At 50.8% G+C, this 57671-nt stretch carries 48 protein-coding genes; 27 read left to right on the forward strand and 21 right to left on the reverse strand.

What is annotated here, in order from left to right; all coding sequences use genetic code 11:
* The coding region (locus AC2215_RS07015) for a hypothetical protein (RefSeq protein WP_486809251.1) at nucleotides 1–251 on the forward strand (251 nt) is incomplete at its 5' end.
* Here AC2215_RS07015 and sufR read toward each other — a convergent pair.
* Nucleotides 248–904 carry an iron-sulfur cluster biosynthesis transcriptional regulator SufR gene (gene sufR, locus AC2215_RS07020; protein ID WP_486809252.1) on the reverse strand — a complete coding sequence of 219 codons (657 nt, stop codon included), beginning with the start codon at nucleotides 902–904 and terminating at the stop codon, nucleotides 248–250. The genes AC2215_RS07015 and sufR overlap by 4 nt on opposite strands.
* Before the next feature lie 163 nt (nucleotides 905–1067).
* Between sufR and AC2215_RS07025 the strand changes: the two genes are divergently transcribed.
* From AC2215_RS07025 to AC2215_RS07055, 7 genes are all read left to right on the forward strand, one after another.
* Complete coding sequence (locus AC2215_RS07025) at nucleotides 1068–1433, forward strand: ferredoxin-thioredoxin reductase catalytic domain-containing protein (RefSeq protein ID WP_486809253.1); 366 nt, start codon at nucleotides 1068–1070, stop codon at nucleotides 1431–1433.
* 248 nt (nucleotides 1434–1681) lie between these two features.
* Entirely contained in the window at nucleotides 1682–3121 is a 1440-nt protein-coding gene (gene sufB / locus AC2215_RS07030) for a Fe-S cluster assembly protein SufB (protein WP_486809254.1), read from the forward strand.
* Nucleotides 3122–3243: 122 nt separating this feature from the next.
* Complete coding sequence (locus AC2215_RS07035) at nucleotides 3244–3747, forward strand: GNAT family N-acetyltransferase (RefSeq protein ID WP_486809255.1); 504 nt, start codon at nucleotides 3244–3246, stop codon at nucleotides 3745–3747.
* 127 nt (nucleotides 3748–3874) lie between these two features.
* A complete protein-coding gene (locus tag AC2215_RS07040) occupies nucleotides 3875–4516 on the forward strand; it encodes a hypothetical protein (protein WP_486809256.1) in 642 nt (213 codons plus the stop codon).
* Nucleotides 4517–4579: 63 nt separating this feature from the next.
* The gene (sufC, locus tag AC2215_RS07045) at nucleotides 4580–5365 is read left to right on the forward strand and encodes a Fe-S cluster assembly ATPase SufC (protein ID WP_486809257.1); all 786 of its coding nucleotides are present in this window, start codon (nucleotides 4580–4582) and stop codon (nucleotides 5363–5365) included.
* 64 nt (nucleotides 5366–5429) lie between these two features.
* Nucleotides 5430–6761: a Fe-S cluster assembly protein SufD gene (sufD, locus tag AC2215_RS07050; RefSeq protein WP_486809258.1), complete on the forward strand. Its 1332-nt coding sequence runs from the start codon at nucleotides 5430–5432 to the stop codon at nucleotides 6759–6761.
* Between the two features lie 218 nt (nucleotides 6762–6979).
* On the forward strand, nucleotides 6980–8242 hold the full coding sequence (locus AC2215_RS07055) for a SufS family cysteine desulfurase (protein WP_486809259.1): 1263 nt from the start codon (nucleotides 6980–6982) through the stop codon (nucleotides 8240–8242).
* 93 nt (nucleotides 8243–8335) lie between these two features.
* On the opposite strand, the gene AC2215_RS07060 is transcribed toward AC2215_RS07055, so the two are convergent.
* Entirely contained in the window at nucleotides 8336–9106 is a 771-nt protein-coding gene (locus AC2215_RS07060) for a hypothetical protein (protein ID WP_486809260.1), read from the reverse strand.
* Nucleotides 9103–10230, reverse strand: a complete 1128-nt coding sequence (locus AC2215_RS07065; RefSeq protein ID WP_486809261.1) for an AAA family ATPase — start codon at nucleotides 10228–10230, stop codon at nucleotides 9103–9105. Before AC2215_RS07065 ends, AC2215_RS07060 begins: the two co-directional genes overlap by 4 nt.
* 242 nt (nucleotides 10231–10472) lie before the next feature.
* Between AC2215_RS07065 and AC2215_RS07070 the strand changes: the two genes are divergently transcribed.
* Nucleotides 10473–12182 (forward strand): N-acetylmuramoyl-L-alanine amidase, encoded by a 1710-nt coding sequence (locus AC2215_RS07070; protein ID WP_486809309.1) that lies wholly within the window; start codon nucleotides 10473–10475, stop codon nucleotides 12180–12182.
* Nucleotides 12183–12388: 206 nt separating this feature from the next.
* Here the strand turns inward: AC2215_RS07070 and AC2215_RS07075 are convergent, their stop codons facing one another.
* Nucleotides 12389–12931, reverse strand: coding sequence for a DUF3747 domain-containing protein (locus AC2215_RS07075; protein ID WP_486809262.1), 543 nt, complete (start codon nucleotides 12929–12931; stop codon nucleotides 12389–12391).
* Between the two features lie 271 nt (nucleotides 12932–13202).
* On the opposite strand from AC2215_RS07075, the gene AC2215_RS07080 reads away from it, so the two are divergent.
* The 3 genes from AC2215_RS07080 (at nucleotide 13203) to AC2215_RS07090 (ending at nucleotide 15401) form a co-directional block, all read left to right on the forward strand.
* On the forward strand, nucleotides 13203–13664 hold the full coding sequence (locus AC2215_RS07080) for a C6orf136 family protein (protein ID WP_486809263.1): 462 nt from the start codon (nucleotides 13203–13205) through the stop codon (nucleotides 13662–13664).
* 180 nt (nucleotides 13665–13844) lie between these two features.
* Nucleotides 13845–14429 (forward strand): endonuclease dU, encoded by a 585-nt coding sequence (locus AC2215_RS07085; RefSeq protein WP_486809264.1) that lies wholly within the window; start codon nucleotides 13845–13847, stop codon nucleotides 14427–14429.
* 306 nt (nucleotides 14430–14735) lie between these two features.
* The gene (locus tag AC2215_RS07090; protein WP_486809265.1) at nucleotides 14736–15401 is read left to right on the forward strand and encodes a MotA/TolQ/ExbB proton channel family protein; all 666 of its coding nucleotides are present in this window, start codon (nucleotides 14736–14738) and stop codon (nucleotides 15399–15401) included.
* Between the two features lie 123 nt (nucleotides 15402–15524).
* On the opposite strand, the gene AC2215_RS07095 is transcribed toward AC2215_RS07090, so the two are convergent.
* From AC2215_RS07095 to AC2215_RS07110, 4 genes are all read right to left on the reverse strand, one after another.
* Complete coding sequence (locus AC2215_RS07095) at nucleotides 15525–16961, reverse strand: WG repeat-containing protein (protein ID WP_486809266.1); 1437 nt, start codon at nucleotides 16959–16961, stop codon at nucleotides 15525–15527.
* 857 nt (nucleotides 16962–17818) lie between these two features.
* Nucleotides 17819–18319 (reverse strand): DUF427 domain-containing protein, encoded by a 501-nt coding sequence (locus tag AC2215_RS07100; RefSeq protein ID WP_486809267.1) that lies wholly within the window; start codon nucleotides 18317–18319, stop codon nucleotides 17819–17821.
* Nucleotides 18320–18566: 247 nt separating this feature from the next.
* Nucleotides 18567–20657, reverse strand: a complete 2091-nt coding sequence (locus AC2215_RS07105; protein WP_486809268.1) for a thioredoxin domain-containing protein — start codon at nucleotides 20655–20657, stop codon at nucleotides 18567–18569.
* A gap of 71 nt (nucleotides 20658–20728) precedes the next feature.
* Nucleotides 20729–21163, reverse strand: a complete 435-nt coding sequence (locus AC2215_RS07110; protein ID WP_486809269.1) for a hypothetical protein — start codon at nucleotides 21161–21163, stop codon at nucleotides 20729–20731.
* A 188-nt stretch (nucleotides 21164–21351) separates the two neighbouring features.
* Between AC2215_RS07110 and AC2215_RS07115 the strand changes: the two genes are divergently transcribed.
* Nucleotides 21352–22545 (forward strand): hypothetical protein, encoded by a 1194-nt coding sequence (locus tag AC2215_RS07115; RefSeq protein ID WP_486809270.1) that lies wholly within the window; start codon nucleotides 21352–21354, stop codon nucleotides 22543–22545.
* Nucleotides 22546–22656: 111 nt separating this feature from the next.
* On the opposite strand, the gene AC2215_RS07120 is transcribed toward AC2215_RS07115, so the two are convergent.
* Nucleotides 22657–23502, reverse strand: coding sequence for a pentapeptide repeat-containing protein (locus AC2215_RS07120; protein WP_486809271.1), 846 nt, complete (start codon nucleotides 23500–23502; stop codon nucleotides 22657–22659).
* Nucleotides 23503–23588: 86 nt separating this feature from the next.
* Here AC2215_RS07120 and AC2215_RS07125 point away from each other — a divergent pair, with 86 nt between their 5' ends.
* Nucleotides 23589–24485 (forward strand): phosphodiester glycosidase family protein, encoded by an 897-nt coding sequence (locus AC2215_RS07125; protein WP_486809272.1) that lies wholly within the window; start codon nucleotides 23589–23591, stop codon nucleotides 24483–24485.
* Nucleotides 24486–24600: 115 nt separating this feature from the next.
* Here AC2215_RS07125 and AC2215_RS07130 read toward each other — a convergent pair whose 3' ends face one another.
* The 4 genes from AC2215_RS07130 to AC2215_RS07145 all read right to left on the reverse strand — a co-directional run bounded on the left by AC2215_RS07130 (nucleotide 24601) and on the right by AC2215_RS07145 (nucleotide 28087).
* On the reverse strand, nucleotides 24601–25731 hold the full coding sequence (locus AC2215_RS07130) for a redoxin domain-containing protein (protein ID WP_486809273.1): 1131 nt from the start codon (nucleotides 25729–25731) through the stop codon (nucleotides 24601–24603).
* 71 nt (nucleotides 25732–25802) lie between these two features.
* The gene (locus AC2215_RS07135; RefSeq protein ID WP_486809274.1) at nucleotides 25803–26198 is read right to left on the reverse strand and encodes a hypothetical protein; all 396 of its coding nucleotides are present in this window, start codon (nucleotides 26196–26198) and stop codon (nucleotides 25803–25805) included.
* A 4-nt stretch (nucleotides 26199–26202) separates the two neighbouring features.
* On the reverse strand, nucleotides 26203–26790 hold the full coding sequence (locus AC2215_RS07140) for a hypothetical protein (protein WP_486809275.1): 588 nt from the start codon (nucleotides 26788–26790) through the stop codon (nucleotides 26203–26205).
* A 415-nt stretch (nucleotides 26791–27205) separates the two neighbouring features.
* Nucleotides 27206–28087, reverse strand: a complete 882-nt coding sequence (locus tag AC2215_RS07145; RefSeq protein ID WP_486809276.1) for a hypothetical protein — start codon at nucleotides 28085–28087, stop codon at nucleotides 27206–27208.
* 412 nt (nucleotides 28088–28499) lie between these two features.
* Here AC2215_RS07145 and AC2215_RS07150 point away from each other — a divergent pair, with 412 nt between their 5' ends.
* The 4 genes from AC2215_RS07150 (at nucleotide 28500) to AC2215_RS07165 (ending at nucleotide 32613) form a co-directional block, all read left to right on the forward strand.
* Entirely contained in the window at nucleotides 28500–30284 is a 1785-nt protein-coding gene (locus AC2215_RS07150) for a hypothetical protein (RefSeq protein ID WP_486809277.1), read from the forward strand.
* A 311-nt stretch (nucleotides 30285–30595) separates the two neighbouring features.
* Nucleotides 30596–31132: a CAP domain-containing protein gene (locus AC2215_RS07155; RefSeq protein ID WP_486809278.1), complete on the forward strand. Its 537-nt coding sequence runs from the start codon at nucleotides 30596–30598 to the stop codon at nucleotides 31130–31132.
* A gap of 50 nt (nucleotides 31133–31182) precedes the next feature.
* Nucleotides 31183–31806 carry a ribonuclease D gene (locus AC2215_RS07160; RefSeq protein ID WP_486809279.1) on the forward strand — a complete coding sequence of 208 codons (624 nt, stop codon included), beginning with the start codon at nucleotides 31183–31185 and terminating at the stop codon, nucleotides 31804–31806.
* 327 nt (nucleotides 31807–32133) lie between these two features.
* Nucleotides 32134–32613 (forward strand): SMI1/KNR4 family protein, encoded by a 480-nt coding sequence (locus AC2215_RS07165; protein ID WP_486809280.1) that lies wholly within the window; start codon nucleotides 32134–32136, stop codon nucleotides 32611–32613.
* A 392-nt stretch (nucleotides 32614–33005) separates the two neighbouring features.
* Here AC2215_RS07165 and AC2215_RS07170 read toward each other — a convergent pair whose 3' ends face one another.
* Entirely contained in the window at nucleotides 33006–36074 is a 3069-nt protein-coding gene (locus tag AC2215_RS07170) for a S8 family serine peptidase (protein WP_486809281.1), read from the reverse strand.
* A 637-nt stretch (nucleotides 36075–36711) separates the two neighbouring features.
* On the opposite strand from AC2215_RS07170, the gene AC2215_RS07175 reads away from it, so the two are divergent.
* Nucleotides 36712–36834, forward strand: coding sequence for a hypothetical protein (locus tag AC2215_RS07175; RefSeq protein ID WP_486809282.1), 123 nt, complete (start codon nucleotides 36712–36714; stop codon nucleotides 36832–36834).
* Here the strand turns inward: AC2215_RS07175 and AC2215_RS07180 are convergent.
* The gene (locus AC2215_RS07180) at nucleotides 36831–39440 is read right to left on the reverse strand and encodes an SdrD B-like domain-containing protein (protein WP_486809283.1); all 2610 of its coding nucleotides are present in this window, start codon (nucleotides 39438–39440) and stop codon (nucleotides 36831–36833) included. The two genes, AC2215_RS07175 and AC2215_RS07180, sit on opposite strands and share 4 nt — an antisense overlap.
* Before the next feature lie 1300 nt (nucleotides 39441–40740).
* On the opposite strand from AC2215_RS07180, the gene AC2215_RS07185 reads away from it, so the two are divergent.
* The 6 genes from AC2215_RS07185 (at nucleotide 40741) to AC2215_RS07210 (ending at nucleotide 47193) form a co-directional block, all read left to right on the forward strand.
* On the forward strand, nucleotides 40741–41355 hold the full coding sequence (locus AC2215_RS07185; protein WP_486809284.1) for a Crp/Fnr family transcriptional regulator: 615 nt from the start codon (nucleotides 40741–40743) through the stop codon (nucleotides 41353–41355).
* Between the two features lie 159 nt (nucleotides 41356–41514).
* Nucleotides 41515–43008, forward strand: a complete 1494-nt coding sequence (locus tag AC2215_RS07190; protein ID WP_486809285.1) for a PP2C family protein-serine/threonine phosphatase — start codon at nucleotides 41515–41517, stop codon at nucleotides 43006–43008.
* Between the two features lie 609 nt (nucleotides 43009–43617).
* The gene (locus AC2215_RS07195) at nucleotides 43618–44568 is read left to right on the forward strand and encodes a lysophospholipid acyltransferase family protein (protein WP_486809286.1); all 951 of its coding nucleotides are present in this window, start codon (nucleotides 43618–43620) and stop codon (nucleotides 44566–44568) included.
* Between the two features lie 194 nt (nucleotides 44569–44762).
* Nucleotides 44763–46175 carry an amidase gene (locus AC2215_RS07200; protein ID WP_486809287.1) on the forward strand — a complete coding sequence of 471 codons (1413 nt, stop codon included), beginning with the start codon at nucleotides 44763–44765 and terminating at the stop codon, nucleotides 46173–46175.
* 262 nt (nucleotides 46176–46437) lie between these two features.
* Nucleotides 46438–46644, forward strand: coding sequence for a hypothetical protein (locus AC2215_RS07205; RefSeq protein ID WP_486809288.1), 207 nt, complete (start codon nucleotides 46438–46440; stop codon nucleotides 46642–46644).
* Between the two features lie 69 nt (nucleotides 46645–46713).
* Nucleotides 46714–47193 carry a GNAT family N-acetyltransferase gene (locus AC2215_RS07210; RefSeq protein WP_486809289.1) on the forward strand — a complete coding sequence of 160 codons (480 nt, stop codon included), beginning with the start codon at nucleotides 46714–46716 and terminating at the stop codon, nucleotides 47191–47193.
* Nucleotides 47194–47273: 80 nt separating this feature from the next.
* On the opposite strand, the gene AC2215_RS07215 is transcribed toward AC2215_RS07210, so the two are convergent.
* Entirely contained in the window at nucleotides 47274–48413 is a 1140-nt protein-coding gene (locus tag AC2215_RS07215) for an acyltransferase family protein (RefSeq protein WP_486809290.1), read from the reverse strand.
* A gap of 28 nt (nucleotides 48414–48441) precedes the next feature.
* Between AC2215_RS07215 and AC2215_RS07220 the strand changes: the two genes are divergently transcribed.
* Nucleotides 48442–49074, forward strand: coding sequence for a TenA family protein (locus tag AC2215_RS07220; protein ID WP_486809291.1), 633 nt, complete (start codon nucleotides 48442–48444; stop codon nucleotides 49072–49074).
* 67 nt (nucleotides 49075–49141) lie between these two features.
* Here the strand turns inward: AC2215_RS07220 and AC2215_RS07225 are convergent, their stop codons facing one another.
* The 5 genes from AC2215_RS07225 to AC2215_RS07245 form a co-directional block, all read right to left on the reverse strand.
* Complete coding sequence (locus tag AC2215_RS07225; RefSeq protein ID WP_486809292.1) at nucleotides 49142–50731, reverse strand: pentapeptide repeat-containing protein; 1590 nt, start codon at nucleotides 50729–50731, stop codon at nucleotides 49142–49144.
* Between the two features lie 517 nt (nucleotides 50732–51248).
* Complete coding sequence (locus AC2215_RS07230) at nucleotides 51249–52007, reverse strand: hypothetical protein (RefSeq protein WP_486809293.1); 759 nt, start codon at nucleotides 52005–52007, stop codon at nucleotides 51249–51251.
* Nucleotides 52008–52452: 445 nt separating this feature from the next.
* On the reverse strand, nucleotides 52453–53769 hold the full coding sequence (gene rpoD / locus AC2215_RS07235; RefSeq protein WP_486809294.1) for an RNA polymerase sigma factor RpoD: 1317 nt from the start codon (nucleotides 53767–53769) through the stop codon (nucleotides 52453–52455).
* Nucleotides 53770–54167: 398 nt separating this feature from the next.
* A complete protein-coding gene (gene cofH / locus AC2215_RS07240; protein ID WP_486809295.1) occupies nucleotides 54168–55364 on the reverse strand; it encodes a 7,8-didemethyl-8-hydroxy-5-deazariboflavin synthase subunit CofH in 1197 nt (398 codons plus the stop codon).
* Between the two features lie 168 nt (nucleotides 55365–55532).
* On the reverse strand, nucleotides 55533–56495 hold the full coding sequence (locus tag AC2215_RS07245; RefSeq protein ID WP_486809296.1) for an NAD-dependent epimerase/dehydratase family protein: 963 nt from the start codon (nucleotides 56493–56495) through the stop codon (nucleotides 55533–55535).
* 190 nt (nucleotides 56496–56685) lie between these two features.
* On the opposite strand from AC2215_RS07245, the gene AC2215_RS07250 reads away from it, so the two are divergent.
* Nucleotides 56686–57597, forward strand: a complete 912-nt coding sequence (locus tag AC2215_RS07250) for a UPF0104 family protein (protein ID WP_486809297.1) — start codon at nucleotides 56686–56688, stop codon at nucleotides 57595–57597.
* The last annotated feature ends 74 nt before the right edge of the window (nucleotides 57598–57671 follow it).

The raw sequence follows: 57671 nt of genomic DNA on the forward strand, positions 1-57671 counted from the left end.
GAATGGGGAACGGGGAACGGGGAACGGGGAACGGGGAACGGGGAATGGGGAATGGGGAATGGGGAATGGGGAACGGGGAACGGGGAACGGGGAATGGGGAACGGGGAATGGGGAATGGGGAATGGGGAACGGGGAACGGGGAACGGGGAATGGGGAACGGGGAACAGAAAATGTTGAGTTGTTTGCCAACACATTCTCTCCTTTGTCCCCCTTGTCTTCCCCCTCTCCCCCTGCGTCCCAAGCCCATCTAATTCCGGCGAGCGCGAATCAAATAACCGCAGCGATTATCACCATCGATCGTCCAATGGGTGCGTTCTACCTGACAATCGGGAAGTGCGGTGGCGAACATGTGCAATTCGTGACCGCAGACGCTGGGAAACGATTCGGCGACGCTCGATATCGCACAATTGTACTCGGCGATGACAAACCCTTCTCCCGGTTCTTCCGGTGGCGATTCTAATTCCACCAGTTCGGCCATGTAGCCTTCCGCACGGCGCAGTTTCACCAGGTTGGCCACCCGCTCTTTCAGGGAACCGCTACCGAGTTGCTCTCGATAGGCGATGGCTTTTCGTTCCCACTGTTTTTGCAGGACAGCTCCCACCCCATCACGACCGACGGTTTCGGCAAGGGTATCTAATAGAGAAACGGCAAACTCGTCGTAGTGGTGGGGAAAGCGGTTTCGTCCTGCTTCGCTGAGGTGATAAACGTGTTGCGGTCGTCCCATTCCCACTTGTACCGAACGATGGACGATCGCCCCTTCCAACTCCAAATCTTTGAGATGGCGGCGAATCGCTTGCGGACTGATATCGAGAGATTTGGCCAATGCTTGTGCGGTGGCTTGACCTCGCTTGAGTAAATGTTGCAATATATCCTCTTTCGTGGAAGGATGCCCAGTGAGTGCCATGGCGATCGTGGTTCTCTAGCTCGATGTGGCAGGGTTTACGTAAAGAATTATTTAATTAGACTTTGACAACATGTTTGTTGCTAAAGTAATCTAAACAATAGTTAAACAACATAAGTGTTGTTTTAACATTATATTGAATACGCTGTTTGTTTCAACCTGCCCTATGACTGTAGAGAACGGCCCCCAACAAGCCTCCGAAAAAAGCTTGGAAGCCATGCGCAACTTTGCTGAAACCTATGCAAAGCGCACAGATACCTATTTCTGCTCGGATTTGAGCATCACGGCAGTGGTTATCGAAGGCTTGGCCAAACACAAAGAGACGTTGGGTGCGCCGCTGTGTCCCTGCCGTCACTATGAAGATAAAGAGGCTGAAGTTAAATCAACCTATTGGAATTGTCCTTGCGTTCCCATGCGAGAGCGCAAAGAATGTCACTGCATGTTGTTCCTGACCCCGGATAATGATTTTGCCGGGAAAGAACAAGAAATCAGTGCCGAGCAGATTCGCACCACGACGAATCAGTACGTATAGATTGCGTATCCCCATGAATGCACCGTGCAATCTTTTTGCCAAGCCATAGGGTAAGCGAGTCGATCGGCGCCCCTTATCCTTTGACCCCGCGTTGTCAGGTTTTGGAGAATTTCAGTTGCACGTCGCGTCATGACGTATCCCGAATCAGTGCGAGGTGCCATCGAGGGAGGAACGAGGACTCAAAACTCGATCGCTCCCCGTTCGCGGCTAGAGAGAACCCGACCTTTGAGAGTCAACACGAGAACACCATGAGTGCGACCACGGTTAAGACCCTAGTTAACCAGCCCTATAAGTACGGTTTCGTCACCAATATCGAAGCCGATACCATTCCGCGCGGATTGAGCGAAGATGTGATTCGTCTGATTTCGGCCAAGAAGAACGAGCCGGAATTCATGCTCGAATTTCGCCTGAAAGCCTACCGCAAGTGGCTGACGATGAGCGAACCGGACTGGCCTCACGTCCGCTATCCAGCCATCGACTATCAGGATATCGTTTACTACTCCGCACCAAAAACCCAGGAGAAGAAAAAGAGCCTCGATGAAGTCGACCCGGAACTGCTCGACACCTTCGAGAAATTGGGGATTCCCCTTTCCGAACAGAAGCGATTGTCCAACGTTGCCGTGGATGCAATTTTCGATAGCGTCTCCATTGCCACGACGTTTAAGGAAAAACTCGCCGAAGCTGGGGTGATTTTCTGCTCGATTTCCGAAGCCTTGCAAGAGCATCCCGAGTTAATCGAGAAGTATCTCGGCAGCGTCGTCCCCATTGCCGATAACTACTTTGCCGCACTCAATGCTGCGGTGTTTAGCGACGGTTCTTTCGTCTTCATTCCCAAAGGCGTCGAGTGTCCGATGGAATTGTCCACCTATTTCCGGATTAACAACGGGGATTCGGGACAGTTCGAGCGCACCCTGATCGTTGCGGAAGAAGGCAGTTCCGTGTCTTATCTCGAAGGTTGTACCGCGCCGATGTTCGACACCAACCAACTCCACGCGGCTGTGGTGGAATTGGTGGCCCTCGACGATGCCAAAATTAAGTATTCCACCGTGCAAAACTGGTTTGCCGGGGATGAAAATGGCAAAGGCGGGATTTACAACTTCGTCACCAAGCGGGGACTGTGCAAAGGGAAGAACTCGAAGATTTCCTGGACTCAGGTGGAAACCGGTTCGGCGATTACCTGGAAGTATCCCAGTTGCGTGTTGGTTGGCGATAACTCTGTCGGTGAGTTCTATTCCGTGGCGCTGACGAATAACTGCCAGCAGGCGGACACCGGAACCAAAATGGTGCATATCGGCAAAAACACCAAAAGCACCATCATCTCGAAGGGGATTTCCGCCGGACGTTCTCAGAATAGCTACCGGGGATTGGTGAAGATGGGTCCGAAAGCCGAAGGCGCGCGGAACTATTCCCAGTGCGATTCGATGCTGATTGGGGACAACGCTGAAGCCAATACGTTCCCCTATATCGACGTGCAGAATAACGCGGCGAAACTCGAACACGAAGCCTCAACTTCCAAGATTGGGGAGGACCAGTTGTTCTACTTCACCCAGCGGGGAATTTCCGAGGAAGATGCAGTGTCGATGATTATCAGCGGCTTCTGTAAGGACGTGTTCAACGAACTGCCGATGGAATTTGCGGCCGAAGCCGATAAGTTGCTGAGTTTGAAGCTAGAAGGTGCCGTCGGATAAAGCAGTGAGTCTCCCACTCCCTGTTTTGAGTCAGTGGTTTGTAGGTTAGCCTCGAGTGAAATGCTAGCCTGCAAACTTCTGAGTGTAATCGCCGCACCTCGATCGATTTTTGAGATACTCAAGTGAGTGCTGAAATTATAATTCGCGATGCCGTACCGGGAGATATTTCAAGTATCTTTGCGTTGATTCAAAATAAAGCAGAATTCGATCGCCAAATGGGTTCGTTTTCGGGAATCCTAAAAGCCACTCCCCAGAAGCTATCTCAAACGTTGTTTGGTGATGTCCCATTTGCTAAAGTTTTACTAGCCGAAAACCTAAAACAACCGGTCGGATTTGCGCTCTATTACTTTCGGTATTCGTCTTTTACTGCTCAACCCAGTTTGTGGTTAGACGATTTGTACCTAAAATCGGAGATGAGACATCGAGGAATTGGTTTGGCTTTGATGGAAAAACTGGCGACGATCGCGAAACAATGTAATTGTACGCATCTGGCTTGGAATGCGATTCAAACCAATCAATCTGCCGTTAAGTTTTATAGAAAAATTGGGGCTAAAATCATTCAGAAGGATGGCGATATTCTTCTGTTTAATGTCACTCCAGAGAAAATTAAGCTCGTAGAATTCTAAAACAGTCAACTTGAGAGTTTTTCGAATTTAAAACCTGCTAGAATTTCATTAAAACCTTGTATGCATTCCTTTTATTTAGGATATCGCTATTCATTAAAACTTAGCTTTCGATCGAGTACGAGTTACAATGCAGTCGCCGTTTGGTTTAATTCAACTTTCCGCAATCCCCATTCTTTTGGGAATTGCGATCGCACCTAAAATTGCGATATCCCAGACGCAATGGCAAGTGACGGAACCCGGCGGCATCGCCTGCTACGAAAACGTACCGGTTGATGGCGAAAATGATGGGATTGATGCGATCGCCCAAACATTTTTAGAGGGAGAAGCGATCGTTCTCGCCGATGAAGGGATAGACGAGGGAGAAGCGGGTTGGTTGCCAGTTCGACTAGATGGTGAAGATCGATGCTGGATCGATGGAACCTTAAGAGGGATCGAATCGATCGAAACTCCCCTGGAAATTACAGCTTTCCCAATAACAAACGAGCGCGGAAACTATCCCTCAAATTCCCCAAATCACCCTCGCTGGGAAGTTACAAATCGCGGCTTGAGCGGTTTGAACTGCTACCAAACTCACCCACCCAATCAAGGGAGTCATATCGTTGTCTCGCGATTTTTTAACGGACATATTCTGACGGTTGCCGATTCGGATACCGAGACTGACGTTTTCGCCGAATCCAACAATCGAACTTGGATGGCCGTTAACGATCCCTGGTCGGGACAAACCTGTTGGGTTCGCGCCCACGAAGACTTTATCAAACCGATCGAATAAGTCGATCGCATTTCAGATAAACCCACCCACCCCAAAAATACTCACCCCAAAACCTAAAACATCATGATTATTGAAGATAGCGACATCATTCTTTCCGTTAAAAACCTCACGGCTACTGTAGAAGATACCCCGATTCTCAAAGGCTTGAATCTGGAAATTAAAGCTGGAGAAATCCATGCGATTATGGGACCGAACGGTTCGGGAAAAAGCACGTTTTCCAAAATTCTCGCCGGACACCCCGATTATGAAGTGACTGGCGGTGAGGTAACCTTCCTCGGACAAAACTTGCTGGAACTCGAAACCCAAGAACGGGCGCTGGCGGGGGTATTTCTCGCCTTCCAATACCCGATCGAAATTCCCGGTGTCAGCAACCTAGATTTTCTGCGCGTCGCCTACAATTCTCACCGCAAACATAAAGGTTTAGAAGAACTCGATACCTTCGATTTCGAGGATTTGGTAGAAGAACGGCTGGAAGTGGTGAAAATGAATTCAGCCTTCCTCAATCGCAGCGTCAACGAAGGCTTTTCCGGTGGGGAGAAAAAGCGGAACGAGATTTTACAGATGGCATTACTCGAACCGAGTTTGGCTATTTTAGACGAAACAGATTCCGGACTGGATATCGACGCGCTCAAAATCGTCGCCAACGGGGTGAATCAACTCGCCAAACCCGATAACGCCACCCTGATGATTACCCACTACCAGCGGTTACTTAATTACGTCGTTCCCGACTTCGTTCACGTGATGTACGACGGCAAAATTCTCCGCAGCGGTGGCAAAGAACTCGCCCTCGAATTGGAAGAACGCGGGTACGATTGGGCGATTGAAGAATACGAAGCCGCACTGGTTTAAGCGGACATCGGCAACCTCCTCCAACTCTTCCCCATTCCCCGTTCCCCGTTCTCCATTCCCGATTATGACGACTCAACTTGCCACCCCAGAACGAGTTTCCTATCTAACCCAACTCCTCAACCTACGATCGCCCGCCAACTCGACATTCGCCGAAATTCGCGATCGCGCAGCCGCTTGGTTGCAAGAACTTGCCATCCCCACCACCCGCGATGAAGAGTGGCGGTTTACCGATTTGTCTGGGCTGCTGAAAATTCAGTTTCAAGCGCCAACCGACATCCAACTGAGTTCCGAAACCATCGCCGAGTTCGTTCTCCCAGAAGCCGCCCAAAGCCATCTGGTATTCGTCAACGGCAAATATGCCTCTACCCTATCGAATGTAGAAGTATTACCTGAGGGAGTATTTGCCGGTAATATCTCCGAGTTACCCGCCCAAAAACGCGATCGCCTCGGGGAGTATCTGGCGCAACAGCCCGGAAGCGAGGAAGTGTTTACCACTCTCAATACCGCCAGTTTGGACGATGTGGCAATTATCTGGGTGGCGAAAAATCAAGTTATCGAAACGCCGATTCAACTGCTGTGCGTCGCTGCTTCCGGTGATGCGCCGACGCTGGTACAGCCGCGCTGCCTCGTCGTCGCCGAAGCCAACAGCAGCCTCACCCTAATCGAGCAATATACCTCCACCAGTGCCGGTTGTCCCGATGCGACGGGCGATCGAGTTTACTTCACCAACAGCGTCGCCGAACTCTGGCTGGCAGATAACGCCCAAGTCGAACACCTGCGGGTGCAACGGGATGCGGGGGCTGCGTTCCACATCGGCAAAACTGCCGTGACTCAAAGCCGAGATAGCCGCTATACCTGCCACGCGATCGGATTTGGGGCAGGGCTTTCCCGCCATAACTTGGATGTCTTTCAAACCGGGGAAGGCACGGAAACCACCCTCAACGGGCTAACGCTGATTTCCGGCAAGCAAGTCGCCGACACTCACAGTACGATCTCCCTCAACTGCCCCAACGGTAAGGCAAACCAACTCCACAAGAATATTATCGACGGTAGCGCCCACGGTGTCTTTAACGGGCGGGTTTGCGTTCCCCAGGCGGCGCAGCTTACCAACGCCAGCCAACTTAACCGCAACCTCCTCCTCTCTCCCAAGGCGCGGATCAATACCAAACCGCAACTAGAAATTGTCGCCGATAACGTTAAATGCGCCCACGGGGCAACGGTGAGTCAACTCGAAGAAGATGAGGTATTCTACTTGCAAAGTCGGGGACTCGATCGGCAAACTAGCGAACATTTATTAGTGGATGCCTTTGCGGCGGAAATTTTGCAGCAAATTCCCGTTCCTTCCGTGGCGAAAATTTTGTCTCAATGCGTGTCTTGCCGCACCTATTTAACTTGAGAAGATGTCGATCGCCATCACAGTGCGAGCGTCTCGCTCGCGTTCATTTTACCCGGATTAAGTTTGCAATTGACCCAACACCACGCGATCGCAATTTCTAAATTTGTTTCGATTTTTTAGCTCATTTCCAATCGCGAGCGAGACGCTCGCACTCGAAGATAAATTTCGAGCGAATTTCGATCGCCCCACCGCTCTTTCACCCCATCTCCCGCAAAACCATGACTCTAGTTCGAGAAAAAACGATCGCTGATTTCGTCCGCGCCGACTTCCCCATTTTGCATCAAGAAGTTCACGGCAAACCCTTGGTGTATTTCGATAATGCAGCCACTTCCCAAAAGCCGAAAGCCGTTCTCGACGCGCTGCAACATTACTACGAATTTGATAATGCCAACGTTCACCGAGGCGTGCATACCCTCAGCGCGCGGGCTACCACTGCCTACGAAGCGGCGCGGGATAAGCTGGCAGCATTCGTCAATGCTGAGTCGCGCAACGAAATTGTTTTTACTCGCAATGCCAGTGAAGCGATTAATTTAGTTGCCTATTCTTGGGGAATGAATACCCTCAAATCGGGGGATGAAATTATCCTATCGGTGATGGAACACCACAGTAATCTCGTTCCTTGGCAATTGGTTGCCCAGAAAACCGGGGCGGTGTTGAAATTTGTGGAGTTGACGGAAACTGAGGAGTTCGATTTAGAACAGTTTAAAACCCTGATTTCCGAGAAAACTAAATTGGTTTCGGTGGTTCACGTTTCTAATACCCTCGGCTGCATCAATCCCGTCGAAGAAATTGTGAAGATTTCTCACAAGTATGGAGCTAACGTGTTGATTGATGCTTGTCAAAGTTTGCCCCATATGCCCATTGATGTCCGCGAAATGGACTGCGATTGGTTGGTGGGTTCGGGACATAAAATGTGCGCGCCGACGGGAATTGGTTTCTTGTATGGCAAGTTGGATTTGCTGCGATCGATGCCTCCTTTTTTGGGTGGGGGAGAAATGATTGAAGAGGTATCTTTAGAAACTTCAACCTATGCCGATTTGCCCCATAAGTTTGAAGCGGGAACTCCGGCCATTGGAGAGGCGATCGCGATTGGTGCAGCCGTGGATTATTTGAGTGGCATTAGGATGGATAAAATTGCCGCTTACGAACACGAGTTATGTGCCTATTTGTTTGAAAAACTGTCAACGATTCCCCAATTGAGAATTTACGGTCCCAAACCGAATGCTGACGGTAGCGGACGGGCGGCATTAGCTGCATTTACCGCCGGAGAAATACACGCTAATGATATTTTACCGCTGTTGGATGAAGCGGGGGTTGCTATTCGGACGGGACACCATTGCACGCAGCCGTTACATACGATTCTCGGGGTTTCTTCCACGGCGCGGGCGAGTTTGTATTTCTACAATACCGTTGAAGAAATTGATGTATTTGTTGCGGCGTTGAAAGAGGCGATAGACTTTTTTAGCGAGATTTTAGGCTAATGAACAATGAACAATGAACAATGAACAATGAACAATGAACAATGAACAATGAACAATGAACAATTATAAATTAATCACGTTGTCATAGATATCCTAAGACTTGCAAATAATGGGTACTAACCGTTCCTCAATTTCCCGAATGTAATCTGTTAAACCAGTCTTGATCCCGCGTTCTCGTAGAATCTCCAAACTGGTTTCTTCCCAACACAGCCGTTCCCGTTCCATGTCTTTTCCCGTTAGTTCTTCGACGATGACTTTGGGATTTCGCAGGCGGTCTCGATCTTCTCGAGAAGTCGATCGTAATTTCTCTGACTCCGTGCAAGGGTCGAATGTTAACTGTTGTTTTATCTTCGCTAACCGTTGCTCTTCCTGTGAATTGACTGGTATAAATCCGTGGAGAACCCAAGCCTCACGCATTCGATTTGCCGTTCCGAGGATAATTTCTAGTTTAGGTTGGCAATCGATATCTTGCCATCGAGCTTGTTCTAAACCTTCTCGGCGTTTCGGCTGATTATCTAAGTCGCGAATCAATAATATAGCTTTAATCTCTCTCTCTTTTTGCAAAAAGCGAACTAAATTGAGAATTTTGATAGAGATTGCAGCATCAGCTTTCAACTTTTGTCTGCGATCTGCTAAAAACTTTGGAAGTCGAAAATTTGAGTTTTGCTTGAAGTCATCGAGAATCTTATTAATATCTTTCCAGCAAGAATTGCTTGTATTTTCCTGTAAACCACTCCATCGAAATATATATTTCAGATTATCTCGCTCTAACCACTCAACTTTCTCTACGAGAATTCGCTCCGCAAGTTCAGTTGCCGTTCGAGCATCGGCATTACTCTCGACAATAACAATAAACTCATTCACGAATTTTCGCTACCTACAACCCACTCTTCACCTTCAGCATCCCAAAACTCTCCCGTTGTTAAAGCTTGTTTTGCCCATTCAATATCTGGATGTTCATCTAAGCGTTTTGATATTGTAAATCCTTCATCGGGATTATATAAGACATGAACTTGAGAAGGTTTAAGTTCATCTACAATATAAGGTGAATGAGTAGAGAAAATAATTTGTAGATTTTCATTTAATTTCAGTATTTCTTTTAATACATCCATTAAATCTCGTTGTGCTTTGGGATGAAGTCCTTGTTCAATATCATCAAGTAAAACTAGTTTGGGTTGATTAGGATGCATCAAAACCGTCAGCAAACCTAACGCAAGTATTGTTCCTTCGCTGATTGAATGAGCTGGAATTCTATCTCCTGTACTCATATCTAATACAACTTCTTGACCGATAATATCCTGACTTTCATCATACGGAATTAATTTGCCATTAACTTCAATTGAACGCTGACGATTAAAGACAACTTTTGCACGTCTTATTCCTATTTGTCTAACAGTCGGAACAATTTTTTTTAACATTTCCTTAAGTGTTTGAAAATTTTCGTATGCTTCGTTGCGTATATAGTCTAGAGTAGGTGCAAGACCGTCATCTTCCACTTGAGGTGAGATTTTATTACTGTAAGCTGCTGTTTTCAAATCACTTTCTACCAACTTTAAATAAACAGAATTTTCTGAGAAATTAGGAATCATATCTTTTAAATCATATTTTTTTAATCTATTTTTTAAGTTATATAAAGGAAATTGTCTGTTTTCAAAGCAAAAAATACTAGAAAAATCCCATTTAGAATCGTTGCTTTTATATTGATAAAATGATTCCCATCCCATTCTTTTAGTATGGTCAAAATATCCTTTAGTAGTTACTTTCATATATTCTTTATTTATAGTAGTAATGAATTCAGGAGACTTATTCTGAATAAAAATCAAAGAATCGTTCCTGGTCGTTAGTTGGCTCATATAATGTAATGCCTCTAGCACAGATGTCTTTCCTGAACTATTTTGTCCAACCAGTGCATGTAAGCGAGAGCCATCTAGAGTTAGTTGAGTCGAGCGATGACTTTTAAAATTTTCCAGCTTTATACTTTCTATCATTAGAAATCTACCTGTAGCCGTTAGTCATATTTTTAAAGTTTAAAATAATGGTTCGATATACACTAGAGAAATAATTTATCCTCACTTATTACTTATTTATGGTAATATACAGTCGCCTTAAATCTTAATGGTAAATGTCAAACGCAAAGGCAAATTTCGATCGGGCATTCCCTAGTCTCCAGATATTCGCACCGACCGCTCTCGGACTAACCGTATTGGGAGGGGCGATCGCATCTTCAGTGATGGCGCAACAATCGCTGTACATCGCCTACCCACCCGCCAACCATCAAACTACGGCCGATCGCATCTTCTTCATCGGAACCGCCCCACCGGACGGAGAAGTTTCCATCAACGGACAGGCGATCGAACGCAGCCCGGCCGGACATTTTGCCCCCAGCTTGCCCCTCCAAATCGGTGAAAACCGGTTTACCATTCGCCACGGCGATCGGGAATTAGAAATGGTGGTAACCCGCAACTCCACCGCGCCGGTGATGCCCGACGGAATTAACTTTGCCAAAGGTTCCCTGATGCCTGTCGAACCGATCGCCCGCCAGCCGGGAGAATCGATTTGTTTCGATGCCATCGCCCCTGCTAACGCCAACGTTTCCGTCACCCTCGCCAATCGCACCGTTCCCCTCCTCCCCCAGTCGGAAATCGTCAGTTTGCCGGCCAACAACGCCGTTCTCACCGGAGACAATAAACCCCAAATTCAGGAGATCGCCCCAGACATCGCCGCCGCCTACCAAGGTTGTGCAACCTTCTCCACCCCCGGAAATTTGGGCGTACCCACATTTAACCTGGCGATGAACGGGACGACGCGCACTCAACCGGGATTAGGGGCGATCGAAATTTTATCGCCCGATCGGGTTGAAATGGCTGAAGTCATCGTCGAGGCTGGAGTTGCCCGAACCGGGCCAACTACAGACTTCTCTCGCCTCACCCCCCTACCGAGGGGAACCAAAGCCGCGATTACCGGTAAAGAAGGGAAATGGGTGCGCCTAGACTACGGGGCGTGGATTAAAGCCGAGGAAGTGCGAATTTCAGCAGCAGGCGCACCTCCAAGATCGAATATTCGCAGCGTGCGATCGCGCCCGACAGAGAAATGGCTGGAAGTTCTCTTCCCCCTAGAAGTCCCAGTTCCGGTATCCGTCGAACAAGGGGCGCGCAAACTCTCCCTCACCCTGCACAATACCACCGCCCAAACTGACACCATCGCCTTTAACGAGAATCCCCTGGTCGATCGCCTCGACTGGCAGCAAGTGGATGGCGATCGAGTTCGCTACACCTTCTATTTCAACGAATCCCAGCAGTGGGGATACAAACTCCGCTACGACGGAACCACCCTCATCCTCTCCCTGCGCAAACCTCCCCAACTCACCGGCGGCCCGAACTCCCTGGCGGGGGCAACCATCCTCCTCGATGCCGGTCATGGGGGACCCGAAGATTTGGGGGCCGTGGGACCGACGGGATTGCCGGAAAAAGATGTCACCCTGGTGGTGTCGAATCTCCTGCGCGATCGCCTCGAAGAACGGGGGGCGACGGTGATTATGACCCGAGAAGCAGAGGAAGATTTATGGCCGGCAGACCGGGCGGCGATGATTAACAAAGCCGAACCCACCATTGCCCTCAGCGTCCATTACAACGCCCTCCCAGACCAGGGAGATGCCATCAATACCGCCGGGGTGGGAACCTTTTGGTATCACACCCAAGCTCAAGATTTGGCCGCCTATTTATACGAGTATTTAGTGGTCGATCTGAATCGACCGGCTTACGGCGTATTTTGGGGAAATCTCGCCCTGGCACGCCCGTCAGTCACTCCCTCGGTGTTGCTAGAACTGGGGTTTGCTATCAATCCCTACGAGTTTGAGTGGATCGTCGATCCCGTCGCCCAGGAACAACTGGCCATTTCCCTAGCTGAGGGCATCACCACCTGGATGCATTCGCGAAATTAGGGATGTGCGGGAATTATCGTAGGGGGAATGCGGCCGTTGACCCCTACACCCAGGGTGCACGCTTGACCCCTACCAAATATACGAAGACCTAAATCGTTATCGTCCGCACCTGCGATGCACTGAAGACAAATAAATAATCCAGGAGATCGGCACAGCAATATTTTTGCTGACGGCTGATGGCTGACGGCTGATGGCTGAATGCTATATCAGCGATCGTAAGTGAGATAAATGTGACCCAAAGGACGACCTCGATAGCTGCGTCGGGCAAACCGCCATCCCGGATGTAGCTCGATTTTGAGGAAACCGGAGGCAACGCCATTCGTGCGACCGATTTCAAAAGCTTCCTCACCGGCACCAAACGGAACTCCCTTGAGAACGAGATCGTTCCCTTCCCGTTGGATTCGCAAGGCGTAGTCTAGCGCCCAATCTTGGTTATCCACGCGAATCGAATAGCCATTACTGTCAGTACTGCGCCCGCAAATGCCGCTAAAGTCGAAATCGAGTAACAACGGGTCTACGATAACTGGACTGAGGTCGCGTTCGCTCCAGCACAAACGAGTGTCGGACACTTGTTCTAAAATCAGCAGCTGATATCCCAAGGTTTGACCCACCGGGGCGGCGATCGCGATGAAGTTTTCCTGCTCGACTTCTTGGCGATCGAAGTTTGCAGAAACTGGAGTGAGCGGTACTAGTATTGAAAGCGTCGCTGTCGCCAAGGCAGCGAACCCATGTCGAAATAAAGTTTTCACGGATCTGAGCAAATGAATCGATGAAACGAAGTCAATCCCGGAAGCCAAATACCGATCGTTATAAGAACTTTATTGTACCGCTACGGGGGAACGGTGAATAGGGCTTGTTTCGCGAGGCTTGGGGAGCTTCGGCGGCTTCGAGGGCTAAATTTCTGCCAATTCTCCCGTTTCCCAAATTCCCAATTCCGACTTCCGAATTCCCCCCAAGGGCGATCGTGATAGGCTGAGGAAAAATCCTCTCATTTTCCAAAGTCTTTCTCTTACAATTCCTATGATTGCCCCTTCGAGTTCGCCCCCCACCAACCCGGAGTACGATGCCCGAGTCACAGAAGCGATCGAAATTCTCCGTCAAGAGTTACCGACGCTGTTCGATCGAGATATTTCCTACGATATCTACAGAAACGATATTAAATTTACCGATCCGGTGAATCGGTTTAAAGGCAAATTCAGTTACCGAATTATTTTTTGGACGTTGCGATTCCACGCTCAATTATTTTTTACCGAAATTGCCTTCGATCTGCATCGAGTCGATCGAGATACTCCCAATACCATCGTTGCCGAATGGACGGTACGGGGAATTTTGCGGCTGCCTTGGACACCGCGGCTGTTCTTCAACGGTTCCTCAACCTATACCCTAGATGAGGAAGGTTCGATCTACGACCACGTGGATACTTGGGATCGGAAACCGGGAGAAATCTTAAAGCAGTTTATCTGGGGCGATCGCACGTCTTAACCGAGACGATGTGGGGTTTCGATCGCTCTGAGAAGCTCCCCCGACAACATTCGAGAAACCGCTCAATGAAAAAAGCGTTCGGGAGTCTTGCCGTGTTTCGACCCCAAACGCTTTTCTCTTTACTCCTCACACGATTTAAATATAACCCATATCGATCGAGTTGTCAGGAGCGCACCCCCGATGAAACTGGAAGAATTAATTAAGAAGAAGCGGACGATCCGCGCGATCGGGTTTGATGATGCGCCGTTCGAGCGTCAGGGAAATGCCGCAGTGCCCCTCGCTGGAGTCGTTTGTGCCGGAACCCGCTTCGAGGGAATGGTCTGGGGAAAGATACAGCGAGATGGCACCGATGCCACCGATACGGTTTGCGAACTCGTTACCGATAGCAAGTTCGCGCCCCAGTTACATTTAGTCCTGCTCGATGGTTTGGGTTTTGGGGGATTCAACCTCATCGATTTACCTCAACTTGCCGACCGGTTACAACTGCCCTGCGTTGCCGTGATGCGCCGCCCCCCCAACCTCGAAAAAATGCAACAAGCCCTCACTCGTTTGCCCGATACCCCACAGCGTCTAGAGCTGTTACAACGAGCGGGAACTATTCACGCTCATCCCCCGTTTTTCTTTCAAGTTTGTGGAGAAGATGCCCACATCATCGCCATGGCATTGGAGCGCTTAACGGACTGCGGCAAAGTACCCGAAGCACTGCGCCTGGCTCATTTAATCGGAGCTGCCGTAGTCAAAGGGGTCAGTGGCAATCGCGCGTAGTGCTGCTACGCAGAATTAAAAATGCGTCTTGAAAAGTTGAACGGGACTCAAACCGACACCGCTCGCGATGCACGCAAAATTCAAAATTCAAAATGCTTACAGTACATAGCTTTGCTGCGTTTGAGAGCTAGGTAACTATTTGTGCCGCGCTGCACTAGTAAATTAGATGCGTAGCAGGCGATACAACCCTACCACATCATCCTGTTCACCCGATTTGTGCAACAACGCCATTGTCCATTGTCCCCAAAGTCACCCAGAATCCAAACACGATACCCTTATAAGAGTTTCCCTACCTCCTCGATCTCCATGACCCGAGCGTACGACTTATTTCTTCAGGGCGGTCCGGTGATGTGGCCATTGTTAGGGTTATCGGTTCTCACCTTAACCCGTGCCATCGAACGCGCTGGGTTCTGGATTCGTTTGCTCGGGCGCGAACATGAAATCGTCAGCCTTGTTTTGGATGCAGCCCGCTACGATTTAAATAAAGCAGTTGCGATCGCCCAACAAGCTCGATCTCTACCCATCGGTCGCTTTTTACTCGCCCCCCTGCAACTGCAAAACCCGAACCCAGAAACCTTCCACCTCGCCATGGAAGCCGCAGCAGATCGAGAATTTATCCAAATGCGCAAGGGCAATCAATTTTTCGAGGCGGTGGTGGGACTCTCTCCACTATTGGGGTTACTCGGGACGGTGATCGGTTTAATCATCACCTTTGCCGAACTCGACATCGGGAACATCGCCCAAACCAACACCTCTCAAGCGATCGCGGGAATTAGCGCCGCATTGCTCACCACCGCTGCGGGGACGATGGTGGCGATTTTGGCGCTCGGGTTTTTCCGAATTTTCGTATCTCTGCAAACGCAGCAGATGGATTATTTCTTCACCGTCGGCAACGAGTTGGAACTGATTTACCGACAGATTTGGTACGATCGCATCTCCGAATCTTCCACTTCGTCGGGGGAAACGGGCTAGAAGGGTATGGGGGTGATGGGGTGACGCGGTGACGCGGTGATGGGGTGATAAGGGAGAATCTAGCCTCCCCTGCCTCCCCTGCTCCCTCTGCCTTCCCACTCGATCGAGGTGGCAGCAGCGATATTACTGCTCGTCCCAGGTTAATTCCCCAGAACGGTCCAGATAGCCCCATCGCTCGCCGATGCGCACCTGGGCGACATCTTCCGAGTAGTACCAAATCTCGTCAAACTGGGGTTCGGCGAGGATGCGACCGGCCATATCGATGGCGCCCCACTTATTCCCCACTTGAATCGAAGCAATTCCTTCGAGGAGATACCAAACTGCATCGAATTGGGGTTCGATCACAATGCGACCGGCCGAATCCATCAGACCCCACTTATCTCCCACTCGAACGGAAGAGAGGTTCTCGGACACGTAGCCAATTTCATCGAACCGAGGTTCGGTAATAATGCGACCGGCCGAGTCCATCAGACCCCATTTATCTCCCATGCGGATGGAGACGAGTTCTTCGGCTGCGTAACCCACCTCATCAAACTGGGGTTCGATAACAATACGTCCGGCGGTATCCACCGCGCCCCACTTGGCACCCACCCGCACCGGGGCAACTTTCCCGTAAAAGCCCCAGGTTTCGTCAAATTGAGGTTCGACGACGGTGTTGCCGTTGGCATCGATGAATCCCCACTTGGCACCGACACGGATGGGGGCCATGCCGTTGGTGTAGCTCCAAATTTCATCGAATTCTGCGGGGGCAACGGTTCTGCCAGCGCGATCGATAATGCCCCATTTGGCACCGACCCGCACCGGAGCAACACCGCCGGAGAAGCCCCAAATTTCGTCATACAGGGGTTCGATGACCAGATTTCCCGTGGTATCGACAAACCCCCATTTGTAATCGCGCCGCACGCCGGCGAGTCCTTCCGAAAAGTCCCAAACTGCTTCATATGATGGCTCGACGACAACGTTACCCGCGCGATCGATAAAGCCCCATTGATAGTCTTTTTTGACGGTAATCAGTTCTCCGGAGGGATACCAAATTTCGTCGTACTGGGGTTCGACGACAAAGTTCCCAGCGCGATCGATTAAACCCCACTGATAGCCGGCGCGAACGATGGCGATTCCATCGAAAAAGCCCCAGGTTTCATCGAGTTGGGGTTCGATGACGAAGTTCCCCGACGGATCGATATATCCCCATAGCCGTCCCACTTTCACCGGAGCGAGTCCTTCGTAAAATTCCCAGGCTTCATCAAATTGGGGTTTAATCACCCACTCTCCGGCTTGGTTCGTGTAGCCGTATTTGCCGTCTTCAAAGGTGGCGTACAAACCGATCGATTCGTCAAATTGGGCGAGTTGAGAGGTTTCCCCTTCTAGACCTTGAGAAGGCGTTGCGCCCAATGCTTTACTTTGGGGGTGTTGAAGCGTCTTGACCCGATTTTCGGGCGCGGGCATCTCTTGTTTTTGAGGTTGCCGCACCAGAGGCTTTTTCGGGTTGGGATTGGCATTGGCGGGGGAGAGGGTTCCCAAGATTGTTAGACCCGCTAAAAAAGCAATCGATCGTTTCATTTTTCGCTCTAGATTCGTTGGACTGGTCAATCGTTCGATTCTATTCAGAGAATAGGTACGTAGGAGAGTTATTTTATGCAGTACGTCGAGAATGAAGAGAGTCGAGGCTCTATCTACATCGATCGTAATTGAGGACAAGATTGCCCCTCAGATCGAGCGAGTTCGCTCAACCTACATCGATCTCAAATTGGTAAAGATCGATTGATTTCCCATGTAAAATGCAGGAACATTTACAAGTCATGCAAACATTAAATTGATCCCTAATTTATCCCTTAATTTTAGGAATTTTCGTTTGCTTTTTCTCCATGCATGTGGTAATATATAGCCCTGAAGGTAAACACAAAAAACCTAGCAAAGCCGTTCTTTTGATAAGCTACAGTTCGGGTTCGTTCCATTCCGAAAATATTTGAAATTCTCAAAAACGGAAATTGTTGCAGGTTCGAGACTTTTGAGCGATCGCCACAGTCAGCAGTATTCACCGGTCTGTATTGGATTCATCTAAAAATTAACACTTGAATTTCAATCTGGGGTGACTGAGGGTGCGCTCTGGAAATTGACCACTGCGGTAACCCAACTAGAGTGCAGACGTAAGCATTTGTGCGGTCAGCCATCGGAGATACTCCAAAGGAGTCGCGCGCGCGAACGGCTGTCGACTCTTCGGGAAAGCCAAAATTTCGGGAGTTTTAGCTTGGAACACGTGAAAGTTATCGCAACTGCCAGGGCGGGCGCGGACAACACCTGAAAATTGTGTAATTTTGCTGAGGTCTTCCCCCCCTGCCCGTGGTCACTTGTGTCTTAACCGATATGGCAACTGCTAAATTCTAGGAGTCTATAACAGACGAAAATGACTGTAAACCTTACCATCCCCAAGTCCCCGGTCCCCCTTTAAACGGACCGACAATATCAGCGGTAATCCATCCAGAATAGAAATTACCCGCTTGAGGCGTTGCCAGTTCGCCATCGACGTAACAGGCATCCATCAAAGATGGCATAAATGAATAGTACTCTTGAATACTTTCAAAGTTAGGGGTGGGTTTAAAATATTGCCAAGCCCCAACTTGAATTAACCGATCGCCAATCTTGATATCGTAATACCGACACTGACCTTTCCACTCGCACATCGTAACTTTTGGAGTTTCGATGAAATACTCTAATTTGACACTTTCGGGTGGAAAGTAATAGGTGGGAGGATGGCTGGTTTCCAAGACTCTTTTTCCGCGATCTGTTTCGGCTAAAACAATCCCATTACACATCACTTTGAGATGTTTGGAGGTATCTTCTAAAATAGCCGGACGGGGATAGTCCCAGACAGATTCTTGACCGGGTTTGGGAGGAATGGGTTCGGGTCTACTAAACATGGTGCAGATTGGGGTGAATTGATGGAACGTTTATGAGTACTGCCAGGAGAAGTCTATCGAAAGAAACGGATCGGTCCTTTAGGAGTGATTTCACCTCGATTCGGTTTGAATCGCAAAATCATCGTCGGGGTCAACGGCTGTTGACCCCAGAGTGTGGGGACACTGTTGTCCCGCACATCCCTAAAATCTTTGAGGCTGGATAATTGAGCGATCGAATGTTGGAAAAATGCGATCGAGTTATCCATTGTCAATTTTCCATTGTCAATTGTGCCCGATTCACTTGCTCGAAGAGTCGATCGCGATTTTTGGCCGGTTCGAGGCAAGCCAATCCCCGACACACCAAACCCACAGCTCCTTCCGGCAATGCCGATTCCAGCTTGCAAGCGGCAGTCGGTAGATACGTCGCCACCAGGGAAGCCAGATGCTCGTCGGTGGTGCGAACGAGGGTCGGATGGCGATACCAGTCCAGGGCGGCAACCATGCTGGGGCTAGCTTGGGGGGCTTTGGCGAGGATGCTGTGGAAGGCTTGCAACCCTCGTTCGGCGCGATCGAGATATTCGGGGTTTTCGCACAGCAATCCCAACCGTACTAAATTGGCGATCGCAATTCCGTTGGCGGCGGGGGTGGCATTATCGGTATACGCCCGTTCCCGGACGATTAAATCGCTGCTGGCATCGCTGGGAGTATTGTAGTACCCGCCACCATCGAGACTCCAGAGGAATTCGTCAAATTCTGCTTGCACCTTCACCGCAGACTTGAGGAACTCCTCCGCTGTCTCTGGCTTCAACACCAAACTGGCTTGGTGCAAATCCAATAGAGCTTTAATAAAAAAGGCATAGTCCTCTGATTGCGCCAACACCGAGACATTGCCATCGTAGTTCAACCGGTGCAGGCGATCGTTCACCCATTGATTCTCCAGGATAAATTCCGTTGCCCCCAGCGCCAAATCGAAATAGTCCCCATTGCCAAACACTGCAGCAGCCCGCGCCAATCCCGAAATCGTTAAACTATTCCAGGCGACAATGGCTTTGGTATCCGTCACGGCTGGGATGCGTCCCCGGCGAGGCTGGGATTTCGCCTCCCGATTGTTCCGCGCGGGAATAAACGTGGTAACGACTTCCGGGGTATCGCCGTAGCGGGCGGTAAACAGTTTAGCCAGCGTTGCCTCTAGGGTGTCGCTAAGTTGTCCGGGATGGCGGCGTTGGAGGACGTTGTTGCCTTCAAAGTTACCCTCGGGGGTGACGGTAAACTGTTCTTGGAGTTCTGCATACTCGGCATCGGAAAGAAGCGATCGCAACTGGGCATCACTCCAAACGTAAAACGCCCCTTCTTCTGGTTCCTTATCTTCCGGTGCTGTAAAACTATCGGCATCCTGGGCGGCGTAGAAATAGCCCTCCGGCGCGGTCATCTCTCGCTTGAGCCATTCTACCGTTCCGGCGATCGCCCTTTCAAATGCCGGTTCTCGTACCCCCGCACTCCACAAATTCGCCAGATACTCGACAATCTGCCCGTTATCGTAGAGCATTTTCTCGAAGTGGGGAACCGTCCAGGTGGGATCGACGGTATAGCGGTGAAATCCCCCAGCAAGGTGGTCGTAAATCCCCCCCAGCGCCAAATCCAGCCCCCGCTGGGCTGCCACTTGTTTGGCATCGAACTCCGATTCTTCCGACTCTTTCAAGTCAAATCGCGATCCCCGCAAGGTGGTTTCTGCGTAGGGCATCATCGGAAACCGCGTACCGGGGCCGTCGGGGATGGTGATGCGGGTACTGACTTCAAACCCTTTGGTGAGGAGAGCATTTTCTTGCAGGGAACCGGCTTCGGGGGCTTGAAGCATTGCCATTTGGTTCAATCCCTGGAGGATATCAGCCTGAACCGATCGCAATTTCTCGGTTTCTGTATCGAAATAGCGGCGCAACTGCTGCAACACTTGCAAAAATCCCGGTCTGCCGTAGCGGGGTTGCACGGGGAAATAGGTTCCGCCGTAGAAGGGTACGCGGGTGTCGGGCATCAGAAATACGTTCAGCGGCCATCCCCCTTGCCCCACCATCATTTGCAGGGTTTGCATGTAGATACTGTCGATATCCGGCCGTTCCTCGCGATCGACTTTTATCGGCAGGAAGTTGGCGTTCATGAACTCAGCGATCGCTTTGTCGGAGAAGGCTTCCCCCTCCATCACCGTACACCAGTGGCAGCTCGAATAGCCGATGGAGAGGAAAATCGGCTTGTTTTCCCGTTCGGCGGTTTCTAGGGCTTCGTCGCACCAGGGCCACCAATCGATGGGATTTTCAGCGTGTTTGCGCAGGTAGAGGCTTTGGGACTCGGCGAGGCGATTGGTCATAGAAGAAGGCAAGGAGTTTTAACTTCTTTTAGCCTATCGCGATGGGCTGGTCTTCACCAAGTTGCATCAAGTCAGTTAGACATCGTGTGGAAATGGGTTAAAGGGGAAAGGGGAATGGGAAACGGGAGAAGAAATTGATGACTTCGGCGTAATTGTCGAAATTTTTGATTCTCGCACCAATGTCGATTGAGGAATGCGATAATCCACCGCCACAATATTTTACGACGGACTCGCTGAATTATCTTCAGGGCGATCGATTCTAGACTCACATCTTCATAAAGCATTTCAAATGTACCGGTATAGTCGATACTTTTAAGATGAAACGTTTGGCAATTCTCGTAGGTTTGGAAAACCCAGAGATCGTCACTGTGGCGGCGGAAGATTTCTACACGTCGGTGTTGGGTGTTAATTAGGACGTATTCTTGCAAGCGATTGAGAGTTTGATAGTCGGTTACACGAGCAACTAAAATGCGATCGCATCGTGGAAGATAAATTTTGCAACGCACTTTCTATCATGATGATATGAGGGCGATTAAAAATTGACGCTTTAGGACTCACCAACGTTCGTTTTACCCCATGGCGTCCGACTCTCACCCCTAGAAACCAAAAATTTAAAATGGGCTAAGCTGACATCAGATTAATTAGAAGTTATCCCAGTTTCCGGTTCCAAATTCCATCACAACTAAGGAGTGCCATGTCCGAAAATCTCGTATCTGCAACCCAAGCGCAACTCGATCGCACCCGCCAACACATCGATACTTATATCCAAAGCATCGATGCCAATCCCGATAGTCGATTTGGGGCTTACCCGTACTATTTGTTCCACGAGGCGGGAAAGCCGATTCGCGGGACGGTGATGCTGTTTCACGGTTTTACGGCTCGTCCTCACCAGATGTGGCGGTTGGCGGATTACCTATTTCAGAATGGATTCAACATCTATCAAGCAGGACTCTGCGGCCATGCTTGCTTGCCCCCCGATAAATATTGGCCGCAAATCGACCTGAAGCCGGAATATGCCAATCCCCTGCGGGAGAAAGCCCAACACGATCCGGTGCTGATGAGTGCCGTCGCAAATATGATGGCGGCTACCAACACGACAGAAGCCCAGAGTCGGGGTCCGAATGCGTTGCAATCGTCGGCTCTACTGGCACGGTTGATGAAAATCGAACCCCAGCTTTTGGAAATTCGCAAGGCACTCGAAGATTACGACGATCCCGATTTCGATCGCTATTTCATCTCCTCTCACACCAACTATCTCCACGAAGCCCGATCGCGCCTCGCCGAACTCGATGCCATGCCGGGGGATATCTACACCCTCGGTTTATCGGTGGGTGGGGCCGTTTCCCTCGCATTAGCCGCAGATCGACCCGATCGCATCAAAAAAGCGATCGCCTACGCCCCACTCCTGGAAATTTACGGCAAGGATCGGGAACTCTACGTCAACCTCGCCGGGCCGTTGGATATTGCCGAGACGGGATGGGACCCGAGTTTGCGTTTCCCCCTAGGCTGCTTTACGGCAGTCAATCGGTTTGGAGATTTCGTTCTGCTCGATCGCAATATTCGCAAACTCAAAGAGATTCCCACTCTGCTCGTTCTGACAGAAAACGAAGATGCAGCAGATATCGAAACCAATCAGAAACTGTTCGGGCAACTAGGCGGCGAAACAGCGGGTCATGCTTACTATATGTATCCCGCCAGCGATTTAGTTCCACACCCCATGGTCGATCCCACGGAAGTTTCCCAGGGGATGAGCAATCAATTCTGGCAAAGCCTCTACCAGGAAACCTTCCGCTTTCTCACCGATGGCAAAATTATTGCCGAGAATATGAGCAAGCTGGAACAGGATGCCGCACTGCCGATGGTTCCGGATGTGATGGGGAACGAGTGAGGAATAAGAGGACGCGGAGACGCTCCGGACGCGGAGATAGGAGGAGGGACTCGATCGCCCAGTTGATACTCGATCGTTCATCCTCTCCCCAAAATACTCATTCTCACCGTGTCACCGCGTCACCGCGTCCCCGTGTCTATTCAACGTCCCCTTCGCCTGGGAAAAGTCAGTTCGATCGAGCTTTGCCCCGTCAAACCGAGCATCGGTCAAATCTGCCTTGGCAAAGGACGTACCGGGACTGGTGGTTAAAAGACGCAGGGCAAACGCCCCCGATTCGAGGGTGAACCCCAAGTAGAGGAGGCACGCCAAACCGAAGATGGTGGTATTGACGACCTCTCCCACGTTGGCGTAAGCAAGGGCGCGCACGCCCATCAGGAGGGCAAACCCGTAACCGAAAATGGCTCCGGCGACGGCAACAACCAGTTGCAACCAGACTCGATTGCCAAATTTCCAGGTGGCGGGAACCATCAGCACTCCTCCCAAGACTGCCCCAACAACCGCAATTTGGGGGTTTTTGTCCGTGGCAATTCCAGCATAGTAGAAGCCGAGAAATGCGCCGGAGGCAATCCCCGATATTGCCCCGGCAACCCAACCCAGACGACCGGACGCTAGGGCTTTGAGACCCGCTCCCATCCCGGCTAAGCTGAGGGTCACCAGCAATGCCACCACGAAAGACCAACCGCGATCGCCTGGGGTTTTCCCCACACCGCCAAATCCACTGTCGAGGACGGCTTGGATGGAGAGGAGGGCGATCGCAATAGCCACTCCCCACAGCCCAATTGCTTGCATCGGCGTACATCCCGCGCGAACTCCCGCAAAATTCGCCCCCACCAGACAGGCTTGGCGAAAATCGCAACCGCGAATATCGGCATTGGTAAAATTTGCCCCGGATAAATCGCGACGGCGAAAGGAGCGGTTGCGTAAATTTTGTCCGCTAAAATCGAGAGAATCGGTCATGGAAGAAAGAGAAGACGCGGGGACGCGGAGATGGGGGGACGCGGAGAGAGAATTCGGAGTCCTATTGTCAATTATCCATATTTCATATGCAACTGGTCTGGAAAGCGATCGCACTCGGTATCTTGTCACTGCCGTTGGTGGCATACAGTCGCGGGTATTGGCAGCGTCCGCCGCGTACGGAACTCGATCGCTCTTTATTTGAGGGGGTTTCCTATCGCCGGGAAGTCCGCAATACTCCCCGTCCGATCGCGATCCATATGGTGGAAATCGATTTAACGGCGGAGGGGGTGGATGTGTTGGTGACGCCGGGTAACCCGCCAGATACTCTCGAACCGGACAATATGGAAGTCAACGCTCGCACGACTACGGAATTCCTCGAAGAGTTCGACGTGCAAGTGGCGGTGAATGCCAACTTCTTTTACCCCTTTCGCGAGAATACCCCCTGGGACTACTATCCCCATAGCGGCGATCGAGCCAACACTGTCGGGCTGGGAATGTCGGGAGGGCAAATTTACTCTCCAGGGCAAGAGGAGTGGCCTGCGCTGTGTTTTGGGGGCGATGGACGCGCTCGAATCGAGGGGGGTGGAACCTGCCCGGAAGGCACGCTGCACGGCGTTGCTGGGAATCGGGCGATTGTTGAGAACGGACAACCGGCGAACCTACCGGCAAAGGGGTCTAAGGATTATACGTTATACGGTCGGATGGCGGTGGGTATCGACGCATCTGGCGAGAAACTGTGGATTGTTGCCGTCGATGACAAACAACCGGGTTACAGCGAAGGGATGCGGCTGGCAGAACTAGCGGACATCTTCGTCGAATTGGGGGCAAATGCAGCGGTGAATCTCGATGGTGGAGGTTCTGTTACTCTTGCCATTGACGATGGTAACGGTAACGCTCAAATATTAAACGCCCCCATCCACGCGAAAATTCCCATGGAAGAACGCCCAGTGGCGAATCATATTGGATTTTACGCGCGGCCGTAGGGGCAAAGCATTTGGGCGATAAATTACGCGAAAAACGACATCTGACATATCCAAATGCTTCGCCCTCCGCTCTGTTGTTGCTTGCGTTTCCCCCAATTCCCCCAATTCCGAATTCCTACTTCTCCACCGTAATAATATTCTGGTAATCGTTATTGGCGCGTTCTTCGTAGGCTTTGCGCTGTTCGGCATCTTTGTCGCCGTAGAAAAACGACAGCAGGACGAAGCGTTCGCCGGCGGTGATATCCGTGGCTTCGTGCATCAGGGAACAGGAAAAAATCACCGCACAGCCGGTATCGGGTTTGTAGAGATGGGAACCGTATTCGGGAAACCGCAGAAAGCCGCCTTCGTACTCGCCAGCGTTTAAATTTAAGGTCATGGCAAAGCGTCGGTGGGCGGTTCCCCCGGTGGTATCATCGCGGTGCGCTCGGAAAAATCCCCCGCGACTGGCATCGTAGCTGCCGATGCGAAAACTTTCCCAGTGGTTAGCTTCAAATTGGAAAGCACGCTTCATTTCTGGAAAAACACGTCGCTTCATCTTCGCCACCAAACTTCTGAGGATTTTCGGATCGCGGACGAAGTGATCGCGGCGGATTTTGTGGGTGTAGTCGATGTAGCCGACGGTTTGCTCTCCTTCTCGCTTCATAAAGCCGGAGTCGCCGTTATCGGTATGCCACAACCGAATTAAATCCTGGCAAAATTCCTTGTCGAGGACGTTGGGAATCAGCAAGACGGGGGCTTGCATCGTCATGTGGCGAGGTTCTTCGCGGGGGATGAGGGTGTGGATATCGCTGCGCATTTGGGAGATAGCTGCTTCTAGCTCCCCGAGGTGGTAGATTTGGAGAATCTTCAGGTTGGTATCGATTAAAAATGCCGCCCGCGCGTAAATCCAGTCTCCTTTATCGTCATCGGTGGGACGACATACGCCGTAGAGTTTGCTAACCGCTTTGTTGGTATCGGAAAGGAGAGTATAGGAAATATCGTGTTGTTCCCCAAAGGCGTGACGGGATTCGGGACGATCTAAACTAATGCTGTAAATCTCGACGTTCGCTTCATCGCACTCCGGCATCAAATCTCGAAATGCGATCGCTACTTCCTGGCATCCGGACATTTCATCTTGGGCGTAGAAAAAGACGATCGCCGGTTTACCTGCCTTGTCGCTGAGAATGAAGCGATCGCCCATTCGATCGAGCAAACCAAATAGGGGAAGGCGATCGCCGATAGAGAGAGTTCGAGTAGAAAGAGACATGATTTTAGCTATGCCATACTACGACTAATTTTTCTCTAATTTACTTCACTCTCTAATAGTATGCAGAATTCCTAAAACTCCCAGATGTGGTCTGGATCGTTAAGTGCTGCTCGAACCCTCGATGTATTCACTAAATCTTTGAATGGACTCGTTTTTGCCAGTTCTGTAATGGAATTTAATAGAAGCGCTAATTGTTCGATATTACCAGATTCCATCGCTCGATCGGCTTGCTGGAAAAGATTCTGAAAGTTTTCTTGCCGCTCGTCGAAAGCGCGATCGAGATATGACATCAAAATTTCTCGCTTGGCAGCAATACCCTCTAAGGTTGTTTTCTCCCAAGCTTCAATCTCACGCCTTTTTGTTTTCTCCTCTTGGGCAATTTTTGCATACTCTGCCCATGCTTCAACAATTTCATTAAGACATTCAAGGGGATTTAGAATGACTTCAGGATTACGAGGAAATTTCATTAGCTTATTTATCTTCTTGATTGTTTATTTCTTGAAATAATATGTAGTATTTTTTTGCGTCGATTTTATTATTATTTGGTTTTCCTTCATTATCAAGAATTGGAATTTTCAAAATTTCAGAAAGTGCTTTTACCAATAATCCTGTTTTTTGAAACTTTTCCAAGTCACCCTCTAGGTTAAATGGTTTGTCTTCAAGATCATCTAAACTGGCAATAGCTTTAGAATTGATAAAGCGAATCAAACTCTGTAACTCTTGGATGCGTTTTTGGACTTGTTCGAGAAATTCTTCAAACCCTTCCAACTTGCTAATTTCAGTGTTAGCTTTCGCTTCATACTCTTGAGCTTTAGTCAGAGCTTTTTCTCCCTGTCCGGCGAGAACAAACCCACCAATCATCAAAGCCGGTCCAGCGGTAATACCACCCAAAACCATCGTTCCGAGTGCCATACCACCTCCTCCTGCTGCCAACGAACCCCCACCCAGGAATGCAAGTGTCGCGTTCCAAGCCGCTGCTCCACTCAGTCCCGATATCGCCCTCTCCAATTTTTTTTGCTTTTTGCATATTGGAAATGCCACCAGCACCTGTTGCTGCACCCGTTAAAGCGGTTACAGCGGCTGCCGCACCTAAAACGATCGGAATGATGAATATCATAATAATCAAATTCCTATGATGAAGCGATCTTGAAATGTTGAGCTAAGTTTTCTCTTTCTTGATTTAAAACGAACAATATAATCAGTGACTTCCGTACAAGTACTGAAATCAATAAATTAGCAGTTACGAATATGTATATTTTTTATCACTGAATCGATTCTATATTGTTAAATTAAAATAAAAAAACACTAAAAAATATAATCCAAAAATGCCGCGCAAAAAATCGCTTGCAACTATGCTAAAGAATGAGGAAGTGAGATCGCCTAAACACAAGTCGATCGGTCTTTCTGACTATCTCCTCTCGGTCGGCATTCTCCATCTCCGTCTCTAGCCAAACGTCTATAAATACGCGATCGCTCAAGGCATCCATTCCAAACGAATCCCCACCCGACTCTCTTTATCTGCCCGCGAATTTTGCTTCTGAATCTCTGTCGATAATCGCCAGTTCGCAGTCACGGCATAGCCAAACGAAAGGGTGGTAATGCCCACCTCATCATCGCGACTCGGCGAGACAAAACTCTGGGTTAACGAAATATCAGCGGCACCGCTGCGCGATAACGCCAAAATCAACCGCATACCCACATTGATGCTATCGGTTGAATAATCGATCGTTTCGATATTTCGGTAGCCCACCACTGGGGCAATATTGATATAACTCCCCAAGGGAAGCAGGTAGTAGCGGACATCGCCTCCCCAAGTGCGGCGATCGCGATCGTTAAAGGTTTGTTGGTATTCTCCACTCACCGTTAACCCAGTCTTCCCAATAAAAAGATCTTCAATCCCCACATGAAATCCTCCTTGGTCATCAGTCGAGGCAAACTGGGAGTATCCAAACCTCACGCGGGTGCGAAAACTCCGATCGTGGCGAATCTCCTCCATGACATCTGGCACTTCCTGCAACCATTCCTGTAGAACCGGACTGCCTTCGATAATTTCTCGATCGATCTCTAGCTCGTTGGCTCTATAGCTGTATTCAGTGAGGTTAGGACAGTCCAATCTAACATGAGCGTATCTTTTACTTTCTCCCCCTGCTCCCCCTGCTCCCCTGTCCACAGTCACTTGTGTCCTAACACGACTGCATATAGCTATATCCTCTACTGGGGTTTGGCTTTGCTGTGTTTCTTCTGGCAATACGCGACTCGAAATTGATGGGAACGGAGTCGGATCGAACGGATTCAAAACCGGATTGGCGATCGCTAAAGTCAGGCTAGTAAGCTGCCACGCATTGAGATCGTGCATTGGGGTTGAGGAGGAAATGGGGAGAGGGAGACACCGTAAAGGATTGAAGGCTGTCACATCCATCACTCAATCTACAATCTTTTTAGGTATTCGGCAGTGAAGCCGAACATCCGAGCCGTACTAGTGCTGCTACGCAGAATTAAAAATGCGCGCATTAAAAATTAAAAATGCTTACTGTATATAGCTTTGAGCGGTTGAAAATGAGCTTGTTATTTCTGCCGCGCTGCACTAGGTGGCTTTGTCCTCTGGATACGATCTTTGCATGGTGTCTTAGCTCAAACCCATTGTGATTTTGCTACAATCCTTACTAGCACTTGGTTTTGGATGCATCGCGATCGCCAATCGCATCGCACGGTCCAGTCAACTGGCTCGATCGAGCGACTGTGAAATTCAGATAATCGGGGTAGTAATTATGAGCGACCAATCAAATAAATCTTCCCAAGCCCCAGTACCCAGTTCTGAGGCTGGGAAAATTTCTCCGGAATTCGACGGCAATGGTTCTGGGGAAGGAATCGACCCCCCTCGAGAGGTAACGGTCTCTTCAACCTCGGAAGTTCAAACAGAAACGGTTTCTCCCGCCCCCAAAGCGATCGAGGAAAAAATCGACGAAAAGCCTCTGTACAAAAAAGCACTATTATTCATCCCGCTGCTGTTGGTTGCCTTGGGAATTGGGGCGCTCGCCTGGAACCGCCTTCGCAATCCCGGTGAACTCGACGAACCCGAAATTGCAACAGAATCTCGATTGCCCGTTCGTGCCGTTCCCATTCGCGTCGCCTCAATTCGCGAGTGGGTATCCGGCGATGGCTACGCAAACGCACTGCGGGCCAAACACCTGACCTTTGAAATCTCCGGAACGGTAGAATATATCACCAAAGTAGACGGACGAGACCTCAAAGAAGGGGATTTCGTCTTTGGGGGAGAGCTACTCGCCCAAATTGACGATCGCACCCTCCAAGCGGACTTAGCCCAATCTCAAGCTGGAGCGGCTGAAGCCCTCGAGCAAGAAAGTAGTGCCGAAGCCCAACGCCAACAAGCCCTCGCCCAAGTGGAGCAAGCCCGCGCCCAAGTGGAGCAAGCCCGCGCCCAACTCGATCGCGAGGAAAGTAGCGTCGTATCGGCCAACGCTCAATTGCGCCAAGCCCAAGCCAATTTAAGCCGCGCCCAAGCAGATCTCAAAAGTGCCGAATCCAGTCGGGAGTTAGCGATTCGGGATGTGGAGCGCTACCGAGGACTGGTCTCTCAGGGTATTGAAACCCGGCGACAACTCGAAGTCAGCGAAAGTCAACTCGAGCAAGCCGACGCTCAGGTTGCCGCCGCCGAGGCAGGGGTGCGATCGGCCTCGGAAGAAATCGCCGCCGCTCAAGCTTCCATCGAATCTGCCCGCAGCCAAGTCGTGGCCGCCCAGAGTAATATCGATGCCCTCGAAAGTAACGCCCTCGCTTTGGAAAGTAATGTCAGCGCGGCTGATGCCCAAATCAACGCTGCTTTAGCGGGAATTGTCTCGGCCGATACCCAAGTGATTCGCCGGGAAGTGGCGATCGAAGACAGCCAAATTGTTGCCCCTTTTGATGGGGTGGTGGCATACCTCAACATTCGCGAGGGGGAATATTGGTCCACGCAAATTCTCAATACCTCCACGTATCAAAATGTGGTGGAGTCGATCCCCATTATCGTCATCGACCCCAGCGAATTTGAAGTGGATATCGAATTACCCGCGTTTCAAGGGGCAGCGGTCAAACCCGGTCAGCAGGCGATCGTCTTGCGAGAGGAAGATGTGAGCGAAGCCCAAACGGGTCGGTTAACCGGCGACCAGTTGCGGGAACGGGCGATCGCCGAAGGACGGGTTTTTTCTGTCAGTCCGTCGGTTACCCCCGGCGGTCGAGCGGTGAAAGTCACCGTCCGCATTCCCCAAGGCACTGCCAATCTCCGACATGGGGCGCGGGTTGTGACTTGGATTGCGATCGAGGAAAGCCCCAGAACTACCGTCGCGCCGGTGAATGCCTTCGTGTACCGCGATCGTCAACCTTACATTTTCCTGGTTCGCCCCGATGGCACGGTGCAACAGCAGGCGGTGGATATTGGCATTGAAGGGTTTTCCGAGCGAGAAATTCTCTCGGATCTGCCGCCGGGAAGTTTGGTGGTGACCGATGGTAAAGATCGTCTGGTGGATGGAACGCCGGTGGAGGTTGTGGATTGAGGATGCGCTGGTATAGGAACCGCCACACCCGTGTTTGATATCGTGAAGGTGAGCGGGGGAAGCTGGGGGAGCCTTTCAAGTGAATGTTTTTTAGATTCCGGTGGATTTGAGCAGGGGGAGCTGGGGGAGCGGGGGAAGAAGGGGGAGAAAGATCGAAGATACGCTCATGTTAGCTCGGACTGTCTGCACCCTAACTGAATACCGCTATACAACAAGAGAATCATCCCTATCATCTGTATGGGGTCGAAATCGCATCTCGTCATTTAGTCTAAACTTCCAGTCAATAGAAGAACTCGCCTGAAATCAAATCCATGGTTAATTTAACGTTCGATCGCCTGTGTTTGGGATTATTTGCCCTTGCGAGTCTTGGGGGTTGCGAGGTTGCCGGTAGCATTTCTGCCCCCGTTTCTGCCCCAATCTCATCGCCGGTTCGATCGGTTCCGGTGGCAGCGGCAACGTTTATCGAGATTGAAGAAGCGGTTCATCAGAAGGTCAACCAATATCGTCAGAGTCAAGGTTTACCCACTCTCTCCCTCGATCCGCAAATGAGCGACATTGCTCGATCGCATTCTGAAGATATGTCCTCGGGAACGGTGGCATTCGGTCACGATGGATTTGAAGAACGGGCGGATGCCCTGGGTGAGCTGGTTTCCCTGCGGGAGGTGGGGGAAAATGTGGCCTATAACCAAGGCTACAGCGACCCAGCAACTCAAGCCTTTGAAGGGTGGCTCGATAGTCCCGGTCACTTGAAAAATATTGAAGGGAATTACAACATGACGGGCATCGGTATCGCTCGCAACAGCCAAGGTGAATATTACTTCACGCAACTGTTCGTCCGCAGCCAGTAACAGGGGACAATGGACAACGGAAACAGACCATTGACCATCACCAACACACCATGGAAAATTTTCAAGTTTGCGATCGCGACCTACCCAACGAAACCCTCGATCGATATCTGGCTGCCGAGGAAATCGCCGTGGATACGGAAACCATGGGATTGCTTCCCCAGCGCGATCGCCTCTGTTTGGTGCAGCTATGCGACCCAGATGGCTACGTGAGCGCCATTCGCATCGCCCGAGGACAAACGGAAGCGCCAAATTTGAAAAAACTAATGGAAGCAGAGGCGATCGTCAAGGTGTTTCATTTTGCCCGGTTTGATGTCGCTACCCTGCGCTACCATCTCGGCATCCAGGTTGCTCCCCTATTCTGCACGAAAATTGCCAGCAAACTGGCAAGAACCTACACCTCCCAACACGGTTTAAAATCCTTGATTGCCGAACTCGAAGGGGTCGAACTCGACAAACGCGCCCAGAGTTCTGATTGGGGCAATGCTGCCAATTTATCCGATGCCCAGCTCAACTATGCTGCCAACGACGTGCGATATTTGCTGGGTGCGCGCCAAAAGTTAACGGAGATGTTGCAACGGGAAGAACGCTGGGAACTGGCGCAGCAATGTTTTGAATGTCTTCCGGTGCACGTTTCTTTGGATTTATTGCAATACCAAGGGATTTTCGAGCATTAGACCTTTTTTTGGGAAAGGGTTAAAGGTTAAGGGTTAAGGGGGAAAGCCAGAAGAAATTCATGACTTCAGTATAGAAATCGATCTGAATTTTTATTTCTACCAGATGTCTATTAGACCTCTTAGAGGAGAAGGGGGAAGCTGGTAAATGTGAGTTTATGAAGTTAGGGCGATGAAGAGTCAGTTCGGGTTCCATCGATGGGAGAATGCCTAGGTGATGATGCGGGTCACTGTTTCAGAATCGAGGGTATAACAGGAGGATAACCGGTTGTGTGGTGAGTGGGAATTTGAGACCCAGTTCTCACCTAATCCGCTCTCGAACGGACATTAATGATGTATCTCGATCGATTTAAAGCTCGTTTTCAAGAATTAGGACGGGTGAAAAAGCGTTATGCCAAGAGGGTCTTATCTTGCACGGAAAAGCAAGTTCGTTCCCTCGAAAAACAATGCGGACTCTCATTACCCGCTGCTTACAAGGAATTCCTTCTCTGGGGAGGCATTCAGGCTGGTAGATTCCTGGTTGGTTCGGACTTCTTTTACGATCCTCAAATGTATCAACGGCGCGAAGGTTTGGAGGCACTCTTAAAAGAAGATGAATTTCCCGAGCCGCTGCCAGAAGATGCTTTTGTGTTCGGCGGACATCAAGGCTATATCTTTTGGTTTTTCAAAACCTCTGACGGAGACGATCCGCCGGTTTACGGGTATAAGGAGGAATCGGCACCGATACTTTTTGAAGCCGTTCCGTTTAGAAAAATCGCTCCAAGCTACAGCCAATTTCTGTTAGAAGCATTGGAAGAAGAAGCAAGTTGAGTTCGATCTTTATCCATTACGAGTGGAGTTTAGACTCATTCAAAAAGTACGCTACATCTATGATTCTTATCAAAAAATACCATAGGTCGCGTCAAGCTTTTTTGAGTCTAAACTTCCACTGTCAATTGTCATATCAAGTCGGGTTAAACACCCACAATTAAGTGGCTATGGCAGAGACTCATATCATTGACATGCACTTTTCTATATTATGGATATTCATGCCGACTTGATATCAATTGTTACTAGTGCAGCGCGGCAGAAATAACTACCTAGCTCTCAAACGCTGAAAGCTCTGTACAGTCAGCATTTTTAATTTTGCATTTTGCGTGCATCGCGAGCGGTGTCGGTTTGAGTCCCGTTCAACTTTTCATTTTTAATTCTGCGTAGCAGCACTAGACGAAGCTAAACGTACTCGCATCGCTCAGCTCCAATCCCGTCACCCCAATGGCAACGCCGATGACATCCCCAGCTCGTAAAATCTGAGTATTGCCATCGACTTCCAGCAATTGGTAGTCCTCAAGCGCACCGTGAAGGACGATCGCATCTTCCCCTGGGCTCAAATCCAAAATGCGGGCAAAATCGACAGCATCGCCACCAACGTAATAGGGACCAACGCTGTCACCGAGGATGAAAGTATCCGCACCGTCTCGTCCGACGAGGGTATCTTCTTCCCCAACCCCCGCCGCGGTGGAATCGGTTCCGTTGAGGGTATCGTCGCCGTCACCTCCTGTGAGGCGATCGCTACCGGTATTTCCCGTAAGTACGTCGTTTCCATCGCCACCGCGAAGGGTATCGCTATCCTCACCTCCTGCCAGGACATCTTCTTGGGTTCCCCCATTGAGGGTGTCGTCGCCAGGACCGCCGTTGAGTTCGTCGTTATCCTCACCACCAAACAACTTGTCGTTATCTAGCCCACCGTTGAGGTCGTCGTTTCCATCTCCTCCCGTGAGGCGATCGTCTCCCCCATCCCCGTTGAGTTCGTCATCTCCCTGGCCGCCGTGGAGGGTATCGTTATCGTCGCCACCGGAGAGGGTGTCGTTTTCGGTGTTACCTTGGAGGGTGTCTTCTCCAGCGTTTCCGTTCAAGACATCGTTTTCCTCCAATCCCACGAGGGAATCGTTACCGGCGCCGCCCTCGAGTTCGTCACTTCCGAGTCCCCCTTTGAGGATATCGTCTCCCAGCTGACCGCGCAGGCGATCGTTTCCAGCATTCCCCCGAAGTTCGTCATTCCCCGCGCCGCCGTCGATTTCGTCGTTTCCAGCTCGCCCGTAAATCGCGTCATCGCTCGAACCGCCAATCAGCAGGTCGTCCCCCCCCGTTCCTTCCGGTTCGGCGCTCAGTTGGGTACCGAAATCGATATTGTCGACGGTTTCCCCGGCGTTGAGGGTAACTGTTTGCAGGGTCGGGTCGATCGCCGTACCGAAAAAATTCAACTGCCAAGAATCCCAGAAACCGACATCGCCGGTAACTCCGTCAGAAACGGCCAGAGTCCAGTCTCCAAAAGAAGACTCTCCCCAGTGGCGAGCAGAGGTGAACGTCCAACTGCTGTAATCGTCGCGGAAGTCATTGCGCGTTTCGGCCAGAATTGACTCGGTGCCATCGGGGGATGTGAGTACGATTTCCAAGTCCCCGCGATAATCATGGGTGGCATCGAAGACGATTTCCACCCATTCGAGATTGATATCCTCGACGATCGAAATGGTTGAAGTGACCCCAGTCGGGTTGTTATCGGGAATGGTTACCTCGACGAGCGTTTCCCCAGACGTAACGGAAACTTCCTCAGCCACCGTCTCCCACGCGATCGCTGCTTCCACCGCCGCCAACGCATCCACTGCCCCGAAACCGTATTTGTGGTTCACCAGATGTCCCGCGCCGTTCGTCGTCCAATCGAGATCCGTGGAATCGTTTTGTTCGGCCGTTTCCACCAGCACGTGCTGCACGTCGCGCCAGGTTAAGTTGGGATTGGCATCGAGCATCAGGGCAATAACCCCGGAAACCAGCGGTGCCGATGAAGAGGTGCCCGTGAACCGATCGGTATAGTCCCCAGCACTCAGGCCATCTTCCCCCAATAAATCCGTGGTGGTCACTCGGACTCCATCGCCACTCGAATAAGCTGTCACGAGTATCGGCGCGCCCGGTTCGCTATAGAACGCTTGCTCCCCGTTATGGTCGATCGCCCCGACGGCAATGGTGTAGCGGGAATTGGCGTAGCCGTCGTAGTTAACGTTATCGTCATTTTGCAAGCCGTTCCCCGCAGACCAGACGTAAATACTCCCCAATTCGCCGCGACCGTTGGTGACGCCATTTTCGAGAGCTGCCAGAGTCAGGGGACCTGGACCTTCCAGTCGCTGACCGTCGTCTGTAGGACCCCAACTGTTGTTGTAGATATCGATTTCCTGGTTTTGATAGCTCAGGGCGTTGGCTTCGTCGAGATCGCTTGTGGGTTCGGCCACCAGGCGCAAGCCTGCAAGGGAGGCCTCGGGTGCGACACCGCTAATTCCAAGGTTGTTATCGCCCGTACCGGCGGCGACTCCTGCCACTGCCGTACCGTGATGGTGGGTGGAAATGGGGGTGGGGTCTGGATCGTTATCGTTGAAGTCGAAACTCAAATCGGCGCGGTATCGATCGCTCAAATCGGGGTGAGCGTGTTGCAGACCATCATCGACAACGGCAATCACCACCCCAGTTCCTAGCGCGATATCCCAAGCCAGCTCGACATTCGCATCAGCCCCGACGGTTCCTCCAGTTTGCCCGGTATTCACCAAGTGCCATTGGTCGGTAAATAGAGGATCGTTGGGGATGGCGCGGGTTTGCAACGCTTGTTTGGTGAGGGGGTAGAGAAATTCAATGCCAGGAGAGGGTAACGATCGCGCCGAATCTGGTGAGGTGTCGGTATTTGGGAATTCTACCAGTAACGTATTGGAGCGATGGGGGAGAACTTCTAGATTTTTGGCTCCCAAACTGGCGGCAACGGCATCGGGGGAAACGCCGGGTTCTAAACCGACAACCCATTGGAGGGTTGGGGATGTTTCGGATGAAGATGCGATCGCCCGTTCGATCGCTCCTTCGACGGTGGCATCGGACATCTCGGGTTTTGAGGAGGGAACGCCGCGCACCGCATTCGCGTTACTCGTGGGGGGATGAATTTGTTCCCAGCCACTCGGCCGCACCACTCCAACGTAATATCGATCGGCCTCTAAGTCGCTGAAGCGGTAGTCTCCGTTGATATCAGTCGTTGTGGCGGTTTCTGCAATCTCTAATCGACCGTTGCGGTTTGCGTCTAAATACACCGTCCAGCCAGAAAGACCCGGTTCGCTGGCATTCTGGCTGCCGTCGCCATCGATATCTTCCCACAGGCTGCCCCGGATTTCTCCGGAGATTGCAAGGGGATCGATCTCCAACTCGTTTCTGTCGACAATCGATATCGTCGAGTTGGTAGCAAATGCATTTTCTGTTTTCACGATCGTTATCGAGTCCCTAATAAACTGTCAAGGTTTCTGTTGTGAAACCAGCAAGTTCCGACATCTTTCATCCCATTTCATCTGCCATGCCGTACGGCGTTGGCAGAGATTTTATTCCCGAAACTATCGCCAGCTTTCCCCAGGTTCGACCCGCGAGTAACTCCCTTCGTTTGTTCTAAATGTTATCAAAACGGTTATCGACACGGCGATCGACACCGCGATCGAAATGGGTCCGTCGGCTACCATCACTACATCTTCTCAACTTCAGTTCCAAGCCTAAAAAGATCCTCACTCAAACTCGGATGTAGGACATCTCGAAAGCCAGTTTGAATTTCTACATCTCATGTGAGGGAAGCCATTTAGCCGGTTAGTCAGATTGGCAACACTTGAGTGGATTTTACGCTGAGGTCAAAATACTCTATCCTCAAACAGCCATTGAGAAATTAAAACTGAAGATTACCCGATATGCGGAAGTCTCAACATTCAGTCAAGCCAACATTTATCTGCGAATTATCTGCATTTGGTCTCCTGGTGTGTCGATACTTTTACAGTTAGTCAAATGTCATTAAACACTCGCATAGATTTCCGATTGGAAATTTCAATCGATCGAATAAGTCAATGTCTATCATCATTGTAAATGATGACGATCTCCCCCGATCGCCACCGGAAATTTTTTATCGAAAAAGCGATCGCTTCTTCGATTCATTCGGGAAGCGATCGCCTTTTAGATCGGGGATTTGAGGTTAGTGATTGCGATTAGACAAAGCTAAACGTATTCCCATCGGCTAAATCTAACCCCGTCTGGTTGAGAACAAGCCCAATGAATTCGTTTCCAAAACGAATTTGGGTGTGGTTGTTCACTTCGCGCAGTTGATAGTCTGCTGCCGTACCGTGGAGTAAAATCGAATCGTCAGAAGCCGTGAAGTCCACAATTCGCGCAAAATCCGCACCAGCGGTGTAGTAAGCTCGATCGGCATCTCCCAGAACAAAGGTATCCTCTCCCCCTTGTCCTTTGAGAGTATCTTTTTCTCCAGCACCGGCAGCACTGGCATCGGTTCCAGTGAGAGTATCGCTACCGGAACCACCCAAGAGGCGATCGTTTCCAGAATTACCCGTGAGAACGTCGCTACCGTTACCACCATTAAGAACGTCGTTGTCGTCACCACCGTTCAGGGTATCGCTATCGTTGCCCCCAACAAGAGTATCTCGATCGGCATCACCGTTAAGTAAGTCGTTTCCAGCACTACCAATCAACCGATCGTTTTCGGTACCGCCATTAAGCGTGTCGTTGCCACCGCCACCAATCAGGCGATCGGCTCCCCCATCACCATTTACCGTGTCGTTCCCATTTGAACCGTTGAGCGTGTCGCTATCGTCGCCACCATGAAGTACGTCCTCATGTTTGCCGCCATTGAGGCTGTCGCTGCCGGCACCGCCATAAAGCGTATCGTTATTATCTCCACCATTGAGGCTGTCGTTTTCGGTACCGCCATCGAGCAGATCGTTCCCCGAACCACTCAAGAGTACATCTGCACCAGCATTGCCATTGAGGGTATCCTCTCCAGCGTTCCCCCAAAGCGTGTCGGCTCCATCTTCTCCACTCACGAGATCGTTTCCAGCTAGAGCCTTAATGGTATCGTCGCCGGCAGTTCCCACCAGAGTGTCATCTCCTGGAGTGGGAACGGCGGGGGGTTGCGCTGTCTGCTGGTTGCCGAAGTTGACATTCACGACTGTCTCATCAGCAGCAACAGTCACGATTTGCGGCAGCGCACCCGGTGCATTGGCCCGCAGCATCCAGTTATTGCTGAACTCAGACGCTGAAAAGCTATCGGGATTGAAGGTTCCGGCTGAAGAAGCCAGTGCCTTCCAGGACTTTCCGGCAGGAGCGGTCGTATCTTGAGGAATCCAGGTCGTAGTGCTGCCGTTTCCTTCATATAACGCCGCCACGAAGAAGGTTCCGCTCACCGTCGTTTCGGGAATGGCGATATTTGCCAAGCCGTCCGTTCCCGTCAAATTCGCCGTCACTTCGACCAACTTTTCATTGCCATCGGGTCGGTTATCGTTATCGAGATCTTGGTACAGGAAGACCGCTTTGGCGTTGACGAAAGACGAGAGTTCGACCGAAATAGAAGTAATCGTTTCAAAACCCGCTTGCGCCTCGAAGGCATTAAACGCCATCAAATCGCCGGAATTGTAACCGATGAAGTTTTCATTCGCGCCATCGTCAAGCTGATAAGACTCCGAACCAATCGGGTTGGCGGGGTCGGGATAAGTTTGCTCCCATCCCGGCTGGAGAACTTCAGCGACGGTATAGGTTCCGGGGTCGAGGTTATTGAAAACGTATTCCCCGTTGGCATCGGTGGTGGTGGACTGTTCTCCGGCATCCAGTTGGCGGTTGCCGTTGGTATCGAGAAAAATCGTCCAGCCGGAGAGACCGCTTTCATTGCTATCCCAGGTGCCGTCGCCGTCTAGATCTTCAAACTTGTTGCCGACGATTTTACCTTTGCCGGGGTCAGGTGCGGGAGAGGCTGCATCGATGTAATCGACATTGACGTTTTGGTTGGAGATGGTGAAGTTTTCCGTCTTCAGAGACGTACCGTCACGCTCGAACTCCACCTGATACTGTCCCGCATCCAGGAGGATTTGATATCCCCCGGCATCCATCGGCGCGATAGTTTGGCTAAAGGTGGTGCCGTTAATCCCGGTAATATTGATATCGATGTCGTTGAGACCTTCTCCTGCATCGTAGAAGGTATCGTTATCCACATCGCGGAACAGGCTTCCTAACAGCCATCCTTGGTTGTTGATGGCATTGCGATTGGCAAAGTGTTGGGTGATAACTAAGGGTCCGACACTGGTGGTGGGATCGTTTTCCGGGGTGATATCGATACCGATTTCCCGGAAGTTACTGCTCATGATGCTGTTGCGATGTCCGGCCGGGTTTTGAATCCCGCCGGGTCCGTTTCCCCAGTCGATGGCAAAGCCTGCATGACCGTGGAAGACCGAGTCAGAGAAGGCGAAAATATTTTCTGCGATGGCATTCCATTGATAGCCGGTGGCGCTGACTCGAGCGCCTAAACTCGGTTCCCCCTCAAAATTGTGGTCCTGCCTGTCAAACTGAATCATCAGTTGAGTGTGGGTGTCGGCCGAGGTATGCAGCTGCTCCGACCAAGCCAGGGGAGCCGTGGGAACGAGGCTATTCCACTGAGTTTGGAGTAAGTTGAGATCGACATCAAAAAAGTCGATCGCACCGTTGACGTTCGAGTCGGTGGAATTAATTAAGAGGTCGAGTTCGTCAGCAGGATTCATCCGCATCCGGTTGACGGCGAATAGCATTTCCTGCTCGAGTGCTGTAGGTCCTGGCATGGTTGCTGTGTTATGAATTCGTTGGGTTGCGTTTAAAACTCAAATCCGGTTGAAAAACCGTTTCTAAAACTGCCAGAATTTCGATCGATTTCGCAAATGGAAGGGGCAATGGCATTGCTAAACTCTCTACACGCCCTTAGAAGAAATGCGATTGAAAAAGTTCCTCTACCTCAAATGAGAATTTTGAATTGACTTCAATCGGGGCACAATTTGTGCTTTGTTCTATCTTCGATTCCACCCAAAATCGATTTTGAATGACTTAAAAATCGAACGATAGTGCGCCCTGAAAGACTTGACTTCAATTTAAGATTGACAGTTTTAGATATGTGTTTTACACTCTCACTCAAAGTCTTTTTTGCTGTTTTGAGAGTGTTCGTATAACAGATTACGCAATTTTTTTCGAATCTACAATGTGAAAAATACTGATTTATAATAAAAATATTAGCTTTAATTTTATTATCTATATTTAATTTTGCGTGAATTTATTGAAACCTTAGGAGGTAGAACTAAAATCCAGAAAAAACTCATTACTTTTACGGAAAGTTCGAGCCGAACATCCCATTTTAGTATCGATTCGGGTTGATGCATCTGAGCTTTTAACCTGTTGTTAACGCAAGTTCGTACCTGCAATGTCAGGATAAAAAAGAACCCAAATTTTATCCCTGGAAATTTTGTTCGGTCTGGACGAGTGCTTCCAACTCAAACCATTTCAAGACGTTACGATCGAGCGAGGGTGGTTGCTAGCTGTTCGGTGCGTTACTCTCGATCGAGATCGAACTGTCGCCATCGATTCATGGGAATAATGAAGTGGGCAACAGCGTGGGTAGACATCATACCATTTCGATCGGCCTCACCGAAGGTCACCAAATGGATCGATGAAGACTTAGCCGAGGGTAACGGGATATCGCATCAGGGATGAATCGAGTGGAAATCTAACGGCACCCGTAGGTTCGATCGATGGGATTCTACCCAAAGCCATAACAGCATTGCGATGGCGCAATGGGGTGATTCCCCTGTGGGGTTTAAGTGAAGTTTTAACTGGACTTAACCCAAGATTACTCCAACTCAAGTAGTGTGGGATACATTAGTTAGCTCACAAGAGCTAGCCTGCGGACTCAAAACAGTCCAAATCGCGCTTCGGACCTAATATCCAGACTCAAAACTTCCGGAACTGACATCTAGGCTACGTTTTTTTCATGGGTGGATCGCGAGATGCTCGATTCGAGCGAGCATTGTATGCCTGGTGGCGCATTAGAGACGAGCGACATTTCTACTTCACCCCAGTTTTTACCAAATTCCTATGCTTGCACGAGATCGATTTATCCCCGACACCATCGAACGCGAATCGAACGAACAGCGAACTTGGACGAACTACCAGCGTGGAGACATCATCCACCTTCGCGATGGTGGAATGTGGCAAGTTTGCCGGGGTTGGGTTCAAATGAGCACCTTTTCCCTCGACGGACGAGAACGGGTACTCGGATGGCTGGGTTCTTCGATGTGGTTGGGGGATGGACTGCACGCGCGACCTCAATATCGTGCCAAAGCACTCTCCGACGTCCAACTGGTTTGGTATTCCAGCGTCGAGATCGAAGTCTCTCCCCAACTACGATCGAGTATCGTCCTTCAGGTGGCATGGAGACAGCGACAACTATTAGAGTTAGTTGCAGCTATCCAACATCGGCGAGTTGAAGAACGCTTGCGCCAGGTTCTTGTGCTCCTAGAGCGAGAAATGGGACAACCCGTCCCGGAGGGAACGCGGCTGGGGGTGCGCCTCACCCATCTCGATTTAGCCAACGTCGTCGGTACCTGTCGGGTGTCGGCCACTCGCATTCTCAATCGGTTAAAGCACAAAGGACTGATTTCGTGGGATCGCCAGCGGCACCTGATTATTCACGATCGCACCTTACTGTAATTTCTGTGAAGGTCAGCGCGTATCGCTGTGTGTCTCCCTGGCGGCCGTTTCTGCTAAAGCTGCCAAAGCGACCGAGACTGCCAAATTGGGGTACGTCCGCTAACCACTGCGCTCTTATCCCCATATCCAACACCGCCAGTGGCGGTAGAGGTCCTAACAATGGACGAAATTAAGACGAAGAAAGAGACAGACCTCGATCGAGAACATCTCAAATGGAGGGCTGGTGCGATCGATGGTTCGTTCGCGAACGATAAAATCGAATTTACCCTCTCTGGCGAGATCGATTCTTCTGGGAGGGATTCTGCAGATTCTCCTCTACCGGCCCGGACGCGCTTTCCTTCAACATCCCGTACCATGTTGCCATCTCAGATTCGGGCGTTCGTACAAAACCTCAGAATCGATTCCACCCTCGCTCGACTGCATCTATTTGAGTGTTCCCTAGAATTGTCAACCCCCGGTCAAACCCTCAGAACCGCTTTCGATCGTTCTCCGAACCTACCGGGTGTGATTCTGACAATCGGTAGCGCGTTTCAAGGGATGATTTCCCGACGGCGATTTCTCGAATTAATGAGTCGTCCCTACAGCTTGGAACTCTTTAGCCGGCGTCCCATCGAGCGTTTGTACGGTTTGGTAGAAACGGAAATTTTAATTTGTCCGGGTCAAATGCCGATCGTGGAAGCGGCGATGAAATGCTTGCAGCGATCGCCCCAATGCCTCTACGAACCCGTTGTCGTCGAACTCAGTCCTCGGGAATATCGACTCGTCGACGTTCAGCAGTTGCTCGTGGCCCAATCCCACATCCACGAACTGACAACGCAATTAGTCAAAGAACGCACTGTCGAACTCGATCGGGCCAATGCTGAAATTACCTCCCTCAACCAGCGCCTGCAAGCGGAAAACCTGCGCCTGAGCGCCGAAATTGAAGTCACCCGGCGATTGCAAAAAATGTTGCTTCCGCAGCCGACGGAGTTATGCCAAATTCCGGGGTTGGAGATTGCCGGATTTATGGAACCGGCCGCTGAAGTCGGAGGCGACTACTACGACGTGCTCACTCATCATAACGGACGGGTACTCATCGGCATTGGAGATGTCACCGGACACGGTCTTGAAAGTGGCGTGTTGATGCTCATGGTACAAACCGCAGTACGGACGCTACTCGAACACGACGAAACCGATCCGGCTATTTTTCTCGATGTCCTCAACCGCACCATTTATAAAAACGTGCGCCGGATGAATTCCGATAAAAATCTCAGTTTGGCTCTATTAGAATACGATCGCGGCGAAGTCCATCTGAGCGGACAGCACGAAGAAATCCTCGTCGTCCGCGCCAATGGCCGTATCGAGCGCATCGATACCCTAGATTTGGGTTTTCCCCTGGGTTTAGAAGAACGGATTGACGAATGGATCGGTAGGCGTTCGATTCAGTTACAGTCGGGTGATGGGGTAGTGCTGTACACCGATGGGATTACCGAAGCCCAGAATGCCACGGGAGAGTTTTACGGCTTAGAACGCTTGTGCCGTAAAATCGAACGAGTTTGGAATACCAGCGCCCAGGGAATCGGACAAGCCGCGATCGAAGATTGGCGCGCTCATGTGGGCGCTCAAAAAGTTTACGACGATATTACCCTGCTGGTACTCAAACAAAGGGTTTAGGACATGGGGAACGGGGAATGGGGAATGGGGAACGGGGAATGGGGAATGGGGAACGGGGAATGGGGAACGGGGAATGGGGAACGGGGAATGGGGAATAGGGAATCGGCATTAGTGACAGGTTAAGCTTATGTGCTTTTGGTTAAGGGGTGTCGGGTGTCGGGGGAAGGAAATCTCATACAACTGCCTCCGTTGGGCAATTTTCCCCAATGTGGAGAGATCCCTTTCCACACATGAGGCGAATTCACCTCACTGCCCCACCTCTGGACAATCCTTAAGCCGAACTAACGTTAAAATCTAAAATTCCCTGACCCAACACTGTTTATCCCGAACTGACGTTGTATTACACACTCCCCCCAAGAAAAGACAGATGAGGGAACTGGCACAGGGCGATCGCAGCACCGAGTTGAGAGAGCGAAAATCCTCGATTTATTACAGCCAGGACAGTTTAGCGATTTAAAACGGTTGCGGTTGCCTTGCGCTTACCCCGATCGAACACGATCGAACGTGACCGTTCCCGTGTCCCGATTGCAAAAGTGTATCCCACCCCTCACAGAGCGATCGCACCAGTCGATAGGCTAGGAAGGTAAACGAACTCGCTAAATTCCGATCGTGACTTCTACTCTATCCAAGCCTCCCATCCCGATTTCCAGCTCAACCCCCGAACTCCCACCCCTCACGCCAGAACTGATTCAGCGGGCCCGAGAAGGTTGGGAAGCGGCGAGCGATCGTCGAGTATGCCAAGCGATCGAACGCGCGTTCGATCGCTTGCAAGACCGAGTCGAAGGGAGATCCGACGGTCGAATGAGCGGTCGCATCAGGCGCAGAGTCCTGCAAGGGTGCGTGCGCCTGTTGTTCCGCGTGCGAGTGGAAAATCCCGAAAATTTGCCCGCCGAACCCTTTCTGCTTACTGCCAACCACCTCAACCATATCGACCCCCTACTGCTGCTCGGAGAACTACCAGCCGCCCCCTACACTTACATTTTGGGGGATGCCCGCTCCCTATATAATCGCCGTTGGAAGCGATTTTTTCTCGCCTTATCCCAAGGGGTCATTCCCCTGTACCGACGGTGGAAAGAAGAACTGGCGGTCATGGCAGGGGCAAAATCCGGACGGGAGGATTTGGCAGAGTTAGCCGCGAATATCGATCGAGACGTTCCCGATGGTAAATCCATCGAAATGTTGCGGCAAATCGATCGCATCGTTCAAAGTATTTTTGCCGGTGGAGATAGCTTGATGTTGTTTCCCGAAGGCAAATTGGGCATGACGGAAGGGCAGCTGTTACCCTTGAAGCGAGGGGCGCTGACCTACGCCCTGCGGGGGGGAGTCCCGATCGTGCCGGTGGCATTGGTGGGGACGAAAAATTTGTATCTGCGCAAAGAACTCATCATCCGGATCGGCACTCCGTTGCGCTTTCCCCCCAGCAAACGTCCCAAAGCCAGCCAAGTGACAGCGGCAACCGTTGCCCTGGGTGAGGCGATCGAAGAGTTGTTACCCCGAGACTATCGAGAACCCCAAGGACGCAAATTATTACGTGGATTTCTCAATCGGATGTTTTTGTAATCGTTGAAGGGGACAAGGGAGACAAGGGAGAAGAGAATTATTTTCAATTAAATGTTCCCCATTCCCTATTCCCCATGACTGAAAATTTGTCATGATACCGGCGCGCGCCTGCGATATCTAATGGCTTGGGATCGAGACCGCAACACTAACCGCAAACCACACTAGACAGACGAAATACTTATCAAAGCAGACCCATGAACGAACTCGATCTGGCATTTTTACCGGCCCTCGAACAAGCCAAGCTCATTCGCTCGAAAACCGTTTCCCCACTGGAATTAGCCGAAGTTTATCTCGATCGAATCGATCGCCTCAACGATCGCCTCGGGAGTTATTTTAGCGTTGCTGCCGAGATGGCGATCGCCGATGCCAAAGCCAAAACCGAACAACTCGCTAATACCGAAGACCTCAGTCAACTGCCCCCCTTCTTCGGCGTTCCCATTTCCATCAAAGACCTCAGTGCTGTTAAAGATATGCCCTGGAGTCGAGGAATCGCCGCCCTGCGTAACGAAATTGCCGGACACGATACCCAAGTCGTCGCCCGCCTCAAACAAGCCGGTTTCGTCATCCTCGGCAAAACTGCCACCTCCCAAATCGGTTCCTTTCCCTACACCGAACCCCCTGGCTTTGCCCCCGCCCGCAATCCCTGGAATTTAGACTATACTCCCGGTGGTTCGAGTGGGGGGGCAGCAGCGGCCGTCGCCGCTGGATTGTGCCCCATCGCTCAGGGTTCCGATGGAGGTGGTTCCGTGCGCGGACCGGCGGCTTGTTGCGGCGTGGTAGGTCTCAAACCCTCACGCGGTCGGATATCCAGCGCCCCAGTCGGGGAACAGTTTATGGGAATGGCCGCCAACGGTCCCATTGCCCGAACGGTTGCTGATGCGGCGGCAATGCTGGATGTGATGTCCGGTTACGTCACCGGCGATCCCTACTGGTTGCCCGACCCCGAGAGATCCTTCCTCGATGCCACGCGCAAACCGTTGGGGTCTCTGCGCGTGGGTTTCGCCACCGAATTTCCCGGTTTGGGCAAAGCCACCCCACATCTAGAAGCCGCAGTTAAGGAAACCCTAGGTCATCTCGAAGCCCTCGGTCATATCGTCGAACCGCGCACCCTCGACGCTCGGGATATCACCGAAGCGTTTACCGCCATTTGGCAAACGAATGTCGCCACCCTCGGCATTCCTCCAGAAATTTTGAGTCCCATGAATCGTTGGAACGCCGAAAATGCCGTCGATGTTGGCGGGTTCGTCCGGGCGAAAACGAAGTTGCACATGCAGTCTCGTCAAATCGTTGCCCAGTTTGAAGGGATTGACTTGCTCGTAACGCCCACTTATTTGCACTCCACCATTAAAGTTGGGGAATGGGCGGATTTACCTCCAGAAGCAACCCTGCAAAAAATCATCGACTGGATCGTTCCCTGTCCCCCCTTCAATGCCACCGGACAACCAGCGATTTCCCTACCAGCCGGGTTCGATGACAATGGTTTGCCCCTTGGGGTGCAACTGGTGGGTCAACCCGCAGACGAAGCTACTCTGCTTGCCGTTGCCGCCCAGCTAGAACGAGTTGCACCGTGGATCGATCGTCGTCCCGCTATTGCTGAGGTGCGTTAGAAGGGGCTTTGGGGGCAATGGACAATGGACAATTGACAATGGGTGAGCTGCGATGTTGTTCCCCATCCCCCTTTTCCAATTTGTTCTTCCCCTACACCCCACACCCCACACCCCACACCCTTCCTTGTGAATGGAGATTTGCTAAAATTCGATCGCGATCGTGTCTCGGCCGTTTCATCGATATATCCCAACTCTGGGCCAACAGTCTCGACGATGGTAGAGAATCTCCAACTTTCACCCCAAGATTCGTGAGGAAATTGCCATGGACTATCAAAAACTCATTTTTCCCGTTGTTGTCGTCACTATTCTATTTATCTCCGCGGGCGATAAATTAGGCTTTCTTCCAGAACCGGTGAAAAATGCCAGTCGTCAGAGTCGATCGTTCGTCGTGGGATTGTTACCGGATTGGGTCGAACCCACCGATCGCAATTCCGAACGAGAACAGCAAATCGAACAGCTAGAACAGTAGAAGTAGACTTCTGTTGGAAAAGGGAGAAAGGGGAAAAGGTGCGCACCGACGTTTTGGAGTACTACCGAAATGCAGATTGAACCGTATGCTTCCAATCACCGCGATGCGATCGTTCGTCTTTCCCTGCGAGCGTGGACTCCGGTTTTTGATTCAATTCAGAAAATCATGAATGCGGATGTTTACCAGGCATTCTACCCGGAGAATTGGCGCGCGAGCCAGCAAAAGGCTGTTGAGGATGTCTGCACTGCAGAAGACATAAATGTCTGGGTTGCAGTGGAAGCGGGTTTGATAGTGGGCTTTGTCGCGGTCAAATTACACTCTGAAGATAGCATGGGTGAAATCTATATGGTTGCGGTCGATCCGGATTTTCAAGGTCGCGGTATTGGCACGGCGTTAATAGAGTTCGCTCTCAGGTGGATGAAAGATGCCCGGATGTCGATTGCGATGGTTGAAACGGGTGGAGATGAGGGTCACGCACCGGCACGTCACAGCTATGAAAAAGCGGGTTTCGAGCTGCTTCCAGTCGCCAGATACTTCAAAAAGCTTTAGGGTAAAAACCCCTTTTCTCCACACCCTACATCCCACACCCACCCTCACCGGCAACTGTCCAATTGAGAACCTAACGTCATTCAAACTTTGAGAAACCAGCCTTGCCGATACATCCCGTAAGCCACCAGCCACCAAACCGCCACGATCGCCACCGCAAATGCAAAGGAACCGGGGGTTTCACCTGCCCAAGATTGAAAAGCACGTTCGTAAATCCAAGTGTAGGTACTGGGAGCATCTTCGCCACCACCGATGCGAGTGTAGAGCAAAATGCGGGCAACTAACCCCGAGGCAACGAATAAAAGAATGGCATTGAGTCCCATGACGCGAAAGGGAAATCCCCAACGCCGCCACCCGAGTACGTCGATGGCTTGGTAGCAAAGGGCGAGTAACAGCAAGCACCACCCGGCACTGAATACGACATAAGAACTCGTCCACAGGGCTTTATTAATCGGAAATATCAGTCCCCACAGCGCCCCCACCACGACGAAAACCAATCCTGCAATACTCAAATACAGGCTCGTTCTCGATGTCACCGTCTGGCGGCGCAACCACCAGCCGCTTGCATAGCCCAGTAGTACCGTCCCCACTGCCGGGAGAGTACTGAAGAGTCCTTCGGGATCGTACTGTCCGCCGCGTAGAAGATGTTGAGTTCCGAGGATGAGGCGATCGACATATGCAGCAAAATTGCCTTCAGCTGAGAGGTTCCCCGCCCCAATACCCGGTACGGGAATCAGTTGCATCGCCAGTTGGTATCCTACGAGAATGGCCGCAATTAGAGCAATTTGTTGCCGCCCGGAGAGATTGAGAACGATGAGGGAAGAGAGTAGGTAAGCCACGCTGATGCGCTGCAACACTCCCATGATGCGAATGGTTTCCCAATCGTAGGTGTAGAATCCATTCAGAAATAGCCCGAGGATAAACAGGATTGCCGATCGACGAAAAATCCGTAAATACACTTCCTTTGGCACTGTGCTGCGGCGTTGGGTATATCTGGCGAAGGAAAATGCCATTGCCACACCGACGATGAACAGGAAAGCGGGAAACACCAAATCCGTGGGGGTGAATCCGTGCCATTCGGCATGTAATAGGGGAGGATAGACGTGGTTCCAGCTACCGGGATTGTTGACGAGAATCATTGCCGCGATTGCCAAACCTCGAAAAACATCTAAAGAGTCGAGGCGCGATCGGTAGCCAAATTGGAGAGATGGAATTCGAGACACGTCAAAAGCTAAATAAGGTGACAACAAAATGAGGAGTCTATCCGAGGCACTTTGGCAAGCATGCGAAACCACTGCGATCGCCTGCCTCCAACACCCTTTCGTTCGAGGAATTGCCACGGGAACTCTACCGAGCGATCGATTTGCCTATTATGTCGGACAAGACGCTTTTTTTCTAGAAGCGTTTGCTCGGGCATACAGCATCGCAGCGGCAAAAGCCCCAGACTGGGAAGGTTTTGAGATTTTTCACGATTTGGCAACGGGGGTGCTGGCGGAACTGCGCCTGCATCGGGGATACGCCCGGGACTGGGGCATCGACATCGATACCGTCGAACCCGGTACGGTGACGCGCCGCTATACTGACTTTCTAACGGCGATCGCGTGGCAACACGAGGTGGGGGTCACGGCAGCAGCAATGGTACCCTGTATGCGTTTGTATGGCTTTCTGGGGAAGGAACTGGCGAGCAATGGCATCCCCCAGCATCGATACGCGGATTGGATTGAAACTTACAGCAGTGATGAGTTTCAGCCCCTGGTGGAACGGTTGGAATCTCTTATCGATCGATATGCTGAAGATAGTTCTGTCGTGCGATCGGCGTACGGCTATGCGATGGAATGCGAGTTGGCTTTTTTTGAGGCGGCGTGGCAGGTTTTTAAGTCATAAGCGATCGGCAGGCTAAGGGTGTGAATTCACGCTCACCATGGTATTTCCAAGCTTCTGAGTTGTATCGTCAACCAGCTATGTCATTACTTAAACCAACCTGCCACCCTTCATAAGCCGCCAGTAAGAGGCTGATGTAGGGACTGTCGCATTGCGATCGCACGCTAGCAATCCCACCGCTGTAGAGGGAGGCGGTGACTTTAGCTTTGAGTAGGGGATCTTGGTTAATCCGTCCCACGGCGACTTCCATCTCGGCGCGATAATGAGCTGGGATATTCGCCGGATAAACCCGATCGAGAATTTGCAAGAGTCGATCGCGTTCTGTGGTGTCTGGATTTTGGGAAATGCGAGATCGGGACACTGTCGATCCCTTGTGTCTGCCCTTGGAATGGAGCGGTAACGTTGAGGGGACAGGAGGCTTATATGGCTGCGTTCTCGGAGCATCCTGCAGATCGTGCGCGGGTTTGAAGCCAGAATTCGAGGAGAAAAACTGCGTGAAATCTAAAAAGTGTTGCCGATTGTCAGTTAAAGGGCGATCGTCTAGGGGAGTGGCCCGATTTAGGGGTCGTTCGACGATAGCTGGCAGCGCGCGATCGTAAAGTGCCTGAAACTGATTTTGTACCATTGCCCCATCCGTTTCCGGGGGAACTTCAATCCGAATCGCAAAGGTACCGTCAAGTTTCTTTTCCATCGCTTGGATGGCAATTTCCGCACCGTCGAGTTCTGCTCGCATCTGGTTTTGGAGAACGTTGAAGGCGCGAAAAAAGGCTTCCCACTCAATGCCGCGATCGAAAGACAAATCCACGGTTTCGATCGCTTGCCCGATAAACGAAGCCAATTCACCGGGGGCTAAATGACGCCCGGTATCGTGAGGAAGGCGATCGCGATATTGCAGGGTGCCGCGATCGTAATAGCTGCGCTGATAAATGTAATCGCAAGTCACCCCAGAGAGCGAAATGGGAGAACGAACGCACCAGCCATCAATACAAGCTCCCGTACAGGTGACATCGCTCAAGTTCGTATCGAGGATGGTTAGCGCACTCAGATTTGCGCCAATCAGGTTGGCCCCTCCCAGATTGGTGCGCGTTAAGTTTGCTCCACTGAGATTGGCACCACTACAGTAAGTTCCATTCAGGTTCGCTTGAGTCAAGTTCGCCCCCACCAGGTTCGCACCGATGAAGTTTGCCTCGCTCGCACAAGTATCGCTTAAGTCCGTACCCATCAGGTTGGCACCGCTAAAAGCAACGCCGATGGCGTGAGCGTGGGTGAGGGTGGCTTCGCTCAAGTCGGCGCGGTTGAGATCGGCGCGGTTGAGATCGGCGCGGTTGAGATTGGCGCGATCGAGACGAGCTTCCCGTAAGTCGGCACCCATCAGGTGGGCAACGCTCAAATTAGCCTCCCTCAGATCGATTTCCCGCAAATTCGCACCGCTAAAATCTGCTCCGATGAGGTGTGCGCCGCGAAGACTCGCCCTCTCTAAGTTCCCTCGCGCGAAATAACTTCCCATTAAGTTCGCCCCATCTAAATTGATGCCGCGAAGCTCGAAATGACCCAGCTCGGCGCGACTGAGATCGGGTTGGAACTTGGGGTTTTCAATTCTGAACTGATTCCAGGATGCGACCCCTTGCTGGAGTCGAGCGAGATGTTTGGAATTTGCCATCGAAGACCGATCTTTGTAAGAAGTGACAGCGGAACGGGGGACAATTGACTTTCGCATTCCCATTAATGATGAGGAGATTGACAGTGCAGTAGATTTCAAACGTTCTCCAGTTGCGGAGACACTCAATAACCCAGTCAATCTTGGCGAGTCAATCGATCGGTAATTTTCCGAGGATGAGATTGAGGAATTCTGCATCTATCCCCCTATACGTACCCAAGTTAGAGAAATCCGCCAAATGTAAGCGATCGGTCGATCGAAAATTGATGTTCTAGCTGTAACGTGAGTTTTGCTTAAGAGCTAAATCGATCTTGAGTTGAATCAAGAATCAGCTTCTCACCCATTTTTCGATAAGGGAAGCATGAGGATTCGAGCCAATCCAAAACTGGCATGCGCTGTATGCATCTAGATGAGGAGTGCGATATCCCACCAGTCTTTTTCTCCCCCCGCTCAAGACGGCTCCCCTTGCTTCCCCCGCTCACCTCTAGCGAGATCCTCAAGATTGAGCAGTGGCGACAGATTAGCGCTGGTTCGAGCAGGTCACATTCGAGCTGTGGGTCATGCTATACCCAGTCTCCCAAGGGGTACCCGTGTAGGACGGAATGGCTGGAGTGGGTAAAGAGGCTAGAGTCCCATCGTTGCTTCCTGGCAACTCAGAAAATTCGCGGCAAGATTCAATCGGCGTGTAGCCGATCGATCGTTCTTGAATCTGCGGTCGATAACTCTCGAGGAGAGGCGGGGGATTGTACGCTGGGGCGGTTGGCGCGGACAACTCCGGCGTGGAGAAGATGCTCGTCCCCGCAGGAGATAGGAAACTCGTGCCTGGAGAGTACAGGGTACTCGGACTCGAAGGAGCAGAGGGACTGAAACTGGGAGGGGTAAAAGGAATGGAACTTTGTACTTTTAATGGATTAGCATCCAATGGGTTCGTCCCTAGGGGATTGCTAGAAACCGTTCCTGAGGAAGCCCCACAAATTTCTCGTACCGACAGCGCGCCGTTCACCCGACGTTGAATATCGCTCAAATCCCCCTCACAGCGAACGCGAACGATCGTGTTATTTTCAGCAACGAGGACATCATCGATACAAAGATTCGCCCCGCGATAGGCATCGAATCGAAAGCCATTGCGCACGAACGTCGCGTCAATTCCGTCGATACGAACGATACTCGCCCTGGAACAGGTGGTATTGGATTGTGCCTCAACCCGCATCATTTCCCAGCCGATCGAGCTGCTGGCGATCGCCAAGGCGATCGGGAACTGGATATTTAGGTGTTTCATAAGGACAGATAAAATCGCCATGGAATAATTGTGGGGGAAGTTCGCTCTTTGAGATCTCCAAAGTTCGAGACGATCGCAGCACGAATTTACGCACCACCTTCCCCGCTATAGTATCGATCTATCAGCTTGTTAAAGTCCACAAGGTGAGATTTTTCCCAGTGAAAGACGGAAACACCCTCTGAATGAGGAGCATCGCGGTTCGGTCGATTCAGACACCAAATCCTCCGGCCCGACGACAGCCAGTCGCACCCCAAAAACCGGAGAATAAAAAAGACCCTCAAATCACACTGAGAGTCTTGAATCGCGCATTTTAAGTGAGGGTATTAAGCTCGATAGCGAGTCGAGGTTAAGTCGCAGGCGAGCGAACCGGTCAATTATCTCGGTAATTTATCGGGACGATTGCGACCGAACCTGACGTCGTTATCGGAGTCTGGCTCCTCAAACTTTAGCGAATGTACTCTTTGAGAATGCTGTTGCGGTTGGGGTGGCGCAACTTCCGCAGGGCTTTGGCTTCAATTTGCCGAATCCGCTCGCGGGTGACATTGAAAATTTGTCCGATTTCTTCGAGGGTTTTCATCCGACCGTCATCAAGACCGTAACGCAATCTCAAAACGTCCCGTTCGCGGGGGCTGAGGGTATCGAGAACGCTTTCGAGGTCTTCGCGCAGCAGGCTCTTGGAAACTTGGTCTTCGGGGGTTTCGCCGTCGGATTCGATGAAGTCTCCCAAGCGAGAATCTTCTTCTTTACCGATGGGAGTTTCTAGAGAAATCGGTAACTGGGCTGATTTAGCGATAAACCGCAGCTTCTCGATGGTCATTTCCATGCGAGTGGCGATTTCTTCTTCTGTAGGCTTGCGTCCCATTTCTTGGGAGAGCAGCTTCGTGGTTTTCTTGATGCGCGAGATGGTTTCGTACAGGTGAACCGGAAGCCGAATCGTGCGAGATTGATCGGCGATCGCGCGAGTAATAGCTTGCCGAATCCACCAGGTTGCGTAGGTGGAAAACTTATATCCTTTCTCGTGGTCGAATTTCTCGGCGGCACGAATTAAACCTAGACTTCCTTCTTGAATCAAATCTTGGAAAGAAAGTCCTCGATTCATATATTTTTTGGCAATCGACACGACCAAGCGTAGGTTGGATTGCACCATCTTATCTTTCGCTCGTCGGTCTTTATGCAAGCGATGGCGGAATCGCGCCAGATATCGATCTGCGACCGCGCTCCATTTCGCTTCCGTTTCGGCGTCTAGACTATCGAGAGTTTCTTCGAGTCGAGTTTGAAACTTATCATCATCGACTGGAGGTTTCTTACCCGTGGTTTCCGTTAATTCTTCTCGAATCTCATCGGCGATCCAAACGAGCTTAGCCCATTCAATTCCGCGTGGCTCTTGACCCAGCTCTTCCATTAACTGTTCGCGCAGGGATTCGAGATAGAGAAGGTCTTCGATCGAGCGAGCCAATTCGATTTCTTCATCTGCTCGCAACAAACGAATTCGACCGATTTCTTGCAGGTACAAGCGGATCGAATCTTCGGTGTAGTGTTTCTTTCTCGTTGTTGTCTTGCGACGAGACGAGCGAGCTTTGGTCGCTTTCTCATCATCTACCACAACCATTTCATCCACTTCTTCTGCAGAATCGGGGAGTATATCTTCATCTCGCTCGATGAGTTCTTCCCGTGCAAATACCTCGAATTCTGCATCCGAGCGATCGACGGCGGTTGCATCCGAGCGATCGACAGTGGCGAGTACATTATTAGCCTGGGTCATGCCGCGTTCCTCATGCTCCTTCAATTCAAAGTTAAACGCAATTTATCGCGTTAGTGAACAATATTTTAGACTTGCGCTCTGGCAGCATATCTGAAAAGTTTTGGTTTTGGATTGTCTACCAGTTTGCTTTAAGTCTGGTTAGGCTACTTCCTCACAAACACCCGGCTGGGCAGAAGCACCTCTGAATTTTTTGACGATCGATCTAATTTAGACCTCTCCGATTGTAGCTTTTTTCACAAAAAATGCACGTTTGCTCTTTAGTTTTAACCGCGAAAAGTGAAAGATGGCAAAATTTTACACCTCCAATGTAAATAATTTACTATTTATTTTCACTCTTGAAATTTGTACGGTATTTTCTCTCAAATGGAAACATCAATTGATGTTTCCCTTAACGTAAGTTAACTCAACTTTTGAGAGCTAGCCACTAATTGAGAAAAATCACGGTAATTTTTGTTGCCATCGCTCCCCACAAGATCGTACAGCGTCCCCCTTTGGCGAGCCGATCGTTCGAGCGAGCGAATTGCCCCTTGGAGGGTTTCGGGTTCCATACAAGTCCCCCCTTTCGCTCCGGCCATTGTCGTGATGTGCTCTTCCATCAACGTGCCGCCAATATCGTTACAGCCCCACTTGAGAGCTTCTGTTGCCCCAGCCAATCCCAATTTCACCCAACTTGGCTGATGGTTGACGATCCAATTCCCCAAAAAAATCCGTGCTACGGCACCGAGCAACAGCACATCGGCCAACACCGGTTGGTCTCGTCCCACGCGATGGCGTAGGGGAGGCGGTGCATCTTCTCCTACAAAGGGTAACAGAACTAACTCCGTAATGCGAGCCGGATAGGCCTGTGAAATGGCTCGTTCCTGGAGCGATCGCAGGTGCATCAGATGGATGATTTGCTCCTCGGGGGTTTCGATATGCCCGCAGAGCATGGTACTCGTGGTTGGCATTCCCAAGCGATGAGCGGTTTCTACAATTTCGAGCCAGGTTGCCGTATCGATTTTTTCCGGGCAGATAATCTGACGAACTCGATCGACTAACACTTCCGCTGCCGTTCCCGGTAAAGATCCGACTCCCGCCTCCTGCAACGCTTCAATAACCCGGACGTAACTGAGACGATCTTCACGAGCGATAAACTGAATTTCTTGGGGAGAGAAAGCGTGGAGGTGGAGTTGGGGAAACGCATTCTTAATCGATCGCACCAGATTGACGTAATAAGGCAACGATGCACCACCCATCTTCGCCTTTGGGTTCAATCCCCCCTGCATGCAGATTTCCGTCGCCCCTCGCCTCACCGCATCTGCCGACTTTTCGAGCATCGTCCGTTCGTCAAGCCAATAAGCCCCCTGCTCACCCTCATCTCGGCGAAACGCGCAAAAACTGCAGTGCTGCTCGCAAATATTGGTGAAATTAATATTGCGATTGATAACGTAGGTGACGGTATCCCCCACCTGCCGGTATCGCAAGCGATCGGCCGTTTCTCGAATCGCCTCGATGTGTTCGGGTTCCGTTGCTCGCAGCAAAATAACCCCCTCTTGGGGCGTCAAATCTCGACCGGATAGAGCGCGATCGAGCAAACTCTCAACTGTTGGTGTCATAACCTGTAGAACGTGGGCATATCGGAAGCTTGGGGAGGCTTCGGGGAAATGGGAGCCAGGGAACAGCCAACGGAGAATTGACAATGGGTCAGTCGCGACGCTAAATCCCCTCTCCCTTGTCTTCCCCCTCTCCCTTATCTCCCCCTCTCCCTTATCTCCCCATCACCACTAGCTGGGGCTATACCGACCCAACCCCTGAATCCATTCCCATTCCCGAGCGAGTCCTTCGGGCAGAGAAACCTGGGGTTTGTATCCCAAAATCCGTTGGGCTTTCGAGACATCAGCCGAAGTATGGCGCGCGTCGCCTCGGGCTTTTTCCCCATAACTGCGTTGAATGGGGGTGCCGACAATTTGTTCCATCGTATCGATCACTTCTGCGAGAACCACCCGAGAGCCACCACCAACATTAAACACTTCCCCAGGGGCATCCGGTGCAGTCGCTGCGGCTAAATTCGCGGCGACTGCATCGCTGATAAAGGTAAAATCTCGCGTTTGCTGTCCGTCACCGTAGATATTAATCGGCTGCTGTTCGAGTACGGCCTTAAAGAATAAGTGAAACGCCATATCCGGTCGCTGACGGGGACCGTAAACCGTAAAATAGCGCAATCCCACCACCGGAACGCCGAAGTTTTGATGGTAAAGCAAACACAACCGTTCTGCGGCAAGTTTCGTAATGCCGTAAGGGGAAACTGGTTGGGGGCAAATTTTTTCACTGGTGGGAAACGTTTCAGCATTCCCATAAACAGAAGACGTCGAAGCAAACACCAATCGCTTCAAGTTCGGGGCTTCTTTAGCGGCTTCGAGCATCACTTGGGTCGCATTAATATTGCGTTCCGTATAATCTCGGAAGCCACCCCCCCAGCTCGCCCGAACGCCAGCTTGTGCGGCTTGATGGTAAACCACTTCCGCATCTTGGAGTAACTCAGACCAATCAATTGATAAGATATTCTTCTCAATCAGTTTAAAATTCGGATTTTTTTCAATTTCCGAAACATTATTTCGCTTAAATGTCGGGTCGTAGTAATCATTAAATTCATCGATTCCAATGACTTGATGACCTTGCTCTAAAAGCGTTTGAGCGAGGTTAGACCCAATAAATCCAGCGACACCCGTAACGATGCTAACACTCATGTGCGTTTATTAATTCGATTGAATGAATAGTGTATGAATTTTGAAAGGTAACCCCCGGCCGAACCGATGGGGTATCATATGCTCAGCTTAGTCGGGCCGGGCGCATCAGTGGCGCAAAATGCTCGAACAAAAGCCCCTTATCGGGTTGATGGTAAATAAGCTAACACATTTAACCACAACTGGGACTTTTATGAAGCAAGCTTTAACCAAGGTCAAACCTTACTTGCGTTGGGTCATCCTCGGGGCCACCCTCTTTTTTTTAGCCACTGCTCTCAGACACAATTGGCATGAGGTGAGTGCTATCCGACTCGATTCGCAAGCATGGATGTATTTGGGCTTGTCTTTTGGCGTGACTTTGGTCGCCCACAGTTGGGCGGGTTGGGTGTGGGGTTGGATTCTCAAAGAATTTAACCAACCCGTTGATATGGTTTGGGCAACTCGGACTTTTTTAACTACGAATATTGCCAAGTACCTTCCCGGAAATGTATGGCATTTTTACCAACGAATTACGGCGGTGCGAGAAACCGAAATTGCCTTAGAAGCGGCTACCCTGAGCGTGGTGATGGAACCGTTACTGATGGCTGCCTCCGCCCTAGCAATCGGCTTGCTGGGGGTTGAGTCGGGAACCCGAGGGCTACAGGCTTTGAGTGTTGTGACCGTCGCCATTGGCATTCACCCGCAGATTCTCAACCCCATCGCCCAACGTTTGAGTCAGGCTAAAGCGAAGATGCTACCCGACTCACCGGGGGGCGCACAATTTGAAATCTCTCGCTACCCATTGCGCCCGTGGTTGGGAGAATTAGGGTTCGTGATTCTGCGCAGTGCAGGTTTCCTGTTGATTGCTTCCGCTGTCGGTTCCTTTACCCCCGAACAAATTCCACTGATCGTCGGTGCGTTTAGTCTGGCATGGCTGCTGGGGTTGATCGTTCCCGGTGCCCCGGGGGGCATGGGGGTTTTTGAAGCGAGTACCCTATTGATGTTAGAACAGCATTTTTCTTCAGGGATGATTTTGAGTGCCGTCGCACTGTATCGAGCCATCAGTATCCTTGCGGAGTCTGGCGGAGCGGGTTTAGCTTATCTCCATCGGTACGTGCGGGGTTAGGTATCGGACATTGGTGAGGCAGTATGAGTTGTGTGCCGCAATTCAAGGGGAATGGGGAACGGGGAATGATTTTA

The sequence above is a fragment of the Zarconia sp. genome, from assembly GCF_057467645.1.

Bases quoted from the DNA above. Each gene is read 5' to 3' on its own strand.
- sufR (WP_486809252.1), bottom strand. From the start codon at position 904: ATGGCACTCACTGGGCATCCTTCCACGAAAGAGGATATATTGCAACAT.
- AC2215_RS07025 (WP_486809253.1), top strand. From the start codon at position 1,068: ATGACTGTAGAGAACGGCCCCCAACAAGCCTCCGAAAAAAGCTTGGAA.
- sufB (WP_486809254.1), top strand. From the start codon at position 1,682: ATGAGTGCGACCACGGTTAAGACCCTAGTTAACCAGCCCTATAAGTAC.
- AC2215_RS07040 (WP_486809256.1), top strand. From the start codon at position 3,875: ATGCAGTCGCCGTTTGGTTTAATTCAACTTTCCGCAATCCCCATTCTT.
- sufC (WP_486809257.1), top strand. From the start codon at position 4,580: ATGATTATTGAAGATAGCGACATCATTCTTTCCGTTAAAAACCTCACG.
- sufD (WP_486809258.1), top strand. From the start codon at position 5,430: ATGACGACTCAACTTGCCACCCCAGAACGAGTTTCCTATCTAACCCAA.
- AC2215_RS07055 (WP_486809259.1), top strand. From the start codon at position 6,980: ATGACTCTAGTTCGAGAAAAAACGATCGCTGATTTCGTCCGCGCCGAC.
- AC2215_RS07065 (WP_486809261.1), bottom strand. From the start codon at position 10,230: ATGATAGAAAGTATAAAGCTGGAAAATTTTAAAAGTCATCGCTCGACT.
- AC2215_RS07070 (WP_486809309.1), top strand. From the start codon at position 10,473: ATGGCGCAACAATCGCTGTACATCGCCTACCCACCCGCCAACCATCAA.
- AC2215_RS07080 (WP_486809263.1), top strand. From the start codon at position 13,203: ATGATTGCCCCTTCGAGTTCGCCCCCCACCAACCCGGAGTACGATGCC.
- AC2215_RS07085 (WP_486809264.1), top strand. From the start codon at position 13,845: ATGAAACTGGAAGAATTAATTAAGAAGAAGCGGACGATCCGCGCGATC.
- AC2215_RS07090 (WP_486809265.1), top strand. From the start codon at position 14,736: ATGACCCGAGCGTACGACTTATTTCTTCAGGGCGGTCCGGTGATGTGG.
- AC2215_RS07095 (WP_486809266.1), bottom strand. From the start codon at position 16,961: ATGAAACGATCGATTGCTTTTTTAGCGGGTCTAACAATCTTGGGAACC.
- AC2215_RS07100 (WP_486809267.1), bottom strand. From the start codon at position 18,319: ATGTTTAGTAGACCCGAACCCATTCCTCCCAAACCCGGTCAAGAATCT.
- AC2215_RS07105 (WP_486809268.1), bottom strand. From the start codon at position 20,657: ATGACCAATCGCCTCGCCGAGTCCCAAAGCCTCTACCTGCGCAAACAC.
- AC2215_RS07115 (WP_486809270.1), top strand. From the start codon at position 21,352: ATGTCCGAAAATCTCGTATCTGCAACCCAAGCGCAACTCGATCGCACC.
- AC2215_RS07120 (WP_486809271.1), bottom strand. From the start codon at position 23,502: ATGACCGATTCTCTCGATTTTAGCGGACAAAATTTACGCAACCGCTCC.
- AC2215_RS07125 (WP_486809272.1), top strand. From the start codon at position 23,589: ATGCAACTGGTCTGGAAAGCGATCGCACTCGGTATCTTGTCACTGCCG.
- AC2215_RS07130 (WP_486809273.1), bottom strand. From the start codon at position 25,731: ATGTCTCTTTCTACTCGAACTCTCTCTATCGGCGATCGCCTTCCCCTA.
- AC2215_RS07135 (WP_486809274.1), bottom strand. From the start codon at position 26,198: ATGAAATTTCCTCGTAATCCTGAAGTCATTCTAAATCCCCTTGAATGT.
- AC2215_RS07145 (WP_486809276.1), bottom strand. From the start codon at position 28,087: ATGCACGATCTCAATGCGTGGCAGCTTACTAGCCTGACTTTAGCGATC.
- AC2215_RS07150 (WP_486809277.1), top strand. From the start codon at position 28,500: ATGAGCGACCAATCAAATAAATCTTCCCAAGCCCCAGTACCCAGTTCT.
- AC2215_RS07155 (WP_486809278.1), top strand. From the start codon at position 30,596: ATGGTTAATTTAACGTTCGATCGCCTGTGTTTGGGATTATTTGCCCTT.
- AC2215_RS07160 (WP_486809279.1), top strand. From the start codon at position 31,183: ATGGAAAATTTTCAAGTTTGCGATCGCGACCTACCCAACGAAACCCTC.
- AC2215_RS07165 (WP_486809280.1), top strand. From the start codon at position 32,134: ATGATGTATCTCGATCGATTTAAAGCTCGTTTTCAAGAATTAGGACGG.
- AC2215_RS07175 (WP_486809282.1), top strand. From the start codon at position 36,712: ATGATGACGATCTCCCCCGATCGCCACCGGAAATTTTTTATCGAAAAA.
- AC2215_RS07180 (WP_486809283.1), bottom strand. From the start codon at position 39,440: ATGCCAGGACCTACAGCACTCGAGCAGGAAATGCTATTCGCCGTCAAC.
- AC2215_RS07185 (WP_486809284.1), top strand. From the start codon at position 40,741: ATGCTTGCACGAGATCGATTTATCCCCGACACCATCGAACGCGAATCG.
- AC2215_RS07190 (WP_486809285.1), top strand. From the start codon at position 41,515: ATGGACGAAATTAAGACGAAGAAAGAGACAGACCTCGATCGAGAACAT.
- AC2215_RS07200 (WP_486809287.1), top strand. From the start codon at position 44,763: ATGAACGAACTCGATCTGGCATTTTTACCGGCCCTCGAACAAGCCAAG.
- AC2215_RS07205 (WP_486809288.1), top strand. From the start codon at position 46,438: ATGGACTATCAAAAACTCATTTTTCCCGTTGTTGTCGTCACTATTCTA.
- AC2215_RS07210 (WP_486809289.1), top strand. From the start codon at position 46,714: ATGCAGATTGAACCGTATGCTTCCAATCACCGCGATGCGATCGTTCGT.
- AC2215_RS07220 (WP_486809291.1), top strand. From the start codon at position 48,442: ATGAGGAGTCTATCCGAGGCACTTTGGCAAGCATGCGAAACCACTGCG.
- AC2215_RS07225 (WP_486809292.1), bottom strand. From the start codon at position 50,731: ATGGCAAATTCCAAACATCTCGCTCGACTCCAGCAAGGGGTCGCATCC.
- AC2215_RS07230 (WP_486809293.1), bottom strand. From the start codon at position 52,007: ATGAAACACCTAAATATCCAGTTCCCGATCGCCTTGGCGATCGCCAGC.
- rpoD (WP_486809294.1), bottom strand. From the start codon at position 53,769: ATGACCCAGGCTAATAATGTACTCGCCACTGTCGATCGCTCGGATGCA.
- cofH (WP_486809295.1), bottom strand. From the start codon at position 55,364: ATGACACCAACAGTTGAGAGTTTGCTCGATCGCGCTCTATCCGGTCGA.
- AC2215_RS07245 (WP_486809296.1), bottom strand. From the start codon at position 56,495: ATGAGTGTTAGCATCGTTACGGGTGTCGCTGGATTTATTGGGTCTAAC.
- AC2215_RS07250 (WP_486809297.1), top strand. From the start codon at position 56,686: ATGAAGCAAGCTTTAACCAAGGTCAAACCTTACTTGCGTTGGGTCATC.